Raw genomic sequence first — 57,671 nt, forward strand, 5'->3', positions numbered from 1 at the left:
GGGGCGCAGCAGCATCTCTTCGCGCTGCACCAGTTCGGCGCCGAGCGTGGCCTGGTCTTTCTCGAACAGCGAGAAGAAGTCGGCGCCTTCGAAGGGCCCCGGCGTCTTGAGCGCATAGACACGCACCGTGAGCGGCGAGGCGCGGCCGCGTGCATCGGGGTTGGCATCGGCGGCGGCCGTGAGCGTGATCGACACCGGCGTGACCACCGGTTTGCTCGCGCACCCGGTCATCAAAAGACCCGCTGCAGCAAGGCCAAGGGCTGCGATTCTGCGCCGCGATGCAGCAGCAAGAAGGCCCTCATAGGACGAATGGTGTGTACCCAACGTGCGCATGCTATTCCCTTCGTTGCATTGACCGGTCCTGACGCATCTTTGATTATCACCAGCGAACTCGAACAGGCAACATGCTGACTCCACAACTCGTCGACGCACTGCTCACGCCCATCGGCGAGGCCTCGCCTTGCGGGGACGACCTGGAGTACGACGCGGACTTCATGGCCCTCACCGCTGCGGCGCAGGGCAAGGCCGAACAGCAGTTCGGCGACACCGTGATCCCCGCCGTCGAACCCGACTGGCGCGACGTGGCCGAGCGCGCCGACGCGCAGCTGCGCCGCAGCAAGGACGTGCGCGCCGCCGTGCTGCTGCTGCGCGGCGCCACGCGCCTGCAAGGCACGGTCGGCTTCGCCACCGGCCTGCAATTGCTCACCTCGCTGCTCGACACCTTCTGGGACGGCATACATCCAAAGCTGGATGCGGACGACGACAACGACCCCACCATGCGCCTGAATGCGCTCGCGCCGCTGGGCGACGAGAGCATGGTGCCGCGCGACCTGTACGACGCAGTCGTGGGCACCGCGCCCGGCGTGGGCCCGATCCGCGTGCGCGACATCGCCATCGCGCACGGCGTGCTCAACGCCGTCGGCGGCGAGGCGTCGTATTCGCCGGCGCAGGTGCATGGCGGGCTCGAGGCCCTGCACGCGGCGAACCCCGAGCAACTGCAGGCCGCCATCGGCCTTCCCGCGCTGCTGGACCGCCTGCAGAAGCTGCTGGGCGAGCGCACCGGCCGCACCGATGCAGTAGACCTCGGCACGCTGCGCACCGTGTCGCGCACGGTCGCCAAGGCCTGCACGGCGGCAGCCGGCGCACCGGAAGCCTCTGCCGATGAAGGCGCAACCGCAGACGGCGACGCACCCGCCGGCAACGCGGCCCGTCCGGCCGCAGCGCGCGGCGAGATCCAGAACCGCCAGGACGCGGTGCAGATGCTCGACCGCGTCATCCGCTACCTCGAACAGGCCGAGCCCGGCAACCCCGCGCCGCTGCTGATCGAACGCGCCAAGAAGCTCATCGGCGTGAGCTTCCTCGACATCATGGCCAACCTCGCGCCCAACGCGATGGACACCATCGAGACCGTGACGGGCAAACGCCAGTCCGAATGACCGACCCCGTTTCCACCCGTTCCCCTTCATTCCCGCAAGGAGCATCGCCATGGCCAAGAGCAGTCAGAAATTCATCGCACGCAACCGCGCGCCCCGGGTCCAGATCGAATACGACGTCGAGCTCTACGGCGCCGAGAAAAAGATCCAGCTGCCCTTCGTGATGGGCGTGCTGGCCGACCTGTCGGGCAAGCCCGCCGACCCGCTCGCGCCCGTGGTGGACCGCAAGTTCCTGGAGTTCGACGTCGACAACTTCGACGCCCGCATGAAGGCCATGAAGCCGCGCGCCGCCTTTGCGGTGGAGAACTCGCTCACCGGCGAGGGCGACCTCAAGGTCGAGCTCACCTTCGACAGCATGGACGACTTCTCGCCCGCCGCCGTGGCCCGCAAGGTGGGCGCGCTCAACAAGCTGCTCGAAGCGCGCACGCAGCTGTCGAACCTCGTGACCTACATGGACGGCAAGGGCGGCGCCGAAGACCTGCTGGCCAAGGTGCTCGAAGACCCGGCCCTGCTGCAGACGCTGGCCGCCAGCAAGAAGCCCGAAGACGGCACAGCCGCCGCCTGAGCCCGTTCAGATTCCCTGACAGACACACACCGGTACACGAGGAGAAACCATCATGGCCGACGCACTCGAGCAGAGCGCACTCAAAGACGTTGCGTATGCGGGAAGCGACTTTTCGTCGCTGCTGCAAAAAGAATTCAAGCCACGCAGCGACGAAGCCAAGAGCGCCGTCGAAGCGGCCGTGCTCACGCTCGCGCAGCAGGCGCTGAGCAACAGCACCGTCATCGGCAAGGACGTGACCAAGTCGATCCAGGCCATGATCGCCGCGATCGACGCCAAGCTCACCGACCAGGTGAACAAGATCATCCACCACCCCGACTACCAGAAGCTCGAGAGTGCGTGGCGCGGCCTGCACTACATGGTGAACAACACCGAGACCGACGAGAACCTGAAGATCCGGGTGATGGACATCTCCAAGCAGGAGCTGGCCAAGAACCTCAAGAAGTTCAAAGGCGCGGCCTGGGACCAGAGCCCGATGTTCAAGAAGATCTACGAGGAAGAGTACGGCCAGTTCGGCGGCGAGCCCTTCGGCGCGCTGGTGGGCGACTACCACTTCGACCAGAGCCCGCCCGACGTCGAGATGCTCGGCGAGATGGCCAAGATCGCCGCCTCGGCGCACGCGCCCTTCATCACCGGCGCCAGCCCCAACCTCATGCAGATGGAGTCGTGGCAGGAGCTGGCCAACCCGCGCGACCTGACCAAGATCTTCTCCACGCCCGAGTACGCCGGCTGGCGCAGCCTGCGCGAGTCGGACGACTCCAAGTACCTGGGCATGTGCATGCCGCGCTTTCTGGCGCGCACGCCCTACGGCGCCAACACCAACCCGGTGGAAGAGTTCGACTTCGAGGAAGACACCGCCGGCGCCGACCACAGCAAGTACGCCTGGGCCAATGCCGCCTATGCGATGGCGACCAACATCAACCGCTCGTACAAGCTGTACGGTTGGGGGTCGCGCATCCGCGGCATCGAGTCGGGCGGCGCAGTGGAAAACCTGCCGCTGCACACCTTCCCCAGCGACGACGGCGGCGTGGACCAGAAGTGCCCCACCGAGATCGCCATCAGCGACCGGCGCGAGGCCGAGCTGTCGAAGGCCGGCCTGCTGTCGATGATCCACCGCAAGAACTCCGACTTCGCCGCCTTCATCGGCGCCCAGTCGCTGAACAAGCCGGCCGAGTACGACGACCCCGACGCCACGGCCAACGCCAACCTGGCGGCGCGCCTGCCCTACCTCTTTGCCTGCAACCGCTTTGCGCACTACCTGAAGTGCATCGTGCGCGACAAGGTCGGCAGCTTCAAGGAGCGCGAGGACATGCAGCGCTGGCTCAACAAGTGGATCATGAATTACGTGGACGGCGACCCCGCCAACTCGTCGGAAACCACCAAGGCCCAGAAGCCGCTGGCCGCCGCCGAGGTGATCGTGGAAGAAGTCGAAGGCAATCCGGGCTACTACACGTCCAAGTTCTTCCTGCGCCCGCACTACCAGCTCGAAGGCCTCACGGTCTCGCTGCGGCTGGTGTCGAAGCTGCCGACGGCCAAGGGCGCCGGTTGAAAAAAATCTGCGGATTCTTCTTGAATTCCGGGTTCCGTTTCGTTCTATGAGTAGCTGCCGGGCATCGGAACTTTTCTCTCCCCGCCGGCAGCCATTTTTTTCGTTTCGATCATCAACCGCCCGAATGCAAATCGGGTTCCAAGGAGTAGGAACATGTCATCTGACTTTCACATCAAGCTCGACGGCGTCAAGGGCGAGTCTTCGCACAAGGACCACAAGGACGAGATCGAGATTTCGTCGTGGTCGTGGCACGTGAGCAATGCATCGGGCGCGGGTTCGGGCGGTGGTTCGGGCAAGGGCAAGGCCACGCCGGGTGAGTTCAACTTCGTGCACACCTACGACAAGGCCTCTCCGGTGCTCGCCAAGAACTGCGTCAGCGGCAAGCACTTCAAGGACCTGGTCATGACCTGCCGCAAGTCGGGCGAAGGCCAGCAGGAGTACCTGAAGGTCACGCTCAAGGAAGTCTTCATCTCCAACGTGGGCCCCGGCGGCGCACAAGGTGGTGATGTGCAGGAGCAGGTGTCGTGCAGCTTCAAGGACATCGAGTTCGCCTACAAGGGCCAGGACGACAAGGGCGCCGGCGGCGGCGAAGTGAAGTTCGGCTGGAACGTGGCCACCACCGAAACCCGCTGACGGGCGACGGACTCGTCAGCCCCGTGCGCTCCCGGCGCGACACCGTGCCGGGGCCGGTCCCTGCCCGTCCTCATACGCCCTCACCGGAGCAATGCCATGGCATTCAGTACCCCCTTCATCGGCAAGACCGGTAACTCGCTCATTGCCTACAACATCGATTGGTCTGTCGGCCAGATCGGCGCCAACACACGCGAAGACGTGATGCTGGTGCAAGCGCTGCTGAAGATCTTCTACTACGAGCTGCTGGGCTTCAACCACGACCACGATCCGCCCCCGGGCGAGACCGCCGTGATCGAGGTGGACGGCCTCAAGGGGCCGATCACGCAGCGGCACATCACGCACTTCCAGGAACAGCTGATTGCGCGTGGCAGCCACCTGGTGCCGGACGGCATCTTCGATCCGTTCCGCAAGCCCGGCGCCGTGACGACGCAGACCAAGTCGCGCTACGCGCTCGACCTGCTCAACAACGGATGCGCCAACGCCTGCGCCGAGCAGAACGTCGACTACTACACCAACCTGCCAAACCGGACCGACATGCCGCCGCTGCTGCGCAGCGCCCTGAAGCGCGTGAAGAAGTCGGCCAACAAGTACACCTACGTTGCCGTGACGGTACCGGCCACGGGCGGCGCCTGAAACGCCTGGCCCGCGTCGCACAGCCCGCCCCTCCCGATGCCCGTCCAGTGGACGGGCATTTTTCATGGGGGATCGCACTCGGGAGCCCGCAGGCTCAAGGGTCCGTCGACGCCACGCTCTCGGGCAGCAGCCGCGTCATGTCGTCGTCCGCGTCCTCGATCACCCACAGCGTGAGCGCCGTGTAGTTGTCGTGGCCCGGCTTGGCATTGGCCTTGATCTGCGCGTCGAGCAGCTCGGTCCACTGGCTGGGCGTGCGCGAGGCGTGCAGCGTGTCGACCAGGCACTCGTCGCCCAGCGGCTCCCACACGCCGTCGCTGCACAGCAGCAGCACGTCGCCGGGCACGAGGCGCATGCGGTCGGACACGGCGATGTCGGGCGCCTCCTCGATCGAGCCCAAGGCCGACAGCAGCATGTTGCGTTGCGGATGCAGGCGCGCGCCCTCTTCGTCGAGCATGCCGCCCGCGACCATCTGCTGCACCAGGCTGTGGTCGGTGGTGCGCGCCACGATGGCGCCGCCGCGGAACAGGTAGGCGCGGCTGTCGCCGCTGTGCACCCAGGCCAGCGCTTCGCGCTCCAGGTCGATCACCGCGAACACCACCGTGGAGCGCATGCCGGCGAGCTTGCCGCCTTCGGCCTGGCGCGCCACCACGTCGAGGTTGGCGCGCTCGACCAGCGCGCGCAGCGCGGCTTCGTCCAGCGAGGGCGCGGCGGAGAAACCGCCGAGCATGCTGGCGCGCACCGTGGCCGCCGCCACGTCGCCGCCGCCGTGGCCGCCCGCGCCGTCGGCCACCAGGCAGGCGACGTAGCGCTCGTCGTGCCAGTGGCCGTGCACGTCCTCGTTGTAGGTGCGGCCGCCCTGCCGGGAGAGCGTGACGATTTCGATTTCCAAGCGGGGTGCCTCGCGTGTGCTGGGGTTTCTGGGGGTCTTCAGGTGTCGGACTTGAGGCGCGCCATCTGCTCTTCGTAGGCCGCGAGGAAGGCCTTGCCGAAGAGGCTGTGGAAGTCGTCCTCGGCCTCGCTCGCGATGCCGCCGTACAGCGCCACGAACTGGTCCCAGAGCTTGGCCTTGCGGTTGGCGGCAAAGAGCGCGTCGAGCGCGGTCTTGGCGCTGATCTTCTTCTCGAGCTCGGCGGGCTCGAAGCGACCGATGACGTGGGCCAGCGCCGCGCGCATGCCCACCATCACGCCGAACTGGTGCGCACGCAGGTCGTCGAAGGCGTCGCGCATCGCGGCCTCGGGCGGCATGAAGCCGCGCACGCCGGGGCCCAGCAGGTGCGCCAGCGCGACCTCGACCGTGGGCGAGAACTTGAGCGGGTTGTTGGCTTGCGACGCGATCATCGTGACCTCGGCGCGCACCTCGCGCTTGAACTCCTGGCGCGTGAGCAGCAGCTGCAGCGTGCCTTCGGTGGACGTGCGCAACATCGCGCCGATGCGCTCCATGAGGCCCGGCGTGAGCATCTCGGGCGGCTGGTGCGTGCTGGCCAGGCCGCGCAGGAAGGCGGCGAGCAGTTCGTCGTCGGAGGCGGTGCGCGGGGACGGGGCGGCTGCGGGTGTTGCCGGCGGCGCGACGTACACGGGCGGTGGGGTGGCGGGGGCGGCGGCGGCTCGGCCACGCGGCCGGCGTTCTCGGGCCCGCTGATGCGGATCGGCTGCCCGGTCACGTCGTCGAACTTCGCGAGCGAGGCCACGGGCGCTGGCGCTGGCGCTGGCGCGGGCGCAGGGGGCGGCGGCGGCGTGATGGCCTTCGGCGGCTCGAAGCCGAACTGGTCGATCGGCAGGTGATCGGAGCGCGGCACCGGTGTGGCGGGCGCGGTGCGTTGGAACGCGGCCATCGGGTCGGCGTCCGACGCGGTGTTGGGCTGCAGCAGCGGATCGGCCAGCGGCGACAGCGCGAGCGGATCGCCGCCGATGCCGCCGGCGCCCGGCGCACCGCCGAAGAGGTCGTCGATGCTCGCGGCCTTGCCGTGCGCAGGCGGCGCGCCGAGGTCCGAGAAGTCGTCGAGCGCACCGAGCCCGGCAGAGGGTGCGGCCGACGGCGTGGGACCGAGCAGGTTTGCGAACGGGTCGGCAGCGTCGGCCTGCGCGTTGCGCGAGCCGCCGGCCATGGGGTCGGGGAAGAGCAGCGACTCGGCGGGTGCGGGGGCGGCACGTGCCGCAGCCGGCGCCGGAGCGGGCGCGGCCGGTGACCCCAGCCCCGCAAGCAGGTCGGCGAACGGATCGTCGCTGCTGCTGGCAGGCGCGGCGGCCGGTGCCGACATCACGGTGTTGGGAATGACCGGCGCGGGCGATGGCGCCGCAGCCGCCGTCACGCGCACCGAGAGCTCGAAGCTGCCGATGACGAGGCGTGCGCCGTCGGTCAGCGCCGCTTCCTTGCCCGCGCCCAGCGGCACGCCGTTGCATTGCATCGCGTTGCTGCCGCGGTCGATGACGAAGTACTTGCCCTCTCGGCACAGCACCTGCGCATGCACGCGCGAAACGGTGCGATCGGGGTCGTCGAGCACGAGCGCGTTGGTGTCGGCGCGGCCGATGGTGCCCCCGCCGGGCCCGAAGTCCGCGGCGATGGACGGTCCCGCCGGCATGCCTTGCCGGGTGATGACAGCGATATGAATCATGAATCGGCCCCCGATGGCGGCTGCGCCCGTGCAATCTCGCAAGGAGTATTCATTCCGTGGGGCCGGTTGGCAATCTCGCCTTAAGAGGTATGCCGCATGCGCGCCGTCGCGGCCTCACGGCGCCAGCAGCACCACGAGCGGCTGGCTCGGCACGGTGCGCACGCCGGGGCAGTTGGTGCTGTTCTGCAGCGAGGTGCTGGTGAGCCGCGTGGCCGGCATGCCCATCCACAGCACGGTGAAGGCGCCCGTGAGATGGCGGCTCGGCCCCATCACGGTGCCCGAGGCCACGCCCAGCAGCACGCCGGGGTTGTCGCCGTTGGTCATCGGGATGGTGGTGCCCAGGTTGTGCGCCGGCGCGCCCATCACGAGGATCGTCGGGCAGTTGGGAATGGCCATCGGCCCCATCGCGATGTTGGGGTACGGCACCGGAATCGGCGACGGCGCGGCGGGCGTGATGCAGACATCGGGAAAGCCCATGTCGGTGCCCATCAACTGGCAGTTGGCGAACATGACGGCGCCTTTCTTTTTTCTTCAACCGAAATGGATCTGCGCGCCGCGCGCCTTGATGAGCTCGCGGCCGTTCACGAGCGTGTGCTCTCCTTCGAGGCGCAGCAGCTGCCTGGCTTCGCACTCGAGGTGCGTGGCGGCCACCCGGTCGATGCCATCGGTGGTACGCAGGTAGTGCTTGCTGAAATGCTGCACGCGGTCCATCACCGAGGACAACACCGATCCCACCAGCTTGAAGCTGGTGGCCACCACGCTGAGCTGACGGCCGACGACGTCCGCGGTGTCGGTGGCCACGCGTGTCTTGTGCGTGGCAATGTCCAACTCGTCCGAGCGCAGGCCGACGCGCGCGGCCGCCAGTTCGAGCGCCCCGCCCTCCACGGCAATGCGCATCTGGCCCGGGCAGCTCACGATGTTGGGCGTGCCCTCCTCGCGCTGCAGCACCGCCATGACCCAGACTTCGTCGGGTGCGATGCGCAGGCACGCCACGCTGTCGCCGGCGGCCGGCTCGAGCAGGCAACTGGCGGCGCGCGTGGCACGAAGGCGCAGGTCGCCGCTGGTGACGACGAGCGCGCGCTTCGCGCCCGCACCGGCGCCACCCGCGCTACTGGCGCTACTGGCGCTACTGGCGCTGCCGACGATGCCTACGCACCATTCGCCGGGAATGGCCTTGGCCCTGGGCTTGACCGCGCGGTGCTTGCGGGCCGGCGCACCGGCGGGTTTCTTCAGCGTTGCGTTCATCGTGCATTCCCCTGTGCTCTGTTCATTCGTTCATTCATGCGGTGGGCTCAGGCAGCCAGCGGCTGCCAGCGTTCGGACGCCTGCAGGTCCGGATCGGATTCGATGGCGCGCGCGCGGTCGCTCATCTGCGCGTTCTCGGTGATCGCGCCGTGCAGCACGGTGCGCAGCATGGTGGCGCGGCGCAGGTCGGCCGCGGCCAGGTCCGCGTGCCGGAAGTCGGCATACGTGAGTTCCGCGCCGCTGAAGTTGGCGGCCTGCAGCTTTGCGCCCGCAAAGTGCGTCTGGTAGAGGTCGCAGCCTCCGAAGTTGGCCTGCGGCAACGCGGCGCCGGTGAACAGTGCCTGCCGAAGCCGCGCGCCCGAGAAATCGACGCCCTGGCCCGCAGCCTCGCAAAAGATCGCCAGCGGCGCAACCGCCTGCGCGAACCTTGCGCCGTCCAGCTTCGCACTCTGGAAGTTGCACTGCTGCAGCGCGATGCCGCTGAAGTCGGCGCCGCTCAGGTCGGCCGACGAGAACTGGCAGCCGTCCAGCGCCAGTCCCTCGAACGACATGCCCTTGAGCGAGGTCTTGAAGAACACGTTGCGCAGCATCCGCGCGCCGGCCCAGCTCAGGTGCGAGAGGTCGCATTCGTTGACCGTCGTGTACTGCCAGCTGGTGTCGTCGGCGCACACGTCCAGCAGCACCGACTGGGTGATGACGGCCGAGTCGAGCTTCACGCCGCGCAGCCCGGCATGGGCGAGCCGGCAGCGGGCCACCGTGGCCATCGTCAACGAGGCCTCGGCCAGCTGCGCATGCGACATCTCGCATTCGGTGAAGACCGCGCCGTGCAGGTCGCACTGGCGCAGGTCCGCATGGTCCAGGATGCAGCGGTTGAACACGGCCTTGCGCAGGTTCGCGCCCGAGGCGATGGCGCCGCGCAGGTCGCACTGGTCGAACACGGTCTCTCGCAGGTCGGCGCCGCGAAAGTCGGCCTCGGCGAAGTTGACGTTGGAGAACACGCCGCCGCCCAGCGCCAGCCCCGCGTAGGCGCCCTTGCGCAGGTCGAGGCCTTGCAGCGTCTCGCCGACGCCCACGGCAATGGCCAGCAGGTTCGGCGTCATGCCGCCACCTGCTCTTCGGGCGTCAGCCGCGGCCAGGTGCGCGCGCGCTTGAGCAGCGCACCGTCGAAGCTGGTCGAGCCGTCCAGGCGCACGCGGCTCAGGTCGGCGCCAAAGAGGTTGCTGCGGCGCAGATCGGCGCCGCGCAGGTTGGCCGACTGGAGCACGGCACCGCTGAAGTCCACGCCCGACAGCAGCGCGTTGGCGCAGCCGGCCTTGCGCAGCAGCGCGCCCTTGGCGCTGGCCAGCCGCAGGTCCGCGCCTTCCATCTGCGCCTCGCACAGGTTGGCGCCATCGAGCACCGCACGCACGAGCTTCGCGCCGCGCAGGTCGCAGGCGCCGAAGTTGAAGTTGCGCAGGTTGGCCTGGCCCAGGTCCGCACCGGCCAGGCTGGTGCCCTTCACGGTCACGGCGCCCACGCACTGCGCGCCCATGAGCCTGGCGCCATCGAGCCTGCAGGTCACGAAGGTGGCCGCGGCCAGGTTTGCGCCGTGCATGTCGACGCCCGAAAGGTTCGACTCGAGGAAATTGCAGACCGACAGGTCCGCCTCGGGCCAGCGCATGCCGCGCAGATCGAGCTTGTGAAACAGCTGGCCGGACAGCAGCGCACCGGTCCAGTCCGCATCGCCCCAGGTCGTCTCCAGCAGGTTGGCCCGGGCGAAGTTCGCGCGCCGCATCTGCGTGCCGGCGAAGTCGCAATGCATGAGCGTTGCCTCGGAGAAGTCCGCATCGTCGAAGACGCCTTGCGCGAGCAGGGCCCGGCCCAGGTTGGCCTTGCCGAACGTCGCGCCGATGGCGATCACGCCTTCCAGGTTCGCATGCGCGAGCACCGCGCCCGCGAGGTTGGCGCCCGAGAGGTTGCTGTTCGCGAAGTTCACGCTCTCCAGCCACGCGCCTTCGAAGTTCATCTCCCGCAGGTCCAGGCCCGACAGGTCCGCGCCGGTGAAGTCGATGCCCGCGAAGAACCTGACGCCCGCCGCACTCGCGCGCGCGACTTCGCTGCGCAGCCTGGCGGCCTCGTCGGCCGGCATCGCGAAGGCCGGCGGCTGCATGTGGGCGGACTGGAGATAGCCCGCGCGTTCGGCATCCTCGATGCGGCACAGCTGGGGGTACATCGGCTGGAGGTCCAGCGCCTGGGTGGTGCCGGCCACCATCGCCTGCATCCGGGCCAGGTGCTGGTCGGGATCGTAGGTGGGCGGGCCGCGGTGCTGCAGCGCGGCGATATCGACCTTCTTCTCCTCGGCGAACGCGAGCGCTTTCTCGATGGCGGTCACCGCGTCTTCTATCGATGCCCACTTCTGCGCCTCGGCCTCCTTCATCTGCGCAAGGAGGTACGCGGGCAGTTCGTCGCCGGTGGGCACCTTCTCGCGCGGCGGCATGCGGATGCCCAGCGCGTCCGGGTCCTGGCCCATGGCAATGGCCTTCTCGCGCGCGATCTCCACGTCCGCCTCCGCGCGGCGACGCTGGGCCTCGCCTTGCAGGCCTTCGCTCGCGAAGGGGGCCTTCGCGGCCTCGACGTCAGGATCGGCGGTGCTCACGCCTTCGGGCAGCAGGTCGCTGTCGACGATGGCGTAGACCGGTCCCATCACCGGATCGGCCCGCTTCGCCGCGGCGTCCAGGTAGTGGGCATCGGCCTTGGGCTCGCCCACGCGCTCGACGGCACCCATGAGGCTGACCACGTCGGAGCCGTCGTCGGTGCCGACCTCGGCCAGGCCCTGGAAGATGGCGATGCAGCGCTCGGCGTGCGGAAAGAACCACACGGTCGTCAGGCGCAGTGGCACTTCGCGGACCTTGGGCTCCGCGTTGTCCATGCGATAGCCGACGAAGACGCGCGCGCGCATCCCGGGCAGCCGGCCTTCGACCAGCGGCTTGTGCGGATGCATGTTCTCGAACGAGAAGGGCTCGTCGCCCACGAGCGCCGCATCCATCCACTGGTCGGCCGGCGCGAGGTTGAAGTAGCGCCAGTCGGTGTCGGGTGCGAAGCCCGGCGCGTGCTGCTTCAGGTAGCCGGCGTCGTAGGTGCCGCGGTACTGCACGCGCTGCGGATGCATCACGTCGAGTGCGCCGAAGCCGGCCGGGGCAATGACCTGGTCGGGGCGCAGCAGGCGGTCGTGCGGCAACTCGGTGTTGGGCAGCCAGGCCGTGCCGTCGGTCTTCTGGCGGCCGCGCCCTGCGGTGTTGAGTGCGAAGTCCGGGCCGCCGTAGGCCTTCGACCAGTCCAGGGGCATCTGCGCGAAGGGCACCGGCGCGGTGGCGCGCGCGCCGTCCCAGTGCCGCTCGCCGAACACCAGCAGGGTTTTCTCGCGCGTGCCGAAGCGGGCCCGCACGGCGCAGGCGTTGGGCCGGTCGTCCGGCGCGAAGGCCCTGCCGTGCACCAGGAACTCCGGCGTGAGCTTGGCCACGCCCTCGTCGATCAAGGGCGTTGCCATCTCCTTCGCAAGGAAGGACCACATCGACTGCTCGGCCCACAGCGAGCCGCGCTCGCCCTGTGCAAAGGGCAGGTGCAGGCAGGCGCTGACGCTCAGGCCGAAGCGCTTGCGGAACTCGATGGGGCGTGTCGACAGGCCGAGCGCCTGGGGTTTGATGACTTGCATGGTCGCGTCTGGCGTTCTCTCTCTATGGCACTCCGCCGTCCATCGGATCGGATGGCGGCGGCGGCGGCGGCGGCGGCGGTGGCGGCGGCGGTGGCGGCGGTGGCGGCGGTGGCGGCGGCGGCGGTGGCGGCGGCGGCGGTGGCGGTGGCGGTGGCGGCGGCGGTGGCGGCGGTGGCGGCGGCGGCGGTGGCGGTGGCGGCGGCGGCGGTGGCGGCGGCGGCGGCGGCGGTGGCGGCGGCGGCGGCGGTGGCGGTGGCGGCGGTGGCGTGGGTGACCACTCCTGCGCCGGTTCCGGCGTGGCGGCTTCGCCTTCCGGCGGCGGTGGCGGTGGCGGCGGCGCGGGCGTGTTGTTGGCCAGCGTGGACGTATCCTCCGCGCGCCGTTCGGCGCCGGTCTTGATCTCGGCCACGGTCATGATGCCCTCGGCCAGGATGACGGGGACGGTTCCGACCACCGGGATCATGGCAATGATGCCTTCGATGCGCCGCCGTTCGGTGATGCGCGACAGCGCCCTCAGCCGGTCCCCAAGGCCCGTGAGCCCCACGAGGTCGGCCTCGGCGGCGGCATCCCTGAGCTGCTGGGCCGCATCCTCGTACTGCTTGAGCGTTGCGGCGATGTCCTTCTTGGCGCTCGCCAGGCCCGCGACAAAACCCAAGGCGCCGGCGACCGCGGCACCGCCCGCACCGCCCGCACCGGCACCGGGCGTGAACGTGTGCATGGTCGCCTGCTTCACCTCGATGGGATAGGCGTGGATCTCCGGCGCGACGCCCGACGACAACTTCACGCCCAGCGCGGTCTCGATCGCCACGCCCACGAAATTGTTGACGGCGAGCGCCAGCGCGTTGTCGATGCTCATGCCCATGAAGGTCGAGCGCGCCATGCCCAGGTTGGCCTCGCTGTTGCTGCCGATGTAGCCGCTCGTGTTGGGCCCCAGGATCGTCGTGTTGGAGCCGCACGAGGTCGCATCGATGTTGCCCACCGCCATCATCTCGATGCCGGTGTTGCTCAGGAGCTTGATCTTGTTGGCCATCAGGTGCAGCGGCCCGGTGGGCACCGTGATGTATTTGGAACTCGCGCCGGTCACCAGCCAGTCGATGTGGCCGGCCTCGAAGCTCATCTTGGCGGCCTTGTAGGTCAGGTTGCCGCTGACGGTGACGGTCTGGTCGCCGGTCACGCTGCGGGTTTCCCCCGCACGCGAGATGTCGCTGCGCGCGCCGATCACCTCATGGGTGCCGGTGCCCGTCACCTTCAGCATGTCGTTGCTGTCGACGAAGGTGTCGCGGTTGCCCACCACCTGGTTGTTCTGCTTGCCCTTGACTGTGTTCTTCTGGTCCACCACCACCATGTTGGTGTCGTTGCGCGTCACGGTGCTCTTGCGGTCGCGGTCCACCAGGCTGGTCTGGTCGCGCTTGACGGTGATGGTCTGGTCGCGGTCCACCGTGGTGGAGTCATCCAGCTCCACGCTGCGGCTCATGTTCTTCTCGGCGTGGATGTTGATGTTCTCCTCGCCCTTCTTGTCCTCGAACATGATCTCGTTGTAGTTCGCAGGACCGCCGCCGGGCGTGGAGCGGGTCTTGAAGCCGCTCTGCGTGGGCGACTTGTACGGAATGGGCTGGTCGTCGTTGTAGACGCGGCCCACGATCACCGGGCGGTCGGGGTCGCCGTTGAGAAAGTCGACGATCACCTCCTGGCCGATGCGCGGCGCGAAGTAGCCGCCCCAGCCCTTGCCGCCCCAGGGTTGCGACACGCGCACCCAGCACGTCGACTTCTCGTTGCTCTCGTCGTAGCGGTCCCAGTGAAAGTGCACCTTCACGCGGCCGTGGTCGTCCACGTGCAGCTCGTCTCCCTTGGGGCCGACCACGATGGCCGTCTGCGGACCGGGCATGGTCACGCGCGGCGTGAGGCGCGGCGCACGGAACGGGCGGTCGACTGGCATAACCGTGAGCAGGAACAGGCTGCTGCCGGTCTGCGCGGCCGCCAGCGCGGGCGTGGCGGCGATCAGCTCTTCCAGCACCGGCAGGGTGTCGGCGTTCACGGCGTCGTCGCGCAGCACCTCGGCCAGCGCGCGCTGCACGGGCTGCGCCGCCGCGCTGGCGCTCACGCCCTCGTAGCCGCGGTGGCTGGCGATGAAGGTGCAGGCGGCGATCACGTAGTCGCCATTGCGCGTGCCGTCGGGGTCGTCCTCGAACTTGAAGCTGCGCCCGGCCGCGACGTCAGGCCACGGCGTGAGCGCCCAGTGGCGGTCGCGGCGCGCGTTGAGCTCGTCGCCGCGCAGCTTGGCGCGCGTCTCGGCGTCGTCGCCGGTGAAGTAGCCGCCGGGAAACTCGAACATCTCGAACTCCGCGAGTTCGTGCGCGTCGGAACTGTCGATGTCGGCGCCCAGCTTCTTCTTGATGGCCTTGAAGTCGCTGTCGCGCGACGCATGCTTGCCGGTGTCGAACTGCCGCGCGCTGACCCAGCGCGAGATCTCGTTGAAGCGCGGCTCGGCCGCATTGACCGCCATGTGGCGCAGCGTGTCGGTGGCGGGCAGCTTGTCGTGCGCCATGTCGCTGGCGTCCGACAGGTGCATGGTGCCGGGCGCGTCGTGCGCGTCGAACCAGTAGTAGATGCCCTCGTCTTCCAGCAGGCGCGACAAAAACTGGTAGTCGCTCTCCTGGTGCTGCACGCAGTAGCGGCGCGGGTTGTGCGTGCCGATGACGTTGGTGGCCTTGGTCTTCTTGAAGCGCTTGATCGGGCTGTCCTCGAACACCGCGTCGAGCACTTCGAGCACCTTCTTTTCCTGGTGGATGCGCGAGTTGGCGCGCTTGGTCAGCAGCCAGAACCACGAGCGCAGCGTGATGCGGTACTCGTAGTGCCGCCCCATGTGGCCCGCGCGCACGAAGCGCACGGCATGGCCTTGGCAATGCCGCTCGTGCGCGCTGCCGTCGGCGTCCTGGAACGCGATGACGACGTCGAAGGCGTGGCCCAGGATGTCCTTGGCGGCGAGGTCCTTGTTCTTCGACAGCACGGTGAGCTCGTAGGCGGCGGGGCGCGCCAGCGCCTCGTGCCCGACGATGCGCCAGAACATCAGGTCGTCCTTGGCGGGCGAATCGCTCTCGATGCGGAACTCGTGGTCGGCCATCTTGGGTCTCTCGGAAGTGGGGCGTCTCGCTGCGCGGGGGTCAGTCGAACGCGTAGGTGAAGTCGGCGTCCTTCACGTCGAGCGCGACGCGGCGGATCTCGCCGCCGGAGGCCAGGCGTTGCAGGTACTCGACCGAAATGGTGGGCAGCACGGTGTTGGTGAGGATCGCGTCGATCACGCGCCCGCCCGACTCCGGGTCCTGGCAGCGCGCCACCACCTGCTCGATCACCGCCTCGGTGTATTCGAAGGGCACGCCGTGGTTGGTTTCCACGCGCTTCTTGATGCGACCCAGCTGCAGCCGCACGATCTTCTTCATCATGTCGGGCGACAGCGGGTAATAAGGAATGGTGACGATGCGGCCCAGCAGCGCGGGCGGGAACACCTTCATGAGCGGCGCCTTGAGCGCATCGGCCAGCGCGTTCGAATCGGGCAGCAGCTCGGGGTCGCGGCACATGCTCATCACGAGCTCGCTGCCGGCGTTGGTCGTGAGCAGGATGATCGTGTTCTTGAAATCGATCATGCGGCCCTCGCCGTCTTCCATCCAGCCCTTGTCGAAGACCTGGAAGAAGATCTCGTGCACGTCGGGGTGGGCCTTCTCGACCTCGTCGAGCAGCACCACGCTGTACGGCCGGCGGCGCACGGCCTCGGTCAGGATGCCGCCCTCGCCATAACCGACGTAGCCGGGCGGCGCGCCCTTGAGCGTGGAGACCGTGTGCGCCTCCTGGAACTCGCTCATGTTGATGGTGATGATGTTCTGCTCGCCGCCGTACAGCGCCTCGGCCAGCGCCAGTGCGGTCTCGGTCTTGCCGACGCCCGAGGTGCCGCAGAGCATGAAGACGCCGATGGGTTTCTGCGGGTTGTCCAGCCGCGCACGCGAGGTCTGTATGCGGCGCGCGATCATCTCCAGGCCGTGCTTCTGGCCGATGACGCGCTGGTTCAGCGTGTCGGCGAGCTTGAGCACTGCTTCGACTTCGTTCTTGACCATGCGGCCGACGGGAATGCCGGTCCAGTCGGCGACGACGGAGGCGACGGCCTGTTCATCGACCGACGGAAGGATCAGCGGGGACTCGCCCTGCACCGCATGGATCTTGGCCTGCAGCGCATGCAGTTCTTCGAGCAGCGCCGCGCGGTCTTCGCTCGCTGGCGCCGGGGACACGACGGCGTTCGCATCGCCATCGGCCGGTGCCGCATCCACCGGCTTGTTCCCCGCCCGCAGCTTGGCGCGCAGTTCGAGCAGCCGATCGACCAGCCCTTTCTCTTCCTGCCAGCGCGCATTCAGCCCTTCGAGCTGCAGCTTCGATTCGACGAGCAAGGCTTCGACCTGCGCCGAGCGCTTGGTCACGTCGATGCCGATGGTGGCCTCGCGGCCGATGATCTCCTGCTCGACCGTGAGCCCTTCGATGCGGCGCATGCAGTCTTCGACTTCGGGCGGCGTCGCGTGCTGCGACACGGCCACGCGCGCGCAGGCGGTGTCGAGCAGGCTCACGGCCTTGTCGGGCAGCTGGCGCGCGGGGATGTAGCGGTGCGACAGCTTCACGGCCGCCTCGATGGCCTCGTCGAGCAGCTGCACGCGGTGGTGCTTCTCGAGCACGCTGGCCACGCCGCGCAACATCAGGATCGCCTTGACTTCGTCGGGCTCGGGCACCTGCACGACCTGGAAGCGCCGCGTGAGTGCCGGGTCTTTCTCGATGTACTTCTTGTACTCGGCCCAGGTGGTCGCGCCGATGGTGCGCAGGTTGCCGCGCGCCAGGGCGGGCTTGAGCAGGTTGGCCGCATCGCCGGTGCCGGCCGCGCCGCCCGCACCCACGAGCGTGTGGATCTCGTCGATGAACAGGATGATCGGCGTCGGCGAACTCTGCACTTCGTCGATCACCTGGCGCAGGCGCTGTTCGAACTCGCCCTTCATGCTCGCGCCCGCTTGCAAGAGGCCGATGTCGAGCGTGAGCAGCTTCACGTCTTTCAGTTGCGGCGGCACGTCGCCGCGCGCGAGGCGCTGCGCAAAGCCTTCCACCACCGCCGTCTTGCCGACGCCGGCCTCGCCGGTCAGGAGCGGGTTGTTCTGGCGGCGGCGCATGAGGATGTCGACGATCTGGCGGATTTCCTCGTCCCGCCCGGTCACCGGGTCCATCTCTCCCTTCTTGGCTTTCTCCGTGAGGTCGACAGCAAATTTCTTGAGGGCGTCGCCCTTGCCCATGGCGGCCGGCGCCATGGCGCCCGAGTCTTCGCCGGGTGTGCCGCTGCCCATGCCGGTGCCGTCCTGGGCGCGCATCTGCGCTTCGGGCGAGGCGTCGCAAATCTTCGGGAAGTTGTCGGCCAGGTCTTCGACCTTGATCTTCTCGAACTGCTTCGACAAGCCGAACAGCGGGTTGCGCAGGCTCTGCGTTTTCAGCATGGCAACCACGATGTAGCCGGTGCGCACCTGCGCTTCACCGAACTGCAGCGTCGCGTAGGTCCACGCGCGCTCGATGGCGTTCTCGATGTGCGGCGAAAAATCGCTGATGGCGGTGGCGCCGCGCGGCAGGCGGTCGAGCGCGGTGGTCATGTCTTTCGCGATCACCGACACGTCGAGCCCGTAGTGCTGGATCACGCGGTGCAGGTCGGAGTCTTGTGCCTGCAGCAGCTGGGCGAACCAGTGCTCCAGCTCCACGTACGGATTGCCCCGCATCTTGCAAAAGACGGTGGCACCCTCGATGGCCTTGTAGGCCAGCGAGTTGAGTTTGCCGAAGAGGGCGGTGCGGCTGATTTCACTCATGGAGGACTCCGTATCTCTTCTGAACGAATGAAGAGGGGTTTATTGAAAGGAGGCGGGCTGCGGCAGGCGCGCCCTCGACGGCTGACTGGCAATGCGCACGTCCGCCGCATCGCGCGTGCGCGGGCGTTCGCCGAGCCACGAGACCCAGCCCAGGCGCGGCGCGTTGCCCCGGGCCTGGCCCAGGCGCGTGGACGGCACCTGTGCTTTCTCGAGCACCAGCTCGGCGTCCCATTCGAGGGTGTCGCCGAGCAGCTGCTGCATCCAGCGCTGCAGCACGGGCTGCGCGTCGCCGATGGGAAGGAACATGCGGTACTGCGCGACCGTGAGCGGCCCCAGGTGCAGGCGCACGCGGTGCTGGCGGTCCCACGCGCGCGTGCCGAGCATCGCGCCCATGCCCATCGAGCGCGAGCTCTCGCCCTGCCCCAGCCGCGTGAGGTCGTCCGTCGGCAGGCGCATCCAGTGGCCGACCCAGCGCTCCAGCTTCACCGGCACGCCGAAATAACTGCACAGCACCGACTCCACGCTTTCCGCGTTGTGCACGCGGCGCGCGAGCCAGCCCGAAAAGTGCAGGCGCGCGTCGTCATGGATCTCGTCGCGGTCGATGCGCCCCGGCGTGCCGATGCCGATCAGCGCGCCGACCTGCAGGCGAAAGCGGTCTTCGCCCGGCCGGTCGAGTGCCACGGCCGGTCGCGACTGCGCCCACGCGCGGTAGAAATGCAGCGAGAAGCGGTGCGAGAAGGTGTCGAGAAAAGCCAGCCAGGTCGGATCGCCGTGGTTCAGGCTGCGCTCGCGGATGAAGTCGCTCAGGTGCACCGGCAGCGGGCCATTGGGGCCGATGTAGCCGAAGAAGTGCTGGCGCAGGCGCGGCGGCGAATAGGCGGTGGCCGGCTCGAAGCGGCTGAAGCTGGCGGGCGCGAACGAGAGCGACGGTTCCTGCCCCACGCGCACCGGCTCGGCGCTGGGCAGCAAGGCGCGGCCCCAACGCGGCGTGGTCTTGGCAACCGATTCGAGGCGCCGCATCACCGCGAAGTAATCGAAGTCCCACGGCTGCGCCGACCACCCGCGCAGCGCGTTGTCCACCCGCGTGCTCACAGAATCTGTCGTGTCCCGCACAGCGGCCTCCAGCGCATGGCTTCGCCCTTGCCCGCGACGCGCAGCACGGTCTCGACGAAGTGGTTCACCTCGACATGGCGCGCCAGAAACTGCGCGAGCACGGCGCCGAACAGGAAGGCGCTGTGGCCGTGGAAGGCGTCCTTGTCGACCTCGAGCGTCACTTCGAGCCCACGCCCGAAAGCGATCGGACCCGCGAGCGGCAGGCGCCGCGCGACGGACTTGCTCTTCACCGACAGCAGCCCGCGCACCTGGCCCTGGCGCATCTCGTCGGCATGCACGGCGTAGAGCATGAGCGTCTCGCGCAACGCGGCGGCGCCCTGCTCCGGCGTGCTGTCGGACAGCGACAGGTAGTTGAGCGCCAGGTGATCAACCACGCGCCAGCCCAGCCCCTGGCTCACCACCGGCGACACCGGCCGCGACGGCCCGCGCACCATGCGCACGCGCTGCACGGGAAAGGAATCGACGCAGTCGAAGTCGTTCTCGCGGCCCAGCGGCATCAACAGCGGCAGGTCGCGGTTGGTGCACAGCGCGGTCACGGCGAGCTGACGCAACGTGGCGGCATACGGCGCCTGCTGCGGGTCGACGATCTGCATGTAGACCTCGGAGCCGATGTGGCTGCTGCGGTGGCCTTCGGTGCGCTGGCGCACCGAGAGCATGCGCGGCTCGCGCGTGGTCGTGAAGTAGGCCGGGTGGCTGTTGCGGCTGCCGTGGAAGGCCGAGTAGAACGGCCGGAACGGCTGCTCGGCCACCGCGGCGTCGGCACCGGGCGCGCCATGGCCGATGACTTCGGTGACGGTGTGCACCTCGAAGTCCTGCGGCCGCGTGCGGTCGGGCACGAGGTGGAACTGGCTCACGCCTTCGGTCACGGGCACGCGGTCGAGCCGCTTGGTGAAGAGGTTGACGGCGGGCACGCAGTGCAGCTGCACGTTGTCGGCGCTCACCAGCTTCTCGAGCGCCGCATCGCCGCGCGAGAACAGCAGCACGATCTCGATGTCGGTCACCGGCATCGTCGCGAGCAGCGCCTGCAGCCCGCCGATGCGCACGAACTGGAAGCGCTGCGGAAACGCGAAGTACTCCTGCAGCAGCCGGAAGCCCGAGAAGCCCGTGGCCGTGACCGGCAGCAGGGCTTCGTCGTCCTCGAAGCCGACCGCGCCAATGGCACTGCCCGGCAGGCTGCGCGCGGTGCCCTGCAAGGCACCACTGGCCGTGAGCGGTCGCACCCACACGCCGATGGGCTGGCCCAGCGCGCATTCGTGCAGCTGCCAGGCCACGTCTTCCGCGCCGCCGAAGTGCAGCACCAGGTCGTCGAGCGCGATCTGGCTGAAGTCCAGACCCGCCGTGGCGCGCAACGCGATGCGCAGGCCGCCGCGGATGGCGCGCGATTGCGGGTGCGTGTTCAGCGGCAGGTCGGGCGCATAGGTGAAGTACTGGGCGCGCTGCACCTCGATCGGCCAGATGCGCAACGCGGCGGCGGTGCGGAACTCGCAGTGCGTGTTCTGCCCCACGGCCTGGCGCGCGCGCAGGCCGGCACCGCGCGGCAGCGTGGGGCCGGCCGCGAGGTTGGCGTCTTCCGGGTCGGGCACGAACGACACCACCGTCATGGCCGGCGTGGGCGCCAGGAAGTGCGGGTAGACGATATCGAGCAGATGGCCCGTGAAGCGCGGGTATTCGGCGTCGAGCTTCAGGCCCACGCGCGCCGAGAGAAAGGCCGTGGCCTCGATCAGCCGCTCCACATACGGGTCGGCGACTTCCTGGCCTTCGATGCCCAGGCGGTGCGCGATCTTCGGAAAAGCGCGCGCGAACTCGGCGGCGCTTTCGCGGAAGTAGCGCAGTTCCTGCTCGTACAGGCTCAGCAGCCGAGGGTCCATGTGGACTTACCTTGGGTTTTGCGCCATGTCCACGATCTCTATGCGGCCCTCTTCCAGATCGACGCGGCTTCGCATGAGGAACTCGAGCGGCACGGGCTGCGCCCACAGCATGCCGCGGATCTGCAGGCCGATGCTGTTGTGGGACTCCAGGGCCGGGCCTTCCATGACGAGTTCGACTTCGAGTGTGCGGGACAAAATGCGCGGCTCGAACTGCAGGATTGCGTTCTTCAAAGCCTGTTCCATGCTGACACGCTGCACCGACGAGGTGAACTGGCCAGACAGCATAGGCAATCCGTAGTTGATGACGGAGCGCGCGGCATTCGGGTGCTGCTTGTCGTCCATCGAAAGGCCGTGCCCCGTGGCATTGAAGAGCCAGCCGAGGTCGCGCAGCACGGCCTGGCGCAGCGCCTGCTTGGTGAGCGTGCGCTTGTCGTCGCCCTCACGCTTTTCGTCGGGCGCGTGGTCGACGAGGCGGTCGAGCAGCGAAGGCTGCAGCCGCTCCTGCGCGGTGAGCTCAGGCACTGCCGCTGCTTTCTTCGCCGCCCTCGGCCGTGTCGGCGGCGGCGGGCGTGAAGAGGATTTCGCGCACGTCCATCAGCGCGTACTCGCCGGCATCGCTGCCGAGCACACGCTGGCCGTAGCCGGCCCAGACCTCGGGGCGCAGCTCGCGCCACTCGGTCTTGCGCGCCAGCCGCAGCTCGCCGTCTTCCTGCGCCTCGGTGCCTTCGTAGCGCGTGGGAATGAGCGCCAGCGTTTCGCCGCCGTTCTCGAACTGCAGGTGCGCGGGCATCCAGACGCAGTCGCGCAGGTCTTCGGGCGGCTCGATCTTGATGTGCGCAAGCCGCGCGTAGGGAATCCAGTAGTACTTGCCGTTGACGAAGGCCTCGAGCACCGGGCCCAGGCGCATGTCGGCGTCGGCCAGCCATTCGAAGGGCACGCCGTCGATGGTGCCGGCGATGGCGGGGGCGCCGTCGAAGGCACGCTGGCGCAGGTCTTCGGCCAGCCCGCTCTCGCCGCGGCCTTGCCGCAGCAGCGATTCGATGAGCAGTGCCAGCCATTCATCGGGCTGGCCGAAGATCATCGGCGTGCGCGTGCCGGCGAACACATCGGCGCGCAGGCCTTCGCAGCGCACGGCCTCGCCGTAGACCTGCTTCATGGGAACGGCAAGCGCGTCGAGCTCGGCCGCGACGGTGAGCTGGTTGAGCGCGCGCTCCCACTGCCCGAGCACGCACAGCAACTGCGCCATGAAGACGCGGTGCTTGGCGTCGGAGGGCTTGGCGCGCACGTCGTCGCTCAGGGCCTTGAGGGCGGCGGCCGGGTCGGCGGCCTTGAGGAAGTCTGCGGCGGTCGTCGTCATGGCGTAGTGCTCCTGGAGGCGTTCAGATTCATGTACGGGTGAACTGGCATTCGCGCACCGCGCCGCGCACACCGCTGGTCTTCTGTGGGGCCGACTTGATCTTCACCGTGCGATAGCTGATGGAGACCAGCTCCGAGGGCACGCCCCAGTGGCCGCCGGAGTTGAGCACCAGCCGGCAGATGCGCGCGTTTTCCAGCGACATCTCGAAGGTCGCCTGCGCCTCGGGCGATTGCGGGTCGCCGCCGGCCTTGTAGGCGCTGATGACGACCTTCAGGTCTTTTTCCTGCGCGCGCAGCAGGCTGGCGAGCGTGGCCGTGGCCGCGTCGCTGCGGCGCGCGACGACCAGGTTGTTGGGCACGACCTGGTTCTGCGCGGACGACTCGGGCACCTGCACCGACCAGTAGTAGCCGCCGATGTTCAGGCGCGCCTTGCCGTCGTCGAAGACGCGTTCGAGTTCGCCCTCGACGGGCGAGCCCTTGCTCTCGATCATCATGACCAGGTCGGTCTCGGCCGAGCCGGTGCCGATCAGTTCGTAGAACTGCCGTGCGTCTTCGGGGCTCCAGGAGCCGTCTTCGAGAAATGCCATATCAACCTCCGGATTCGGACAAAGAAAACAACTGAACCGGCACCGCGCGCGCCCGCCTCATGGCCGCGCCCCACCGTCTGCCGTGCCGACGCTGCTGCTGCCGCTCCTGCGCAGCAAGGCCGCGAACACCTGGCGCTCGCCGCTGGCGGCCGGTGGCTGGCCGCCGCGCACGCGCACTTCCGACACATCGGCCTGCGCCGCGGTGGCCACGCCGAACAGGCGCGGCGCGCTGTGGGGCGCGGCCGGCACGGCCATGACGAGCAGGCGCGCCTCGCCGGCCGTGTCGAGCCAGGGCAGATCGAAACGCTTGACCGCCGGCTGCTCGGGCGTGCCGCGCTTGAAGCGGTTGGTTTCGCCGGCCCCGTCGGGGTACACCGCCTGCAGCGCGCCGCGCGCGTCGATGCCGGTGATGACGAGGTCGAGCGAACGGCCGCTGGTGTTGCGCACGTTCAGGCGCACACGCTCGCCCGTACGCAGTTCAGGCAATGCAGGCAGCACGCTCGCGGCCTCGGCGACCGGCACGCTGCGCAGCTGCCGGTCGGCGCTCCAGACTTCGAGCGCCGCATCGAAACCGTCGAGCTGGCCGCCCTTCGCATGGGCCTGCAACTGGGCCAGCCACTTGAGCTGCGCCAGGGCCTGGAGGCGGCGGCGCAGCGCGGCCACGTCGGGCACCACGACAGCCGAAGCGGCAGTGCCGAACACGGGCGCGAGCGCTTCGAGGCGATGGCCCGCGGGGCCGAGGTCGGTCCAGCGCACGTCGGCGCTCGCGGGGTCGTCGGCCATGCGGATCGCGGCCGGGTAGTCGAGGCTCAGGCCGGCGGGCAACGGCTTGTCGGCGCGCACGCGCAGTGCCGTCGCAGCCGGTTCGGTGACCGGCGTGACGCTCCAGAACGCGCTGCCCGGCAGGTCTTTCAACGCCGCGGGCACGGCGAGCCACGCGCCGCCGAGCTTGATCTGCGCGATGGCGGCCGGTGCGCGGCGCACGGTGCCGTCGTCGAGCGTCGCGAGCACGCGCACCTCCTGTTGCGCTGTCAGGCCGTCGAGCAGGCCGGCCTTGACGGCCAGGCTGTCGCCGCTGCGCTGCGCGCTCCACACAGGCCGCGTGGACGCGGGCGCGCCGCTGTTGGCAAACAGCGGCGCATCGAGGTTGCCCTCGGCCACGGGCGACGGCAGCTCGCGCGTGGGAAAGCGCTGCGCGAGCTCGTCGATGACCGGCGGGTACAGCGCGAGCACGCCGTCGAACAGGTCGCGCCAGGTGGCGGGCTTGCGCGCCAGCGACTCGACCAAGGCCCAGGTCAAGAGGCCCTGCGGCCGGGCGCTGCGCGCCTTGCGCGGCAGGCGCAGCTCGGGCGTGATCTGGTGGCTTTCGGATGCGAACAGCGCCACGTAGCGGGCGCGCGGTACGGCATCGTTCACTACCGGCGGAGACAGGGACCGTGCGGTCGATGCACCACTCGTGAGCTGCGTCGTGCGCAGGCCGCGCCATCGCACCTCGTCATCGGCCGGGCCTTCGGCGGTCGCGGGCGCATCGCCGGTGCCGCGTGTCATGGAGTTGGCGGAGCAGGTGTCGAACACCGAGGCGACAAACACGTTCTTCGCGAGGAAGGCCTGGATCCAGGCGTCGAAGTCGACATCGCGCAGGTCGCCGCTGAGTGCGGCATCGGTGCCGAGCGTGCCGCGCACGTCGCGCGCGAGGAAGTTCTCGGACAGGCCGTCGGGCTCCTGGTAGCGCTTGGCCACGTCGCGCAGGCGCGTGCCGTGGCCGGAGAAATACAGCAGCACGAAATCGCCGCTGGCCGACCGGGCGAGCAGCCGCGCCAGCGCCTCGTGGATGGCCTGTGATTCGGGCAGCGCGGCGCCGGGCACGCCGTCGGCGAGCACGGCGATGTCGGGCGCGGTGAAGCCCTGCTTCAGCAGGGCATCGCGCATGAGCATCACGTCGTTGCGCGGTGCCTGCAGCCACAGGGTTTGCGGCTGGTTGACGAGTTCGGAGACGCCGACGAGCAGGGCGCGCTGTGCGGCGAAGGCGGTGCTGGTGCAGACGAGCAGCGCCAGCATCCACAGCACCTGCAAACCGAGCACCCGCATCGCTCCTTCCCCCGCTGGGGGAAGGCTGGGATGGGGGCAGGCAGAGCGCCCGACGGATGCGCCGCTTGCCCCACCCTGCCCTCCCCAGAGGGAGGGATGCACCCGCATCGCCCCTTCCCCGCTGGGGAAGGCTGGGATGGGGGCAGGCAGAGCGCCCGACGGATGCGCCGCTTGCCCCCACCCCTGCCCTCCCCGGAAGGGGAGGGAGAAAGGCAGCGGATGCACCCGCATCGCTCCTTCCCCGTTGGGGAAGGCTGGGATGGGGCGGGCAGAGCGCGCGATGGATGCGCCGCTTGCCCCACCCTGCCCTCCCCAGCGGGGAGGGAGAAAGACGGGGGGCGCGCGGCGCGTGTCATCGCTGCTCCGAAGCCGGCCCAGCCGATGCGACCAAGGGCGACGACGCGAGCACCGACAGCCCACCCACCGGATCGGCCACGCGCAGCCGCCAGACACCGTTCGCATCCGGCCCGCCGACCACCTCGGCCGACATCGTGCGCAACAAGCGGTCGGCTTCATCGATCCGCACGCCGTCTTTCCAGCGCACGACCAGATTCGCCTGCGCCGCAACCGGCGCCACAGGCACCGAGCGAAAACGCACCTCGTCGTCTTCCGCCGTACCGCGCCCGCTGATGAGCCCCACGTTCTGGATCACCGCGAACAGCGCCACCGCCGCAAACGCCGGACGCGCCCAGCCTTCGGCGCCGAACCAACGTCGGATGCTTCCCCACCAGCCGTCTTCGGGCCGCGGCAACGGCCGGGCGGGCGATGGCGACGGTGCGGCGGGCGTTTCTTCCTGCGGTTGCGCCGGCGCACGACCGAGTTGCAAACCCGCATCGCGGTACAGCGCCTGGTAATCGACACGCGGGTCTTGCGGCCCGAGCGGCGTGCCCGACAGCACCGAGAACGCACCGCCCACGGCACGCAACGCAATGCGCCCAGGCTCCGGTGCAATGGCCGACGCCGCGTGCGCGGCCCATTCATCATGCACCGCGCGGATCGCGGCGAGCCGCGTGGCCGACACCTCGCCGAGCACGCGCGCGGCCAGATGCGGGCTGGGTTCGAGCGTGAGCACGTTCCACGCCTGGACCACGCCGAACATCGGCTCGAAGGGCTCGTCGTCGGGCTCCAGCAACACGTCGAAGTCCGAAGCCCAGTCGGGCTCGCCGGCGGCCATCCAGCCCTGCCAGAGGTCGCCATGGATGCAGCGGTCGAGCAGCACGCCGAGCAGGCGCCCGTCGTGCACCACGCTCACAAGGCGGCCCGGCGCCCAGCGCGCAGTGAAGGCGCGCCGGGCGACAGCCTCGCGGCGCCGGGCCAATTCGGTCAAGGGGAGCAGCAGATCCGACACGACGGGCGTGCCCGCGCCTGCGCTGCTGCTGCTGTGCGGCATCGCGACGGTGGCAACGCCGGGTGGCGCGTCTCCCGGCGGTGCGCCGGTTTCGAACGCATGGCGGATCACGCTGAGCGGGGGCCAGAGGTCGGTGGTCATGGCGTCTGTTCCTGAATGGCTATGTCTTCAGACATAAGACGCTTCAGCCCCGAGGATTTTGAAAACCTGCAGGATCGCCGCCATGTTGTCCGCCTCGATGGCGATGCCCAGGGTCTGGCCGATCCAGCTGCCGATGCGGGTCTGCGCATAGCCGGCGCCCAGCCCTTCACGCTTGTGCACGAGGCCCAGCCGCCCGGCGCGGTAGTGGTACGAGGCAATGGCGTGGCGCGAGGCGATGCCCGACAGCCCGCCCTCGGCCTCCTGCCCGAAGCCCTCGCACAGCAGGATGCGCTCGGGCTCGGGCAGCCCGGCAATGAAGGCGCGCGCCGCCAGCTGCACGGCCTGTGCGCTGAGGCCGTGCTCGGCCAGGCAACCGTCGAGGTCTTCGCCCGGGCCGAGTTCGTCTTCGAGCTGGGCCTCGGTGATCTGGTCGCCGATGGAGACCTTGCGGCGGAACGCGCTGGCGCGCGTGCAGTCGATGAGGTAGCGGCGAAAGTACGCGCACAGCGCGAAGGCGGTCGACGGTGCGCTGTGGCCGGCGCGCTCTTCCGATTCATCAGGGTCGGCATCGAGCCGCAGCACCTTCACGTAGATGAACTGCGCCACCAGCTCCTGCCGCCCCTCGCCCAGCACCTGCAGCTCGGGCGGGTTGCAGGCCACGAGCGCATCGCCCACGATGCGGTACATGGTGCCCATGTCGTTCGAGGACAGCGTCTGCCGGCGCCGCCAGAGGCGGACGAGTTCAGAGCTCTCTGCGGACGAAAGGGTTTCCTGCATGAAGGGCCAAGGGGTTCGAAAAAAGTGAGGTCAGTCGTCGACGCAGACGCCCTCGGTCGGCACCAGGCACTGCGGCAGGTTGGCGCCGACCGGGCCGCCGCGCGTGCGGATCGCACCCGACACCGCCGCCTGCGCCACGGCAAGGCCACGCGGCAGAAGAATCCACAGCTGCCCGCGCTCCTTCATGCGGCGCGCGTTGGTCGCAGCCTGCTGGCCGTTGCCGAAGAAGTAGTCGGCCCGCACCGCGCCGCGGATCGCGCCGCCGGTGTCCTGCGCGATGGTCAGGCGCTGCATGGGCGCGCCGCTGCCAGGCGTGCGTGTCGACACGAACACCGGGTAGCCCAGCGGCGTGCTGCGCGGATCGACCGCGATCGAGCGACCGGCCGACAGCGGCACGCCGAAGGCGCCCACCGGACCGCCCGCGGGCGAGGTCGATTCCTTGAAGAACACGTAGCTCGGGTCCTTGATGCCGGAGCCGGCCACCGCGCCCGCCGTGCGACGGCCCGGCACCACCACCGCGCCGCTGGCCGTGGGCCGTGCCAGCGTGAAGCCGCGCGTGCGGATCACGCTGCTGTCGACGGCGCCCGTGTCTTCGTCGTCGCCGTCGTCCAGCGTCAGCTCGAGCGAATCGCCGCGCACCTTCACGGCGCTGCGCGGCTTGCCATTGGCGGCCTGCGCGATGGTCGGGCGGAAGGGCTGGCCGTTCTGCTCGGCGTACGCCACGCGCACGACTTCGCCGCTGGGCAGCTTGATGCGGCCCGAGCCCTGGATCTGCATCTCGTACAGCGCCGTGGCGCTGCTCACGAAGGCCAGCACCTTGGCGTTGGGCGCGCCCTTGGTCTCGATCTCTTCGCGCGTGTAGTACGGCAGCAGGCGCTTGCCGTCGATGCGCAGGCGCACCTTGCGGTCGAGCGTGTCGCGGGTGATGGCCGAGAGGTCGAGCGCATAGAGGCCGGGCGCGCCCATGTCGCGCGTGCTGAGGCCGCTTTGCACGATCACGTTGCGGCCCTCGACCTTGGCGGCCACCGTGCCGCTGCCGGCCGGGAGCTTGCGTGCATCGACGAACAGCATGTCCTCGGGCTGGCCGTACACCGGGTAGATGAACGGCGCAACGTAGGTGCGGCTGCCCGCGATCTCGGGCTCGAAATAACCGGTGACCACGCCGTCGGGCTTGCGGTCGTCGTCGCGGATCTGGTAGGCCGAGAACTCGCGCTCGAAGAAGCCGCGGATCGCCTGCGTGCTCTTGCCGTCGACCTTCAGCGCGCGGTCGCACACGTCCTTCCACTCGGCGCCGCGGCCGTTGAGCACCCTGCAGCTGCCCAGAAACGCCGGCCAGCTTTCCGAGAAGTCGTCGCGCGCCCAGCCCGGCACGGCGTCGAAGCCGACCGAGGTGTAGGTGGCGAGCTGGGTCGAGAAGGTCCGCGCCTGCCCGGCCACGCTGCCGCCCGTGGGACGGGGTGCGGCAGGTGCCGTGTCGGTCGCGGTGGTCGTGGGAGCGGCGCTGCTCGCGGCGGGCGGCGGCGTGTTGGCGCAAGCGGCCAGCAGCGCCAGCGCGACCACGGCGGCCGTGCGGCAGAGGGGGAGCGCAAAGTGCGGCGACGGTGACGTGTGCATGAGAGTCTCCTGGTCGTGTCGTGGAATGGGGCCGAAAGCGGCCGACGCTCTACAGACGATTACTTCTCGACGATTTTGAAATTCGCGACGCCATAGACGTCGTTGCACGGCGTGGCGCCCGGCGCGCAGACCGGCTTGCCCAGCAACGGCGACGGCCCGGTGCCGCGTGTGGCCTCGAGTGCCGAGAGCACCGGCAGCGGGAACTGCGGGAACACGCCTTCGTTCTGCACGCCCGAGGCGCCGAAGTCGCGCTCGTGCTCGCTCACGAGCACCGCGAACTGGTTGGTGCCGGCCGGCCCGCCGGCGTCCATCGGCCAGGAGGCGCGCGGCAGCGCGAGCGCGGCGTTGGCGGTGATCTTGTTGTACTTGTCGAGCAGGTTCGGGAACAGCAGGAACATCTCGCCGCCGCTGGACAGCAGGAACACGTAGACGAAACCGTCGCGCTTGCTGCGCACCTCGAAGGCCAGCTTGTCCTTGCCGATGGCGACCTCGGCCTTCTTCGGCGTGGCCGTGACTTCGAAGCCCGGGGCGGCGCCGGTCGCCAGGGATTGCAGCGATTCAACGGGGTGCGTGGCTTCGGGGCGGTGGAGGTGGAGGCGGTGGTGGGGCCTCGGCGACCTGGGTGGAGGTGTCGGGCGGTGGTGCGGGTGTGGCGGTTTGCGCCGTCTTGCCCGCATCGCCTTCGCCGCCCGAGCGGCCGAGGAACCACCAACCGCCGCCCGCTGCAACGACCAGCACGGCGGCGGCGACTGCGCCGAGGACGGCTTTGTTGCTGCCGCCGCTCTTGCTCGTAGAGACAGATGCCTTCGCGGCGATGGGCTTCGGCATGTGGGCCGTGCCGATCACGGTGGGTGCATCGGCACCCGACTGACTGCTTCGTGCACCCGACGGTGGCAAGGTGCGCGGCGTGGGCGCGATGCTGTGACCGACCTCGAGGCCCAATGCCGCGCGCAACTCGGCCATCGACTGGGGTCGCGCTTCGGGCCGCACGCCCAGGCCCGCATCGATGGCTGCGAGCAGCCGGTCGCTGTAGCGCTGGCGCAGGATGTCGTTGCCCGCGAGCGGCACGTAGCTGTCGGACAGCAGCCGCGCCACCGACGGCGGCGGCGCACGGCCGCACACGGCCACGTGCATCACGGCGGCGAGTGCGTAGACGTCGGTCCACGCACCTTGCGACATGTCGGGCATCTCGGCGTACTGCTCGATGGGGGCGTAGCCGGGCTTGAGGATGACGGTGATCGCCTGCGTCTTGTCGGTGATCACGCGGCGCGCGGCGCCGAAATCGAGCACCACGGGGCGGCCGGAGCCTTCGAGCAGGATGATGTTGTCGGGGGCGATGTCGCGGTGGTAGCAGTTGGCGCTGTGCATCACGGCGAGGGCCTGCGTGACGCCGTCCATGATGCGGGTGAGCCAGGCTTCGTCGACGCCTGCCGGGATCGCTACGAGTGCCTCTCGCAAGGTGTCGCCCTTGTAGAAGGGCATGACCATGTAGGTGGTGCCCTTTTCTTGCCAGAAGCGGTAGACCTTGAGGAGGGACGGGTGGTCGAACTGGGCGAGGAGGCGGGCTTCGTTGATGAAGCTGCGCATGCCCAGGTCGAAGGTTTCTCTGTGTCTTTCTGAGAGGGGGACTACGGTGCCGTCTTGCTGTCTTGTGGATAGCGAGGTTGGGAGGTATTCCTTGATGGCTACTACGCGCTCTAGCGTGTGGTCCCAGGCTTCGTAGACGACGCCGAAGCCGCCTTGGCCGACTACTCGGGTGACTTCGAATTCGGCGAGGCGGCTGCCTACGGGGAGGAGGCCTGCGTCGTGGGTTGCGGTTGCTGGGCTGGTGACTGGGGTGCCTGAGGCTGTGGTGAAGCCGCCGGCAGTGATGACTGTGGCGCCTGTGTCGGTGCTTGCGTTGTCACTGTTGCCCGTGAGGGGCACGGGGCGGGAGACGACTCGGGTGCGGTCGTCTTCCGGGGGAAGGGCGTTGTCGGTCATTGACCTGCTCCTGCTAGGTGAACGCCGTTTTGGGTTTGCTTTCCGAGGCCGGGTCTCGCCCCGGCGGGCGACCTACTTTTCTTTGCTTCGCCAAAGAAACGTAGGCAAAAGAAAGGCGACCCTGCTGTCTGCGTCCCTGCGCTTCGCTGCGGGCAACCTGCGGTGCTCACGTTTCGCGGGGTCTCGCCCAAACTCGCTTCGCTCAAACAAGGGCGAGCCCTGATCCGCGAAACGCTGCGCTCCTCGGCGCATACAGAAGGGCTTTGGGGTCCAGCAGGCCTTCGCTTCGCTCGGCCAGCCCACGGGCCTTCGCTTCGCTCGGCGGGGATGGGCGCCTCTGGGCTTGAAGACACGCCGGGCTTCGCTTCGCCGTTTGACTGGCACCCTCTCCCTCTGGGAGAGGGTTGGGGTGAGGGCCGACGGCACGGAAACATCGCCTGGCCCGCACAAAGGCCGATGCCCTCACCCCCGCCCTCTCCCCAAGGAGAGAGGGAGCAAGTCCCGCCGAGCGCAGCGAAGGCCCGATCCCAAGCCGAGCGAAGCGACGGCCCGTCCGGTGTCCAAACCCCTCTGGCTGCGCCGAGGAGCGCAGCGTTTCGCGGATCAGGGCTCGCAGCTGTTTGAGCGAAGCGAGTTCTGCGAGACCCCGCGAAACGCGAGCACCGCAGGTTGCCCGCAGCGAAGCGAAGGGTCGCAGACAGTGGGGTCGCCTTTTCTTTGCTTACTTTCTTTTGGCGAAGCAAAAGAAAGTAAGTCGCCCGCCGGGGCGAGACCCGGCCTCGGAAAGCAAAAGAAAGCACCGCCCTCATTCCCCAGAAACAGCGCATCGAACTGCACATCCCGAGGCAACCCCGTAGCCAACATCCGAACCCCACCCTCCAAGCCTGGCGTCTCCATCCAAAGCGAGGCCCCCGCCAGTGGCAACTCCAGCGACCGGTCATCAGCGGAAGGCTCATCAGCAGCACCAACAAACAGCCGCCCCAGCGCCGCATCAAACCGCAACGCATCCAGATCACTCTCAAGCCCTTCAAGCACAGCCAGCGTCCCCAACGCCCACCACCGCAACGCAGCAGCAAGCGCCTCCCCACTCAAAACACCAGAAGCAACGCCCTCATCCAACTCAACCGCAAGAGTGAACGGAAAGTACCGCCCCACCCCATCCACCGAAGGCATCAACACCCCATCCACGCCCGTTCCCCACCACCTGCGCCCCAGCGCAAAGCACCACACCGGCGCTTCCAGGTAGTGAGCAGTCCAATCCGCATGCCGATCCTTCAGGCGAGCCAACCCGCGCTGCAACCACGGGTCCCACACCGAGCGAAACGCCTCCGGCAACCGCCGATGCGCAAAGTCCCCCATCCCCGGCAACTTCCCGAACCAGCCAGGAAGTTCGTCAGAAACGAAGAGAGAAGAGGAAGAAGAGGCCAAGCTCACAACCCCTCCGGACAAGAAAACTCCCGCAACTCCTTCAACCGAATCGGATGCTGCACGCTGTTCGTCGTCACCTCGAACCGCGTCTTCCGCGCCCCCACCTGGAAGGTGATGAAGAACTTCTCCGGCGCGTCACCCGCTTCAAGTTGCCCATCGTCCAGCGTGCGAAACAAAGCCCAAGGCCCATCCATCGCCGACCCCGAACTCCCGGTGGTCGACGGCGGACTCACCTGAACGCGCACCTGGTTGCTCCCCTTCGGCCCCGGCCACTGCACCGCCATCGGCACCACCGGCCCGTGCGCGTACTTCACGAGCTGCCCGTCCACGTCGAGGATGAACTGCGTGATGCCCGCGTCCATCTCCACCGGCTTGAAGTCCAGCCGCATCGACGGCCCGCGCCCACCGCCGCGGAAGAAGATGTCCTTGATGCGCGCCGCGCGCTCGAACTGCGCCAGCGCCTGCGTGGTGATGGCGCCGCGCTCGGCCACGGGCTTGTAGCGCCACGGCCGGGTGCTGGTGTCGACCAGCGCGGCCAGGCGCTTCTGGAAGAAGTCGTCCATCAGGCCGCCGGCGCCGAACATCTGGCCGAAGTCTTCGGGCAGCACGTCGCGCTTGCTGCTTTGCACGAACGGGTAGCGGCCCGCGATGGCGCGGCTGCAGAACTCGGTCACGGGGCGCAGGTCCTGGCTCAGGTTGCCGCGCTCGGCCACCTGCGCCTGCGCGGCGCCGGTCTGGCTCAGGTTCTCGATCATGCTGCGCACCGGCTCGGGCAGACGGCCCGCGTCCGACTTGAGCTTGCCGGCCACGTCGCCGGGCGGCGGTGAGGTGCGGCCCTTCACGGCCGTGTCGACGGCGTTGAGGTACACGTAGACCTCGTTGAAGAGCTTGAGCGCATCGTCGATCGGCGCGGGCTGGTTCGGGCCGCCCGCGGTGACGAGGCGGCGCAGCGATTCGAAGCGATCGTCCACGATGCTCTCGATGCGCTTGCCCGGCGCCACCTGCTTGCCGGGGTCGCTGCCGAACAGATCTTCCAGACCCTTGCGCGTGTTGCGCACGGTCTCGGAGGCCTTGCTGACCACGTCCTTGTTGGCATCGGCCGCGGGGATCAGCGTGGTCTGCTTGACCACCGCACGCAAGAAGTTCGCGAGCGGTGAATCGACACCGGACAGGATGCGGGCGGTCTCGATGTTCTTCTCCAGGCCGCTGACGCGGATCAACCGCACATCGGCCAAGAGTGCTTCCCACTGCTTGACGTACTCCTCGAGGTAGAGACGCCGCACGCGGTCGGTGAGCGCGCCGAGCGCTGCGGCATCGCGCAAACGCTCGCTGGCGTTGCGGTCCTGCCCGAGCACCCACGGGTCCTCGGCGGCCAGCAGGCCGGTGAGCACCACGACCTCGTTCTGGAAGCGCTTGTGGTACCCGTCGTAGGTGAACATGCCCGGCACGCCTTCGCTCAGCGGCTTGCCGCTGATGCGCTCGAACACCAGCGGGCCCGACGGACCGGTGGCCTGCGCCACGCTGAAGCCCGGGATGTCCTTGGTGGCGCGCTGGCGCTTCAAGCGGCTGAACACGCGCTGCTCCAGCGGGTAGCTCGCGAGCACAGCGCGCACGCTGCGCACCAGGTTCTCGTCCATCTTCAGCGGCGAGCGCGGTGGGCCTTGGGCGATGAGCACGTCGAGCTGGTCTTCGAGTGCCTTGCGCTGGTCTTCGGGAATGCCGCGGTCGAGGTTGCGCGCCCAGTCGAGCGTGATCCAGGCCTTCAGCGCCTCGGGGTCGAATCGCTCGGGCTGGTAGAGCATCAGATAGCTCTTGAGCGCCTCGTAGGTGAACTCGAGGTTGTCCTTCTGCGCGGTGCGCAGCTGGTCTTCGATGCGCTTGGCGATCTGCGGCAGGAAGGCGTCGTTGAGCGCGCGCTGGTGCGTGAGCATGGCGGCGGCGTCGAGCTTGTCGCCCTGGTACAGGCCCAGCGTCATCGACAGCGGCTCGTCGCCCAGGCGGTTGTCGGGCGTCTTCCAGATGTCGCGCAGGCCCTGCAGCACGGGCGCGACCTCGACCAGGTTCTGCACGCGCGTCGGCAGCGCCGCCAGCGTCTTCTGCGCGGGCTCGACGCGCGCCTCGACCGACTTCAGGTAGTTGTGGTTCTGCCAGGTGCTGTAGCCCCAGGCCGCGAGCAGACCGACCGTGACCAGCGTCATCGCGGCCACGCCCGCCAGGCGCAGGGTGTTGCGGCGGCGCTCCAGCTTCACGTCGGCGCCCGCGAGACGCTGCTCGGGGAACACCACCTCGCGCAGCAGCGCGGTGAGGAAGTAGCTGCGCCCGCTCGACTTCTGCGGCGCGAGCATGGCGCGCTCGATGCCGAAGCTGCGCGCCAGGCTGCCCATCACGCGGTCGATCGGGCTGCCCTCTTGCGTGCCGCTGGTGAAGTACACGCCGCGCACCCATGGCGGTTGCGCAAAGCGCGAGCCGGTGAACACCTGTTCGAGCAAGTCGGACAGCAGCGGGCCGACCGACCCGAACTGCGCCGGAAAGCCGAAGATCGCCGCACGGCGCGTGCCGTCGGTCTCACGCTGCATGCGCGCGATGAGGCCGTCGTTGATGCGGTTGTGCAGCAGTCCGAACTCGCGGTGGAACGCGGCCGACAGACCCTTCTCTTCAAGCTGCACGTTCTCGTCCGCCGGCAGCGTGAAGCCGAAGACCTGCGCGCGTTGCTCCTTGCCGAGGTCGTCGAAGTAATCGGTGAAGCCGTAGAGCAGGTCGCTCTTGGTGACGAGCACGTACACCGGCAGTCGCGTGGTGAGCTTGCCGTCGAGCTCGAGCAGCCGCGCGCGGATCGACGCCGCGAGCTGCGTGCGCGCCTCGGGGCCCTGGCTCAGCAGATCGCCCACGCTCACGGTGAGGAACACGCCGTTCAACGGCCGACGCGGACGCGCCTTCTTCAGCAGGCCCAGGAAGCCTTCCCATGCACTCTTGTCTTCCGACTGGTGGCTGTCCTGCGTGGTGTAGCGCCCGGCCGTGTCGATGAGCACGGCCTCGTCGGTGAACCACCAGTCGCAGTTGCGCGTGCCGCCCACGCCGCGGATGGCGCCGGGGCCGAACTTCTCGGCCAGTGGAAAGCTCAGGCCCGAGTTGACGAGCGCCGTGGTCTTGCCCGCGCCCGGTGCGCCGATGAAGACGTACCACGGCAGGTCGTACAGATAACTGCCGCCCGAGATCGACAGCCAGTCGCGCCAGCCCGGCTTCTTGCCGGCGGCGTGCAGGCGCATCTGCTTGAGCGTGGCGACGGCTTCGCTGAAGCGCGTGTCGAGGATCTTCTGTTCGCCGTCGACCGGTGCACCGGTCTTGGCGGCGGCCGGCGCCTTCATGAGGCCGTCGGTCAGGTGCTGGCTGGCACGGCGTGCGCGCCAGCGACGGTACAGCGCGCGCAGCACCACGATGAGCACGATGACGCCGATGACGATGGCGCGCGTCATCTCGCCTTCGAGCGGCGCGAGCGAGCCGATCTTCACCAGCGGGCCGATCCACCAGATCAGCAGCGCGACGACGATGAGCGCGAGCAGCGTCAGCAGCAGCGGGCTGAACAGGAAGCCGAAGATTTTCTTGATCATTTCGTTGCTCCTGGAACGGGAGCAGCAGCGGCCACGCGCTCGGGTTCGGTCAGCAGCACGATGTCGACGCGGCGGTTGCGCGCGCGGTTGGCCGGCGTGTCGTTGGCCACCACGGGCTCGGCGTCGGCCTTGCCGTCGGAGCGCATGCGCGCGGGCTCGACCAGCGTCGTGAGCGCACCTTTCACTGCATCGGCGCGCGCGGCCGAGAGGTGCCAGTTCGACGGATAGCGCAGCGAGCGGATCGGCTGGTTGTCGGAGTGGCCGGTGATGAGCACCTCGCCCTTCACCTCGGCCAGCGCCTGGCCGATGCGGCGCAGCACCGGCAGCGACGCGGCCATCGGCTCGGCGCTGCCCGAACCGAAGAACGAGTCGCCGCGCAGGCGCACCACGCTGCGGTCGGCTTCGTCGGTCACCGTCACCAGACCCTGTTTGATCTCGGGCTCGAGAAAGCGCGCGAGCCGCGGCGACTTGGCCGGTGCGGCGGGCGGTGCGATCTGGATGTTGGGCACGCGCAGGCTCGACACCGCCGCGTAGGTGGTGTCGGAGCGGTGGTTGAGCGTGAGCCGCAGGCCGAACCACGCGAGCGCCAGCAGCAGCGCAAAGCCGGCCGCGAACACCCACAGCGGCAGCGACTCGCGCAGCCGCACCGTGCCCGCGCCCTGCCCACGCCAGTGCGGCGACAGCTCGGGCTCGACAGCCGGACGGTCCTTGGCGATCAGGTCGGCCAGGCGCTGGCGCACCGAGTCGAGCTGCGCGCGACCGTTGTCGACCACGCGGTAGCGGCCCTCGAAGCCGAGCGCGAGCACGCTGTAGATCAGCTCGAGCAGCTGGCGGTGCGTGGGCACATCTTGTGCGAGCTTGGCGAGCAGCTGGAACACCTTTTCGCCGCCCCAGGTCTCGTTGTGGAACTGCACCAGCAAGCTCTGCTTGTTCCATCCGGCCTGCACGCCCCAGGGCGTGTTGGCGACGGCCTCGTCGAGCGCCGTGCACAGCACGTAGCGTGCGGCCAGCACCGACTCGTTGCCCACGCCCGCACGGCGCGCCGCGGCATCGAACTGGTTCACCGCATCGGCGGTGGACGCGCGCAGCGCCGGCACGTTGGGCGGCTGCGCGAGGTTGCGCAGCTTGCCGATCAGCACCAGCAGCTTGCCCGCGGCCGAGACCAGCGGATTGAGCAGGCCGATCTCGCCCACTTCGGCCACGGGCGTCGGATCGGCACCGCCGAAGAACGGCGCGGGAGCCGCAGCAGCCGGCGGTGCGCCGCCCGGCGTGCGCGGCTTGGGCTTGATGACCGTGCGCTCGGACTCGAAGGCGGCAAAGGGGTCGGGAGGGGTGCTCATGGTGATGTTCCGTTTCCGTCAGCCACAGGCGGCTAGGAACGAATGGCCCAGAACGCGAGGTCGAGGCCGGGGAAATCGCCAGCGATGTGCATCGCGATGCCGCCCGATTGCTCGAGCTGGCGCCACAGGTCGCTGTTGCGCGTTTCGAGTTCGAAGTAGTTGGCGCCCGTGTGGAAGGGAATCTGCCGCGGCGCCACCGGCATCGGCGTCAGCGTGACGCCCGGCAGCGCGAGGTTCACGAGGTCGCGGATGCGCTCGACCGGCCCGATCTTCACCTGCGTGGGGAAGCGCGCACGCAACGCCTCGCTCGGCATGTTCGCGTTCACCGCGAGCACGAAGGTCGCCTTGCGCTGCAGCTCCACATCGGTCACCACCGCCACGCGCACGCCGTGCTTGCGGTCGTGCAGGTCGATGCGGATGGCCGACTGCTCGAACACCATCGACAGGCTGCGGCGCAGGTCGTCCATCACCGGGCGGAAGCTCAGCGCGAGGTCGTCGTGGATGTAGGGCCCGAAGCGCGCCACGCGGCGCGTGTCGCGAAAACTCGCGAGGTCACCGGCCAGCCCGAGCGCGTGCTCGAAGAAATGCTGCGGGTGCAGCATCGCGCTCTTGGCCAGGTGCGCAAAGATGGCCTCGTTGCGGTTCACCGCTTGCAGCAGCATGAAGTCGGCAATCTCGGCCACGCCGCCCGTGCCCCCTTGGGTCATGCGCCCGGCCAGCGCCTCGCCGCGCTGGCGCAGCAGGCCCAGCAGCTCGTCGAGCCAGGCGCGGATCACCGCATGGCCGGCCACGTCGAGCAGCGGCGGCAGCATCGTACGATCGAGCTGCACCTGGTTGTCGACCCGGCGCTCGACCACGCGGGCCACGCCCAAGGTCGCCCAGGCGTCGGTCGCTTCGCTGGCGCGCATCAGGCGCGTGTGGAGCTGGCCGAGTTGCAGCATCGCGGTGCGCTCGCCGGCCGTGTTGGAGTCGGGCACGTCCGACTCCAGCACGCGGTGGCGCACCAGCTCTTCGTATTCTTCAGCGTCGGCCTCGCGCGCCCCGGCGCGGCGCAGCGGCAGTGCAAGCACCACGGCTTCGTCGCGCATGGACGCGGGAATGTCGATGGGCTCGGGCAACGGATCGACCGCCGGCATGTCGAACACCGTGCCGTCGCCGAAGATGCCCACCGCCCGCACCAGCGCCAGCTTGCCCAGCGTGAGCGCCGCCGCGTCGATTTCGACCTCGGCGAATCCCCAGGCGTAAGGCGTGGTGGTGCGCAACAGCACATGCCGCGCATGATCGGCATGACGCTCGCTTTGCTGCAGGTGCTGAGGCTGCAACAGCATCCCCTCGCTCCAGACCACTTTGGTTCGCCAACTCATCCGCACTCCGTCTACGGCAAGGGTGCCGGGAAGTAAGAAGAAACACGAAGTTTCCGGCGCGGGGGGCAGGAGGCAAATCCGCCTTAAGGCCTAGCTAATGGCCTAGGTGGGGCGGGAGGGTACGGCGAAGGGAGTAGATGCGGGGCCGGTCGTGGACTTGACGCTCTGGCAGGATGCGGCCGGAAAGTGCCACCGGCGCCCAAGATCGATCAGAACTGGGGCGGTGGACCCGGTCACAAGTTACGGCAGGTATTGGTGCGCAGGTCGAGTTCGTTGATCAGCCGCCCGATGGCGCCCCTCGATCTCTTCCGGCCGCTCGGCTTTCTGCGCTGTCCACACCGCCAGGCAGTTGAAGAGCAGCCACACCAGATGCATCAAACCTCCGGTGGCGGGCCGGGGCGCAGGCTGCGGTAGGTGTCGGCGCGAAGGTCCAGCTCGTTGATCAATCGACCAATGGCTTGCTTGATCTCTTCGGGCCACTCGACCTTCTGTGCGGTCCAGACGGTCAGGCGGTTGAAGAACAACCACAGCATGTACAGCGGCACTGTGACAGGCATGCTGATGTACTTGAGCATGGTCTTCCACGGTTGTTCTTTCCAGCGCCGCCCCGGTTGGTCAAGAAAGGGGACGACCGCACCGAAGTCACTCCAGGGCACATACGCGCCGGTGTTTGACACCGGAGGGAACTCACCCTTCACCAGCGGCGCAGCGCCTTGCTCCATGTAGCGGCGGATGTACTCCCACAGGGCTGGCACGAAGTCGACGCTGGCGAAGGTGAAGCTGTCGATGATGGTTGGGTCGTCCTTGCTCTTGCGCACCAGGAAGACAAGGTGATGCACGCGGCTGGCCGTGGCCGTACTGGCTTGCAGCGTGGTGTGATGTTCAGCGTCGATCAGGTCCCAGTCGTAAGCAACAAGGCTGGAGTTGCGAGGACCGAAGAATCGCCAACGGCGAGCACCGGACTGCGTGACTTTGTAGACCTTGCGATGCTTGCGGTCGAAGTAGAGGGGGCTGTCGGCGGGGGCGAAGAGTTCGAGGTAGGCGAAGAATGCAAAGAAGGACCAGGAGCCAATGTAGGCGAAGGCGATAACTCCGTAGCCTTCGTACTTAATCATTCCCTCCAACATGAACGTTGCGAACAAGTACGTGCCAAGCACCCCAGACACGAAGCCATACGTCGTATAAACCCCCCCTCCGCCCGTCAGGTAGACCCTCTGAAACTCGATGGCATCTGGGTAGACGCCTGTGAGCTTTCCCCCGTGTCCGGCTACTCCGGCAGCACTTTGTCTTTTGTTGGCATAGCGCTCCACAAGCCCGATGACCTTGCCATCGGCGCGATCCTCATCGGTGCTGCGCCCGCTGGTGTTGATGCCGCCAATCATCGAAAGCCGCCCACGCCATCGCCTCCGAACGGCGGTAGTCGAGGTGCTGGCGCAGCAGGTGGCCCCGGATACTTCTTGAGAGGGCGTTGGTTCTCCTCATCGGCCATGGGCTTGTCGACCATCTCCGCCGTGATCATGTGGTACTCCAGAAGCTCCCTGCCCTTGTCCTCGTAGCGCCCCTCAGTGTCACGGCCGAAGTAGCCCCGCGCGATCCAGCGTTGCTGGTCGGAGCGTTCGGACAAGACTGCCCACATGGTGGAAGCCACACCGGCGATCAACAGCACCCAGCCCGCACCGGAGACCAGCGTCGAAGTCGAGTCCCGTTGAAGACGGCTCACGTTGTTCTGTCCTGCCCGCATCAAACCTCCGGTGGTGGGCCCGGGCGCAGCCTGCGGTAAGGGTCGGCGCGAAGGTCAAGTTCGTTGATCAATCGACCGATGGCTTGCTTGATCTCTTCCGGCCACTCGACCTTCTGTGCGGTCCAGACAGTCAGGCGGTTGAAGAACAACCACAGCACATACAGCGGCACCGTGACAGGCATGCTGATGTACTTGAGCAAAGTCTTCCAGGACTGCTCTTTCCAACGGCGCCCCGGTTGGTCAAGAAAGGGGACGACCGCACCGAAGTCACTCCAGGGCACATACGCGCCAGTGTTCGACACCGGAGGGAACTCACCCTGCACGAGCGGCGCAGCACCTTGCTCCATGTAGCGACGGATGTACTCCCACAGGGATGGCACGAAGTCGACGCTGGCGAAGGTGAAGCTGTCGACGATGGTTGGGTCGTCCTTGCTCTTTCGCACCAGGAAGACAAGGTGGTGCACGCGGCTGGCCGTGGCTGTACTGGCTTGCAGCGTGGCGTGGTGCTCGGCGTCGACCAGGTCCCAGTCGTAAGCAACAAGGCTGGAGTTGCGATGACCGAAGAAGCGCCAGCGACGGACACCGGACTGGGTGACCTTGTAGACCTTGCGATGCTTGCGGTCGAAGTAGAGAGGACTGTCGGCGGGGGCGAAGAGTTCGAGGTAGGCGAAGAATGCAAAGAAGGACCAGGAGCCGATGTAGGCGAAGGCCATACCTCCGTACGCTTCGTTTCTTATCGCGCTCTCTAGCACAAACGCAGTGAATAAGTACGTGCCAAGCACACCTGTTAAGAAGCAATGCGTCAGGTAGTACCCCCCTCCCCCCGTCAGGTAGACCCTCTGAAACTCGATGGCATCTGGGTAGACGCCTGTGAGCTTTCCCCCGTGTCCGGCTGCTCCGGTGGCACTTTTTCTTTTGTTGGCATAGCGCTCCACAAGCCCGATGACCTTGCCATCGGTGCGGTCCTCGTCGGTGCTGCTCCCGCTGGTGTTGATGCCGCCAATCATCGAAAGCCGCCCACGCCATCGCCTCCGAACGGTGGTAGTCGAGGTGCTGGCGCAGCAGGTGGCCCCGGATACTTCTTGAAAAGGCGTTGGTTCTCCTCATCGGCCATGGGCTTGTAGACCATCTCCGCCGTGATCATGTGGTACTCCAGAAGCTCCCTGCCCTTGTCCTCGTAGCGCCCCTCAGTGTCACGACCGAAGTAGCCCCGCGCGATCCAGCGTTGCAGCTCGGAGCGTTCGGACAAGACCGCCCACATGGTGGAGGCCACACCGGCGATCAACAGCACCCAGCCCGCACCGCTGATGAAGACCCCCACTCCTGCCACCAGTGCTTCCGCACTTGCGCTGGCGATGACGGTCAGTACGACGCGTTGCAGCCCTCTTTTGATCAGCGTCTGCGCTACTTTTTGCGAGGCCGCGCCGATGGCGCGGTTGGTTGCGCCGCGAGTCAGGAAGTCTGCTGCGATCAATGACATTGCGACGCTGTTCAACCCAAACGCAACTCCTGCGTATAAGTGTCCGCGGTATGACGCCTCGTCCCCCTTCTGATCCGCCTCTTGCATCTTGCGAAACGACATCACCATATTCAGCACACCACCCGCCACACCCGTCATCGCCGCCCCTGCCTTCAAGTTGCTCAGCGAACGGCTGACCTGGCTCATCGCAGTACCCCGCGCCGCCCCTTGCGCCTCCACCATCTGAATCTGAAGGCTCGCAGCCCTGAGGTCCAACGCCCCGCCCACAAAACCCGCCACACCATCCGCCACGCCGAGCAGTTTGTCGAACAGCTTGCTGTTGTCTCCCTTGCCCAGCTCTTGGAAAAAATCGCGCACCGACCAGATCAGGCCCAACCCTTGCACGACCATCACGGCGCCACCGAAAAATTGATCGGTCCTGAGAGATTTCACATTTGCGTCGACGGCCTCTTGCGCGACGTGCGCCTTGACGTTCTTGACCGTTGCGCTGTCGAAGGACTGCAAGTCGGCAGCCTTCACGTGCTCAGTGAACTGCGCCATCGACAGCCCGCGCCGGCTGCGCGGCGATGCCCCTGGCAGTTGTGCCGTTTCGTTCGGAATCAAGCCGATATTGGCGGACCCGGCGTCCAACATGACAACCCGTTGGACGACGATCCTGCTGCCTGCGGGCTTGTTGCGTATGGCTCGGCGGTCGGCTTCGGAATAGTCGAACGGGTTCCTCTCCATGGTCGCCAGGACTGTTTCCTTTCGCCAGTTGGAGCGCATGACCACATGAAGGCTGGACGCGCCACCTTCAGCGGCAGCGCGCATGGCGTCCAGCAATGCCAGCTCGGCCGCAGCCAACGCAGGCAGCCGTTGCAAGTACTTCTGCGCCTTCTGCGGAATCGTCAAACCGTCCGACCATTTGAGGCTCAGTCCGAACTGCAAGGCGCCTGCGGCAATGGCGGCCAGGTGCCCGCCGCTCACGCCCATGACAGCAGCCTTCATCCAGCTGTACTTCGGGCCCCATTCGGCGGTAACCAGCCCCTTGAAGATGTCCAGCGTCTTATCGCGCATGTTGTCTTCGTTGTCGCGGTCGGCGTCACCGATCAGCATGGCGTGCACCCTGGAGATCACGTCCTTCTGGTTTCCGAACATCGCGCGCAAGGGCACCGCGTGCGGGTCGGTGATCGGCGGTTCCAACATCCGCTCGAGATACTGCGCATAGCATTCGGCCGTGCTCAAGGGCTGCGGGTAGTGAATCAGGTGGCTTTCACCCGCATAGATCGCGCCGGGGCTGGTGGGCGCGGTGTGTTTGTTCGGGTCGCCCTCGTCGAAATGCGTCGCGAAGTACCCGAGCGTTGCGGAACTGCTTGCCGCGGCAAGCCAGTTTTTTTCATGCAGGGCCAGGCGATCCGCTTCGGTACCGCGCCGGGTTTTGAAGTCCTGCATCCATCTCTCGTGTTTGCCCGCATCGATCTGGCTGGCGAAAGGCTTCCATTGCGCTGACCCGTAGGCATTCCCCCGTTCGTCGATACGCCGCTCGTGCACGGAGGTGCGGGGCTTGATCGCCTTGCCGTTGGGACTGCCGTCCGCGGCTGTACCTTGGGTGGGAAACCATTCATAGCCACCCTCACGGTAAAACGGGGTGCCCTTCAGTTCGTTCCAGCGTTTCTGCGATACGTGGCCGTCCGGCGTGGCGCGCGCCTCGTCCATCGCCGCGCTCTCAATGGACGCCTTGAGGCCGGAGAGCAACTGGTTGGTCATCAGCGGCCAAGCGACCTCGGGCAGCAGAAGCGCCTCCTTGTCTCGCCTGTCGCGCGCCATGCGAATGCCGTTGAGGTCCGCCGCCAACCCGACCGGGTCAGGAACGGCAACCACCATCGGCTTGCCTGCGTGACCTGCGTTCTGCCGTTGCATGACAGCCACCAGGGCGCGGGCAGCTTGTGCCGCGGCAATGTCGCCGGGTGGGTAGAAGGGCGTGGCGTCTTCTTCCAGGCCACCGTGTTTCAGGCTCTGCACCGCGTAGTCGGCCACGTGTCGTTTGAGAAATGCGGCATCGGCGGCGAAGCCGTGTGTCGGCGGATCGCCCGCGAGGTTCACTTCGACCATCCCGGCGGCTTTGGGGTTTTTCGCTGCGTTGCTTTTGACCGTGTCACTCCACCAGTTCATGCTGAAGCCGATCCATACCTTGGCGATGCGCTTGGGTTCAGCAATGCAGAGGGTGCGCACGTCGTGTGGATGGGTGCCCTTCGTGCTGCAGGCGAATTCACTGCGATCAAAGACGAACGAGCCCTCCGGTATCAGGGCGCCCTGGTTATACACACGGTACGCCAGCCATGGCTTGATCTGGCCCAGTGGTTTCTCGCCAGGGAAGAATACATAGACGTACCCCTCGCGGCGCAGCAGGCGCAGGGCATATTTCGATTCCGCCTTCAGAGGCGGTAGGCCGAACGCCTTGACGGTGCCCGCATGCGCGTCGAGTGCGGCAATGCCCTGGGGTGCGATTGCCGGGTCCGTGGCCACAGCGGTAGGCCGCACCAACAGGATCGACTGGCCGCTCTTGTTGTCACATATCTTGCAGGTCATGGGGTTCGGCGAGTGTTCGGAAAGGGTGGAGCAGTGGATGCGGCGCGATCAGGGTTGGCGACCCGGCCGCGGCGATGCGGTGTCGCTGTCGGTCCAATGCCCACGCAGGGCTTGCAGCCTGTCGGCCAGAGGCTGCTGCGTTTGCAGGCAGCGCGCGATGCGACCCGGCAGATCGGGGTATTGCTCGAAGGCGGAAAACCGCAAGGCTTCAGCCGCATAGGCGGCCAGATCCCGGGGCTCGTGCAGGCCGTGCCGGCGTGCGCGAGCAAGCGGTGCCACCACTTGCGCCACGGCGTCGTCTGGCAGCGGGTGACGAAAGCCCTGCCATGCCATCAGGCTGCGGTTGATGGCTTCAGCCTCGATCACGCATTGCCAGTGTGCGGCGTTCAATTGCAGCAGTTGATTCACGGCCGGGCCGGACTGGCCGTGCAACATCTGGAGCGCGAAGTTCGCATCGAGATAGATCCAGTGCGCCACGCCTTTCAACTGCCGCGACCAATCGATTGCCGGCGATTCAAGACGGTGCAGCAGTGCCAGCACGCGGCGATCGGCCAGGCGCAGATAGTGACCGCCGCCGGGCGCGTTGCGCGCCTGAAGCAGCGCGCCGATCTGCCGAGCCAGCGTGGCACCGTCATTCGGCGCGTGTGGCTGCAGCCACCCGCCGATGCGGCAGGGGCCACATCCGTTCGCGCAGGCGCGCAAGTGCTCTTCGGCGGCCCAGGCGATGCTCTGCGCGAGCAAGGGGTCGTTCGCATCCTGGAGTTCGACCAGGTAAGGCAACTGCTCCGCAGGCGATTGCAAAGCGTCGCCGGTCACGGGATGGCGTGGATGGGTGTCGATTGGCGGCGAAACGTCGCTGGACATCGGATCGATCAGCAAGTACACGGGGCCAGCGGCCAACTGCCGCGCGAGCGACGACGTCAACGCATCGAGCAAATCGTCAGGCATGGCATCCCAGGGCCAATCTGCGGGAGTTTCAAGAGCGGGAGTGGTCATGCCCGTCATGTCAGATGACTCCAGCGCCCCCGTTTGCCGGACCGCCGTTCGCCGGGCCACAGCCCTTGAACGTTTGCGGACTCAGCGGCAACTTCGCCGGCCCCACCTTGACATGGCTCGCCGCATGCTCGATCCATCCACCCGGCGTTCCGTGCAAGATGCTTGTGCTGCTCCACTCGGTGAAACTTCCACCACCGTTGACCACCACTTTGATCGGTGCGGTGATGCGGATCTCGCTGGTGGTGCTTGTGATGCGGACGGCCTTCTTGGCGGTCAGATTCATCGCATCCTTGTGGGCTTCGATCTGGAACTTGCCGTTGCCGGCGATCCACTTCATGCCGCCTCGGAGTGCAAACAAGCGGATGCCGTTCTTGGCGCTGACGAGAAGCCGTTTCGCCGCACTGATGCTGGTATGGCCCTGGCTGCTGATCGCGATGTGTTCGCCGGCTTGCAGATGAAAGCTGCCGGGCGTGGTGGCAGCGAAGCCGGCGGCGCTGGCGAGTACCAACTGGGCTTCAGTGAGTTCGGGGAATCGGCCTTGGGCCTTGTCACCACCGCGGCCCTTGATAGCGTCGTTCTGCGCTTTGAGCGCCTGGACTACCAGAGCTTGGTCTTCGCCGCCGCTTTGAGCTTTGGCTGTCGCCGCAGCTTCCGCAAGACCTTCGTGCTGATCCTGAGCAGCCTTCAATCGCTGGGTAGTCTCCCCCATGTCTTTGGCATGGTTCGCCGCGTTGCCCCTTGCCTCGGTCGTGATGAGCATCCCGTCCTGCGCCCTGAGTACCCCATGGGCGTCCGTGCGTAGCTCGAACCCCTCGCCCCTGGGGTCTTTTCTGCCCGCGTTGTCCTCGATGCGCGTGATGGCCCCCAAGCTCAGGCTTGAGCTCTGGTGATCACTCTTGAGCTGCACCTGGATTTTGTCGGCCGTGTCATCCAGGATCAGGTGATTCGATCGGCCCGCTGCACTGTTGCCCCCACCCTCGGTCAGCTCCCTGCTCCTGAACCCGCTGAGTGCACTCTGGCCGGGGAGTTGCCACGGCGGCAGGTTCACCTGGTTGTGCACTCTTCCCATGCAGATCGGCAGGTCTGCGTCTCCCGCAATGAAGCTGACGATGACCTCCTGACCAATGCGCGGAATCTGGATGCCCCCGAGCTGGTTGCCTGCCCAAGGTGAACTCACCCGCACCCAGCAGCTGCTGTGCTGGTTCTTCTCTCCCAGCCGGTCCCAGGGGAACTGCACCTTGATGCGCCCCAGCTCGTCGGTCCACAGGTTCTGCCCCTCGGGGCCCACCACCAGCGCGACCTGGGGGCCCACCATGGCGGGCTTGGGTTGTGTCGGCTCGGGACGCAAGGGTTCTGTGACGGGGTGGGCCGTGAAGTCGACCTGCACGCGCCACTGCTGCTTGCGGTCAGGAATGGCCTCGCGATTCTGGCTGTCTTCGGCCACATCCTCGATGAGGAAGCGGGTGTCCAGGATCAGGTACTCGGCGTTGGCCGATTCCCTCGGGTGCTTCTTCAATTGGAAGGTGCACCCGGGCACCATGCCGCGAAGGTTGCCGCTGCCCTGGGCCCGGGCGCCGTGGGTGCGCAAGGCCTGCATGCGCAGCAGGGACAGAAGGCGGCCCTCGTCTTGAGGGCTGTTGCTGCCCGCTCCTGCGTTTGGCTGGGCGTAGTGGCTACTCCCCGCTGCGGATGCATGCCACTGGTAGACCTCCCCATCGGCCTGCCCGGTGGGCCGAGGATCAGCTCTCGATACACCCAGGTCAGCCCTGGGCCGGGTGTAGTCGTAGTCCCGGGTGGCGTACTTCCCACTGGTGAGTTGATGGGCAGGCACGAAGCTGTGGATGTACTCGGCATCGATCTTCCAGCCCGGGGCGTGGTACTCGACTTGTTCGTACAGCGCATCGCCAGCCGAATACGCACCCATGGCATCCGAGAGCACCAAGCGGTGCTTGCCGTCCGAATGCTCGAAGTGGTAGCTGATGCCCCATTCCTGGCACAGGCGGGCAAAGAAGGCGAAGTCGCTCTCGTTGAACTGGGTCTGGTAGTCGCGCGCCGGGTAGTGCTCGATCAGGCGCTTGTCCACGGGGAAGGCGTAGCTGGCGAGCAGTGCGTCCAGGATCTGAACGACGCTGAGGTTCTGGAAGATCCTGCAGTCGGTGCGCAGGGTGGCCAGGTGCAGCCAGGGGCGAAGGGTGAGCTTGTACTGGACGTGGCGGCCTTCTTCGCCCCAAAGGGCCGCGTCGGTGATCAGGGCGTTGAGCTGGCGAGGGACAGAACCATCGAGTTCGATCTCGCAGCTGATCTCGCGGCCGATGAACGCATCGAGATCAAAGTCGGCGCCAGAAGAGACGCCGGACAGAGCCAGCACATCCGGGGTCTTGAGAAAGAGCTCGTAGGCAAACAGGCCATTGAGCCCCTCATGCCCCGACAGCCGCACAGGCTCCAGCACGGGGCGACCAAGAACAACAGGAATCGCAGCAGAAGAAACAGACAGCGTGCGCGGCATCGACGACTTCCTTGGGAGGAAAACAGGTCGCGCAGTTTGCGAGCCGCATCGCGATCACACTGATAACAATGGTCAAACTCCACGCACCGCTCCTTCGATGCGTGGGATTTTTCATGCCGCACGACGCTTCTCAGCGCATCCCGGGTTTCGTTACAGCAGCCGCATGCCCCTGAATCAACGCCATCTCCACATTGGCGGCTTGCACCACCGCGATCTCCTCGTAGCCCCTGCGAATGTATTGCCCCACGCGCAAGGCGTTCCCGCCGATGCCGAACCCCACTGACACAACGACAGAGAGCACGTTGAGCAACCCATCCGCGACCCCCGTTCCGATGGTGTCTTCTCCAAGGATGATGAGCGTCGCCACGCCCATAAGGCCCAGCCCCACCCACCACATGCGATGGAAAAGGGCCCAGAACGCCCCGAAGAAAAAACCCGGCCAGCTCCATCCGTCCTTGATGGCCTGCACACTGCCGAGGGGGTCCTTGAATATCTTGTAGGTCTTCATTGCATAACTGCCTTCCCGATAGGGATCGTTGTTGTCGGATGTGGGCTCTCGCCCCGTCCTCTCTCCGGCGAGAAGCGAGCAACGCACAGAGCCGTTCGCAAGAACGCCTTCGACAGCAGCAGCCTTCACACGGAAAGAGGTCGCGCAGTGTGGAAGCCACCACGCGTTTGCATTGACAACAATGGTCGCCCGCCGCGACCTGTGTTCAGAAACCCGCGCGAAGCGAGCGATTTGTCATGAGCACGGCCTGCGCTGTGCGCTGGCCGCGCCTCAGCGGGATCCGCTCGACGCTTTCAGCGCCTCCACCTGCGCCGCATACGCCTTCTCGATGCGCTGCAACCGCTGCTCCCGCGCCGCATCGTTGACCCACGCGGCCGCCAGCGCGCGCTGGCGCCCCAGCTGGTACTCGAGCTTCGCTTCCGGCAACAGCGCACTGTCGTCCGCCGCGACATACCCATACGCCGCGCGCAGATCCTTCAACACTTCACGCTCGGCGTCCGCACGCATCCCTTTGCCTTTGCCATACCCGACCAGAAAGGCCTGCAGCTTGGCCTGAAACTCGGGCGGGTAGTCACGCCGCACCACCATCGGCGCGCCGGGCGGCGGCTCGGACTCCCAGATCACCTGCAGCCGCGCGGCCTCGACCGGGAACTGATCGCGAAAGCGTTCGAAGTCGGTGGTGTTGTTGGTGGCGACGTCGGCGTCGCCATTCGCCACGGCCAGTGCGGTGGCCTGGTGGGTGCCGACGAACTCGCTGCGAAAGCGGGTTTCCATCTCGATGTTCTTCGGCAGGAAGAGCTGGCTCTGCGGCACGATGAAGCCGGTGACCGAGCGGCTGTCGCCGCGCGCGAGCCGCCAGCGTTCGGGCTGGGCCAGCAGGCCTTCGAGCGTGTTGAGCGGCCCGACTTTGCGCGCGAGCAGCACGGCGCGGTGCTCGGGCATGCCGTCGCGCCGCGCGATCTGCGCGACGACCTTCATGCGCCGCTGCATCACCGCATCGAGCGCCATCTTGGCCGAGAGAAAAGCCATGTCGATCTCGTCGCGGCCGATGGCGCGGTCGAGCTCTTCGTACGATGGCACCGAGTACGCGCTGACAGGCAAGCCCAGCGCGCGGCTCATGTCGGCCATGAGCGGCGTCCACAAGGCGCGCGACTCGACGGTGCCGCCCAGCGGCAGCACGCCGAAGCGCACTTCCTTGATCGCCGATGTGCCCTTGGCGGCGGGCGCGGGCTGCGCACCTGCCCAGCAGGACGCCATCAGCGACGACGCGGCCAGCGCGAGCACCGTGCGACGGTTCAAGGGCTCACATCCTTCAGCACGGCGAGCTGCTCGGCGTAGCCGTTCTCCAGCCGCTGCAGCCGCGCCTGGCGCGCCGCGTCGTTGACCCACTGCGCGGTCTTCGCGTTCTGCATGGCAAGCTGATAGGCCAGCTTGGCGGCAGGCAGCAGCGAGGTGTTGTCGGCGGCGACGAAGCCCGCGAGGTCGTGCAGCGACTTGAGCACCCCGCGCTCGGCGTCACCGCGCGGACCCTTGCCGCGGCCGTAGGCGACCAGGAAGGCCTGCACGCGCTGGCGCAGCTCGGGTGGGTATTCGCGGCGTACGACGATCTGGGCGTGCGGGATCAGCTCCGACTCCCACAGCACCTGCAGCCGCTGCGCCTCGGCCGGAAAGCGGGCCTTGAAGCGCTCGAAGTCGGCGGAGTTGTTGGTGGCGACATCGGCCTCGTTGTTGGCCACGGCCAGCGCGTTGGCCTGGTGCGTGCCGACGACTTCGCTGAGGAAGCGCGTCTCCATGACGATGTGGTTCGGCAGGAAGAACTGCAGCTGCGGCACGATGAAGCCCGACACCGACTGCCGCTCGCCGCGCGCGATGCGCCAGCGTTCGGGCTGGTCGATCAATTCCTTCAAGGTGTTGAACGGCGGCGTCTTGCGCGCGAGCAGCAGGCCGCGGTAGCCGGGCAGGCCGTCGTGCCGCACGACCTGGGCCACGACCTTCATGCGCTTCTGGCTCACGGCATCGAGCGCCATCTTTCCCGACAGGAACGCCATGTCGACTTCGCCGCGCTGGATGGCGTGCTCCAGTGCTTCGTACGAATTGACCGAGAGCACGCTCACCGGCCGCTGGATGGCGCGGCTGAGTTCGGCCAGCAGCGGGTCCCAGTCGCTGCGCGACTCGAAGGCGCCGCCGAGCGGCAGGATGCCGAAACGCACCGGCGCGTCCGGTGCGGGGGGCGCCTGCGCCGCAGCCAGCAGCGGCAGCCCCACGGCCAGGGCCAGGGCCGCACGGCGGCCGGTGTCGAGGAAATTGCCGAAACGACGCAAGAAGGCGTGCATGGGAGGAGCGGATGACACGGGGCCCGCGGCGAGCCGGCGGGGTCTGACAGGGGCGACGCGGACGCCATTACATCCCAAATGCGAGTCTTTCCCGTGATGTTTTTCCGGTCTTCCCTGTTCGGGGCCGCGGCCCTAAGCTCGCCCCCCATGTGCTCAAGGCCTTCATGAACTGGAACTTCCGCCTCCTGCGCGGGCTGGCCCGCCTCACCTTCGCCCAGCAGCTGATCCTGCTGGCGCTGGTGCCGGCGACGGCGGCCACGCTGGTGGCCATCGCGGTGCTCACGCGCCAGCACCTGGGCAACCTCACCGAGCTGATGCGCGCCAACGCGCAGACGGTGGCGCTGCAGGTGGCCACGGTGGCGCAGGCCCCGCTGGCGCGCATGGACCGCCGCGCGCTGGCGCGCACCGCGCAGACGGGCACCTACCAGCCGCACGTGCAGCAGGTGCAGATCTGGACCGAGGACGGCGAGATCGTCGCCAACTCCGAAACCGTCGACCGCCGCCGCGGCGAGGGCCTGCAGGTGGTGGTGCCGATCGTCAGCGACGACGGCCGGCACAACGGCAAGGTGATGGTCGAGATCGGCCTGGACGCGGTGCAGAGCGCGCGGCGCTCGGTGTGGATCAACGTGGCGCTGGTGCTGGCCGTGAGCCTGCTGGGCGTGGGGCTGGCGGGCTGGTGGGCGGCGCGCCGCATCAGCGAGCCGATCCGTGCGCTCGGTGCGGCGGTCGACCGGCTCGGCGCGGGCGAAGACGCGAGCGTGGCCATCGAAGGCACCTCGGAGGTGCGCCACCTGCAGCATGGCTTCAACCAGGCGGCGCGCGCGCTCGCCGAAAGCCACCGGCTGCTGCAAAGCCGCATCAACGAAGCCACGGCCGAACTGGCGCGCAAGAACCAGCTGCTCGAAGTGGCCAGCCAGGCCAAGACGCGGCTGCTGGCCGCCGCCAGCCACGACCTGCGCCAGCCGCTGCATGCGCTCACGCTGTTCTCCGACGGGCTGGCCAACGGCGAGACCGACCCGGTGAAGCTGCAGCGCATCGGCCACATCCGCGAGTGCGTGGATTCGCTCGACCGGTTGTTCTCGGAACTGCTCAACCTGTCGCAGCTCGACGCCGGCGTGCTGCAGCCGCAGTGGGCCGACTTTCCGCTCGACAGCCTGTTCGACGAGATCAGCCGCAACTTCCGCCCCGTGGCCGAGCAGCAGGGCCTACGGCTGGTGGTGCGCAAGACCGAGCTGTGGGTGCGCTGCGACTACGTGATGCTGTCGCGCATCCTCAACAACCTGGTGTCGAACTCGCTGCGCCACACGGTCGAGGGCGGCGTGCTGATCGGCGCGCGCGCACGCGGCAAGGGCGTGCGCATCGACGTGGTCGACACCGGCGTGGGCATTGCCGCACAGCACCAGGCGCGGGTGTTCGAGGAGTTCTACCAGGTCGAGCCCGCCGGCCGCGGCAACGCGTCCGGCGGTCCGCGCGGCATGGGCCTGGGGCTGGCCACGGTGCAGCGGCTGGCCGAGCTGCTGAACACGCGCGTCGAACTCAGCTCGCGCCTGCACAAGGGCACCTGCGTGCGCGTGCAGGTGCGCGCCGCGCCCGCCGCGCTGCCGGCGCCGGTGGCACCGACGCCCACGCTCGCCACCACCGTCGACGACAACAGCGACAGCCTCGCGGACCTGCGCATCCTCGTGATCGACGACGAGCGCACGATCCTCGAAGGCCTGAGCGTGGTGCTGTCCAACTGGGGCGCCACGGTGCTGGCCGCGCAGACGCGCGCCGAGGCGCTGGCGCTGGCCGATGGCTGGGACACGCCGCCCGACGTGGTGGTGAGCGACCTGCTGCTGCAGGGCGGCGACAACGGCCTGGACGTGATCGCCGCGCTCGAGCGCCACCCCAACGGCATCGGCCCCGGCACCGCGCGCCTGCTGGTCACCGGTGAAACCAAGCCCGACCGCCTGCGCGAGGTGGCCGCTGCCGGCATCGCCGTGCTCTACAAGCCGGTGTCGCCGCGCGTGCTGCGCCAGGCGATCCAGGCGCAGCGCACGGCCGCGCTGTCGATGGCCGCGGGCCTCTGACAACGGTACCTTTCCTGTAGGCGCCGGGTAGTGCGTCGGACATAGGCCAAGCAGCCGCTGCGGTGTGATCTTCCTCACATGCGCAGGCCGTCGCGCACGCGGGCATAAGCCCTCCGCCTTATCGCGGGAAACAGGGCGCGTCCTTACATTGGACCATTGCCCCTCGCTGCACAAAGCAGTCCATGTCCGCCGCCGAGAACCTCCCCATTCCGCTTTTCTCCGGAAGAGTGCACTGCGCTGTCCACGCCCTGCTGGCCTGCGGCCTCGTGCTGTGCTTCGCCGCCGCCGCGCCACGCGTTGCAGCGGCGGCCACGCTGACGGTGCTCGTCGGCGACGACCAGGCCGCGTCAGCGGAGTTCGTGCAGCAGCTGCGCACCGACCAGTCGGCCGCCGGCAAGTTCGAACTCGTGCGCATCGGGCCCGGCGCCACGACCACTGAACCGGCCAGCGCCGACACCGAGCCTGCGGCCAACACCGGCGTGCGCACGCGCAGCCTGCGCACCGCCGGCGATGCGGGCCTCACCGTGGCGGTCGGCACTGCCGCCGCGCGCGCCGCCCTCGAGCGGCCCAGCACAGAGCCGCTGGTGCTCGCGATGCTGAGCCGGCTCGACTACGAGACCCTGAAGGCCGCCAGCCCCGCCGCCCTGCGGCGCGGCGACCGGCGCGTGGGTGTGCTGCTGCGCGACCCGGCCATGGCCGACCAGCTCGCGCTGGTGAACGCCGTGCTGCCGCAGAAGCGCCGCCTGGGCGTCATCGCCACGCCCGAATCCGAACCGCTGGTGCGCGAGCTGCAGCGCGCCGCGCAGAACGCCAACCCGCCCTGGGACCTGCAGGTCGAGATCGCGCCCGACGCCCGCTCGCTGGCCGCCGCGCTGCGCGCCCTCGTGCCGCGCAGCGACGCCCTCATGGTGCTGCCCGACCTGATCGGCGACAGCCAGGCTGCCACGCTCTCGGTGCTGCATGCGGGCGCCGGCGCGGGCCTGCCGGTGTTCGGCGCCAGCGAGGGGCTGGTGCGCTCGGGCGGCCTGGCGGCGGCGGTCTCCACGCCCGGCCAGCTGGCCCAGCAGGCGCGCCAGCTCGGGCAGAAGGTGGCCAGCGCAGGAAGTGCCGGCAACAGCAGCCCGCTGGTGGAGGCGGCCACGCCGGCCACCGTGCGGATCAACGCGACCGTGGCACGCGGGCTCGGCCTGCGTCCGCCGGAGGAACGGGAGCTCACCGAACGACTCGCCGCCCCGCGATGAGCACCACGCCGGTCCCCCCGAGCCCGCTGTCCCGTCCGACGGCGGAGGGAGCGGCCACGGCGACCGAACCGCCATCGCCTCCGCCGCCACCGCCACCGACCACCACGTCGCTCGTCGTGCGCGGCAACCTGCAGCGCGACCTGTTCCGCCTGGGCGTCGTGCCTTGCGCGGCGGTGGCGCTGGCGCTCACCGGCTGGTTCACGCACAACCGCCTGCAGACGCTCGAAGCCGCCTTCGACGCCGAAGGCCAGGCCGTCGCGAAGCAGGTGGCGGCGATGTCCGACCTGAGCCTCTACGCGGGCGACCTGCCGGCGCTTCAGAACGTGGCCTCGGCGGCGCTGCGCGGCGGGCAGGTGACGCGCGTGGAGATCAGCAACAGCGCGGGCGTGTACGTCACGGCCGGGCCGAAGAACGAGTCGCTCGCGCAGCTGCGCATGTTCAGCGCGCCGGTCACGCTGCGCGAAGCCTCGCGCGCCAGCGCCTTCGCGCCGGCCGGCTCCACCACGGCGGGCGACACGCCCATCGGGCTGGTGCAGACCTTCCGCGACACCACCGCCTACACGCACGAGCGCAGCCGCTCGCTCATGGCCGGCATCGGCATCGCGCTGGTCGCGCTGCTCGCGGCGTGGGCGTCGGTGCGCCACATGGCGCGCACGGTGGCACGGCCGCTGCGGCGCGTGTCGCGCACGGTGGCGGCGCTGGAGGCTGGCCACTTCGAGGTGCGCTGCGGCGTGGTCGAAGGCGGCACGCGCGGCACGCACGAGCTGGCCGTGCTCGCGCACGACATCGACCGCCTCGCCGAGCGCCTGCAATACAACCGCCAGGTCAGCGAAGAACGCGTGCGCGAAGCCACCGCCGTCGCGCTGCAGCGCATGGCCGAGGCCGAGCAAGCGGCGCTGTCGCGTGCACGCTTTCTGGCCGCCGCGAGCCACGACCTGCGCCAGCCGCTGCATGCCATGGGCCTGTTCATCGACGGCCTGCTGCCCAGCGCCACCGAGGCCCAGCGCCCGGCTGTGCTGCGGCTGCAGGAGAGCACCGGCTTCATGGGCGTGCTGCTCGACGACCTGCTCGAAATTTCGCGCCTCGACGCGCAGGTGCTCACGCCCGCCATCACGCGCGTCTCGCTGGCTGCGCTGTTCGACCAGCTCGACGCGCAGCACGCGCCCGCCGCCAGCGCCGCGCAGGTGCGGCTGCACTGGCGCGACCGCGGCCTGGCGGTGCGCAGCGACGCGGCGATGGTGCAGCGCATCGTCGGCAACCTCGTGGCCAACGCGCTGCGCCACGCGCCCGAAGGCGGCACCGTGCTCGTGGCCGCGCGGCGCAGCCGGGCCGGCGTGCGCATCGAGGTGCGCGACAACGGCGTGGGCATCGCGCCCATCCACCAGGGCCGCATCTTCGAAGAGTTCTACCAGGTGGCCAACACCGAGCGCGACCGCCGCCGCGGCTTCGGCCTGGGCCTGGCGATCTGCGCGCGCATCGCCTCCTTGCTCGGCACCCGCATCACCGTGCGCTCGGCGCTGCAGGCCGGCAGCACCTTCGCGTTCACGCTGCCCCCCGCGCGCAAGGCCGACCTCGCGCCGACCGAGCCCGCACTGGTCGCATCCGCGCCGCTGGCAGGCCTGCGCTGCCTCGTGGTGGACGACGACCCCGCCATCCTCGACGGCACGCACGCGCTGCTCACGCAATGGGGTTGCGAGGTCGAATGCGTCACCACCGGCGCCGAAGCGCTCGCGCGGCTGGGCACCGGCGACATCGTCTACGACGCCGTGCTGTGCGACCTGCAACTGGCCGGCGACGCCGACGGCGTGGAAGTGATCGACGCCGCCCGCCGCCTGCAGCCCGACGCGCTCGCCGTGCTGGTGTCGGGCGCCACCGGGCCCGAAGTGCTGCAGCGGCTGCGCCAGGGCGGCGTGACGCTGTTGACCAAACCGGTGGCGCCGGCCAAGCTGCGCGCACTGCTCACCACGCGGCGCCACGCGCCCGGCGCCTGAACCGTCATGACCCCTGCCGTCGACCTGAAAAACGTCCGCCCGTTCGTCGCCACGCCCTGCCACAGCGGCGCAGTCGGCACCGAGTGCGTGCGCAGCCTGCTCGGCCTGGTCAACCTCGCGTGGACCCACGGCTTTGCGATGCAGACGCGCTTTCTCGATGGCGACAGCCTCGTCACGCGCGCCCGCAACCGGCTGGCCGCCGAGTTCCTGGCCGACACGCGCTGGACGCACCTGTTCTGGATCGATGCCGACATCGGCTTCGAGCCCGAGGCTGCGCTGCGGCTGCTCACGGCGGGCCGCGACGTGGTGGCCGGCGTGTACCCGCACAAGAGCGACGGCTGGCCGGACGGCGGCCTGCGCGCGCCGCTGCCGGCCGGCGCCACGCGCGCGGACTTCGAGGCGCTGCATGCGGCGTTTCCGGTCAACCTGAACGATGCGCGCGACGCGGGCGCGCGCGTCGATGCCGATGGTTTTCTCGAAGTGCTCGATGCGCCCACCGGCTTCATGCTGATCGCACGCCGCGTGCTTGAGCAGATGGCGCAGGCGCTGCCCGAGCTGCGCTACATGCCCGACCGCATGGACGACCCGGTCGTTGCGGCGCGCCCGCACTACCGTTTCTTCGACGTGTTTGCCGAGCCGAACAACGGCCGCTACCTCAGCGAGGACTACGGCTTCTGCCGCCGCTGGCAGTCGATCGGCGGACGCGTGCATGTCGACACGCGCTCGCAGCTGTCGCACCAGGGCCTGCGCACCTATCGCGGCGACTTTGCGAGGACGCTGGGGTTGGGCGGCTGAGCCGCTTCCTGCAGGTCGGGCGGCAAGGTGCTGCGGTCGTAGTCGCGGTCTGGCGCGATGCGCATCAGCTGCCGGCCCGGCCCTTCTTCCGCGAGGTAGTCGTAGCCGATCGATTGGAACTGCCGCGCCGGATCGAGCCGCGTGTAGAGGTCGCGCCGCGCTATGCGGTCCGCGTGCCGGATGCTCTTCAGGTGGTAAAGCCGGTAACGGCTGTAGAACATCAGGCCGTGGCGCTGCGCGTCGTCGGGCAGCCATGTGCCGTGCAGCGCAGCGCTCTGGTCGAACGCGATCTGCTGCGGTAAGCGGAACAGCCGCGCGCGCGACTTGCGCCCCCACGGGCCGTCGATGCGCCAGGCGTCGGGCGAGTTCCAGAGCTCGCAGGACACGAGCGACAGGCTGGCGAGCTGGTGGTCAGGCAGCGAATCGACGGTGGCATGCAGGTGATGCAGAAACAGCTGTTCGTAGCGCTCGTCGGCATCGCACACCAGCACCCAGCCCGCGCCGTGGCGGCGTGCCGCTTCGAGCAGGCGGCGCTTGTTCCCGTTCTCGCGCCAGACGTGCGCGCCGTCGTCGCGCGGTGGGTTCGACAGCAGCTCC

Annotated in this window: 41 protein-coding genes and 2 pseudogenes (2 of these 43 running past the window's edge); 9 read left to right on the top strand and 34 right to left on the bottom strand. The window is 68.3% G+C overall.

The genetic code is table 11. The features are described 5' to 3' along the window. Nucleotides 1–231, bottom strand: the 5' portion of a protein-coding gene (gene tssJ, locus GFK26_RS04165; protein WP_416222540.1) for a type VI secretion system lipoprotein TssJ. It extends 183 nt beyond the left edge of the window; the window shows 231 of its 414 coding nt (coding positions 1–231); its start codon is at nucleotides 229–231; the stop codon falls past the left edge of the window. A 173-nt stretch (nucleotides 232–404) separates the two neighbouring features. Here tssJ and tssA point away from each other — a divergent pair, with 173 nt between their 5' ends. From tssA to GFK26_RS04190, 5 genes are all read left to right on the top strand, one after another. Continuing rightward, nucleotides 405–1,436 (top strand): type VI secretion system protein TssA, encoded by a 1,032-nt coding sequence (tssA, locus tag GFK26_RS04170; RefSeq protein ID WP_153280891.1) that lies wholly within the window; start codon nucleotides 405–407, stop codon nucleotides 1,434–1,436. A 49-nt stretch (nucleotides 1,437–1,485) separates the two neighbouring features. Next, the gene (tssB, locus tag GFK26_RS04175) at nucleotides 1,486–1,998 is read left to right on the top strand and encodes a type VI secretion system contractile sheath small subunit (RefSeq protein WP_153280892.1); all 513 of its coding nucleotides are present in this window, start codon (nucleotides 1,486–1,488) and stop codon (nucleotides 1,996–1,998) included. Between the two features lie 52 nt (nucleotides 1,999–2,050). Continuing rightward, nucleotides 2,051–3,544 (top strand): type VI secretion system contractile sheath large subunit, encoded by a 1,494-nt coding sequence (gene tssC, locus GFK26_RS04180; RefSeq protein WP_062482199.1) that lies wholly within the window; start codon nucleotides 2,051–2,053, stop codon nucleotides 3,542–3,544. Nucleotides 3,545–3,697: 153 nt separating this feature from the next. Then, the gene (locus GFK26_RS04185) at nucleotides 3,698–4,177 is read left to right on the top strand and encodes an Hcp family type VI secretion system effector (RefSeq protein ID WP_153280893.1); all 480 of its coding nucleotides are present in this window, start codon (nucleotides 3,698–3,700) and stop codon (nucleotides 4,175–4,177) included. Nucleotides 4,178–4,273: 96 nt separating this feature from the next. After that, on the top strand, nucleotides 4,274–4,810 hold the full coding sequence (locus tag GFK26_RS04190; protein WP_153280894.1) for a peptidoglycan-binding domain-containing protein: 537 nt from the start codon (nucleotides 4,274–4,276) through the stop codon (nucleotides 4,808–4,810). A 94-nt stretch (nucleotides 4,811–4,904) separates the two neighbouring features. Here the strand turns inward: GFK26_RS04190 and GFK26_RS04195 are convergent, their stop codons facing one another. The 32 genes and pseudogenes from GFK26_RS04195 to phnD (GFK26_RS04350) form a co-directional block, all read right to left on the bottom strand. Continuing rightward, on the bottom strand, nucleotides 4,905–5,699 hold the full coding sequence (locus GFK26_RS04195) for a PP2C family protein-serine/threonine phosphatase (RefSeq protein ID WP_153280895.1): 795 nt from the start codon (nucleotides 5,697–5,699) through the stop codon (nucleotides 4,905–4,907). 38 nt (nucleotides 5,700–5,737) lie between these two features. Continuing rightward, nucleotides 5,738–7,210, bottom strand: a complete 1,473-nt coding sequence (tagH, locus tag GFK26_RS04200; protein ID WP_228122050.1) for a type VI secretion system-associated FHA domain protein TagH — start codon at nucleotides 7,208–7,210, stop codon at nucleotides 5,738–5,740. Beyond that, nucleotides 7,201–7,422: pseudogene (locus GFK26_RS34125) on the bottom strand (FHA domain-containing protein); the annotation flags it as partial. The gene tagH and the pseudogene GFK26_RS34125, both read right to left, overlap by 10 nt. Before the next feature lie 114 nt (nucleotides 7,423–7,536). Beyond that, nucleotides 7,537–7,932 (bottom strand): DUF4150 domain-containing protein, encoded by a 396-nt coding sequence (locus GFK26_RS04205; RefSeq protein ID WP_153280896.1) that lies wholly within the window; start codon nucleotides 7,930–7,932, stop codon nucleotides 7,537–7,539. A gap of 21 nt (nucleotides 7,933–7,953) precedes the next feature. Further along, nucleotides 7,954–8,667 carry a DUF3540 domain-containing protein gene (locus tag GFK26_RS04210; RefSeq protein ID WP_153280897.1) on the bottom strand — a complete coding sequence of 238 codons (714 nt, stop codon included), beginning with the start codon at nucleotides 8,665–8,667 and terminating at the stop codon, nucleotides 7,954–7,956. Between the two features lie 47 nt (nucleotides 8,668–8,714). Continuing rightward, nucleotides 8,715–9,767 (bottom strand): pentapeptide repeat-containing protein, encoded by a 1,053-nt coding sequence (locus GFK26_RS04215; protein WP_153280898.1) that lies wholly within the window; start codon nucleotides 9,765–9,767, stop codon nucleotides 8,715–8,717. Beyond that, nucleotides 9,764–12,358: a DUF2169 family type VI secretion system accessory protein gene (locus tag GFK26_RS04220; RefSeq protein WP_153280899.1), complete on the bottom strand. Its 2,595-nt coding sequence runs from the start codon at nucleotides 12,356–12,358 to the stop codon at nucleotides 9,764–9,766. Before GFK26_RS04220 ends, GFK26_RS04215 begins: the two co-directional genes overlap by 4 nt. A 22-nt stretch (nucleotides 12,359–12,380) precedes the next feature. Next, nucleotides 12,381–15,479, bottom strand: a complete 3,099-nt coding sequence (locus GFK26_RS04230) for a type VI secretion system Vgr family protein (RefSeq protein ID WP_228121906.1) — start codon at nucleotides 15,477–15,479, stop codon at nucleotides 12,381–12,383. A 40-nt stretch (nucleotides 15,480–15,519) separates the two neighbouring features. After that, entirely contained in the window at nucleotides 15,520–18,231 is a 2,712-nt protein-coding gene (gene tssH / locus GFK26_RS04235) for a type VI secretion system ATPase TssH (RefSeq protein ID WP_153280900.1), read from the bottom strand. A 39-nt stretch (nucleotides 18,232–18,270) separates the two neighbouring features. Continuing rightward, the gene (gene tssG / locus GFK26_RS04240; protein ID WP_228121907.1) at nucleotides 18,271–19,323 is read right to left on the bottom strand and encodes a type VI secretion system baseplate subunit TssG; all 1,053 of its coding nucleotides are present in this window, start codon (nucleotides 19,321–19,323) and stop codon (nucleotides 18,271–18,273) included. Beyond that, nucleotides 19,320–21,212 carry a type VI secretion system baseplate subunit TssF gene (tssF, locus tag GFK26_RS04245; RefSeq protein ID WP_153280902.1) on the bottom strand — a complete coding sequence of 631 codons (1,893 nt, stop codon included), beginning with the start codon at nucleotides 21,210–21,212 and terminating at the stop codon, nucleotides 19,320–19,322. The genes tssG and tssF overlap by 4 nt, the downstream gene beginning before the upstream one ends. Before the next feature lie 6 nt (nucleotides 21,213–21,218). Continuing rightward, entirely contained in the window at nucleotides 21,219–21,734 is a 516-nt protein-coding gene (tssE, locus tag GFK26_RS04250) for a type VI secretion system baseplate subunit TssE (protein ID WP_153280903.1), read from the bottom strand. Continuing rightward, nucleotides 21,727–22,569, bottom strand: coding sequence for a type VI secretion system accessory protein TagJ (locus GFK26_RS04255; protein WP_153280904.1), 843 nt, complete (start codon nucleotides 22,567–22,569; stop codon nucleotides 21,727–21,729). Before GFK26_RS04255 ends, tssE begins: the two co-directional genes overlap by 8 nt. Before the next feature lie 28 nt (nucleotides 22,570–22,597). Beyond that, nucleotides 22,598–23,155: a type VI secretion system tube protein Hcp gene (locus GFK26_RS04260; RefSeq protein WP_153280905.1), complete on the bottom strand. Its 558-nt coding sequence runs from the start codon at nucleotides 23,153–23,155 to the stop codon at nucleotides 22,598–22,600. A 57-nt stretch (nucleotides 23,156–23,212) separates the two neighbouring features. Further along, the gene (locus GFK26_RS04265; RefSeq protein WP_153280906.1) at nucleotides 23,213–25,243 is read right to left on the bottom strand and encodes a caspase family protein; all 2,031 of its coding nucleotides are present in this window, start codon (nucleotides 25,241–25,243) and stop codon (nucleotides 23,213–23,215) included. A gap of 352 nt (nucleotides 25,244–25,595) precedes the next feature. After that, nucleotides 25,596–26,732 carry a hypothetical protein gene (locus GFK26_RS04270; RefSeq protein ID WP_153280907.1) on the bottom strand — a complete coding sequence of 379 codons (1,137 nt, stop codon included), beginning with the start codon at nucleotides 26,730–26,732 and terminating at the stop codon, nucleotides 25,596–25,598. A 27-nt stretch (nucleotides 26,733–26,759) separates the two neighbouring features. Beyond that, a complete protein-coding gene (locus GFK26_RS04275; protein ID WP_228121908.1) occupies nucleotides 26,760–27,428 on the bottom strand; it encodes a hypothetical protein in 669 nt (222 codons plus the stop codon). Nucleotides 27,429–27,539: 111 nt separating this feature from the next. Then, on the bottom strand, nucleotides 27,540–29,123 hold the full coding sequence (locus GFK26_RS04280; RefSeq protein ID WP_153280909.1) for a murein transglycosylase A: 1,584 nt from the start codon (nucleotides 29,121–29,123) through the stop codon (nucleotides 27,540–27,542). Nucleotides 29,124–29,182: 59 nt separating this feature from the next. Then, nucleotides 29,183–31,106, bottom strand: a pseudogene (locus GFK26_RS04285) (protein kinase domain-containing protein). Nucleotides 31,107–31,709: 603 nt separating this feature from the next. After that, nucleotides 31,710–32,534, bottom strand: coding sequence for a type VI secretion system-associated protein TagF (tagF, locus tag GFK26_RS04290; RefSeq protein WP_228121911.1), 825 nt, complete (start codon nucleotides 32,532–32,534; stop codon nucleotides 31,710–31,712). Nucleotides 32,535–32,536: 2 nt separating this feature from the next. Next, nucleotides 32,537–36,142: a type VI secretion system membrane subunit TssM gene (tssM, locus tag GFK26_RS04295; RefSeq protein ID WP_153280911.1), complete on the bottom strand. Its 3,606-nt coding sequence runs from the start codon at nucleotides 36,140–36,142 to the stop codon at nucleotides 32,537–32,539. After that, nucleotides 36,139–37,482, bottom strand: coding sequence for a DotU family type VI secretion system protein (locus GFK26_RS04300; RefSeq protein ID WP_153280912.1), 1,344 nt, complete (start codon nucleotides 37,480–37,482; stop codon nucleotides 36,139–36,141). Before GFK26_RS04300 ends, tssM begins: the two co-directional genes overlap by 4 nt. 32 nt (nucleotides 37,483–37,514) lie before the next feature. Beyond that, complete coding sequence (gene tssK, locus GFK26_RS04305; RefSeq protein WP_153280913.1) at nucleotides 37,515–38,846, bottom strand: type VI secretion system baseplate subunit TssK; 1,332 nt, start codon at nucleotides 38,844–38,846, stop codon at nucleotides 37,515–37,517. A gap of 374 nt (nucleotides 38,847–39,220) precedes the next feature. Then, nucleotides 39,221–40,228: a DUF6708 domain-containing protein gene (locus GFK26_RS04310; RefSeq protein WP_153280914.1), complete on the bottom strand. Its 1,008-nt coding sequence runs from the start codon at nucleotides 40,226–40,228 to the stop codon at nucleotides 39,221–39,223. Continuing rightward, nucleotides 40,225–40,566 carry a hypothetical protein gene (locus tag GFK26_RS04315; protein WP_153280915.1) on the bottom strand — a complete coding sequence of 114 codons (342 nt, stop codon included), beginning with the start codon at nucleotides 40,564–40,566 and terminating at the stop codon, nucleotides 40,225–40,227. The genes GFK26_RS04310 and GFK26_RS04315 overlap by 4 nt, the downstream gene beginning before the upstream one ends. 20 nt (nucleotides 40,567–40,586) lie before the next feature. Beyond that, nucleotides 40,587–41,594 carry a DUF6708 domain-containing protein gene (locus GFK26_RS04320; protein ID WP_153280916.1) on the bottom strand — a complete coding sequence of 336 codons (1,008 nt, stop codon included), beginning with the start codon at nucleotides 41,592–41,594 and terminating at the stop codon, nucleotides 40,587–40,589. Next, nucleotides 41,591–44,635, bottom strand: a complete 3,045-nt coding sequence (locus GFK26_RS04325; protein ID WP_153280917.1) for a T6SS effector BTH_I2691 family protein — start codon at nucleotides 44,633–44,635, stop codon at nucleotides 41,591–41,593. The genes GFK26_RS04320 and GFK26_RS04325 overlap by 4 nt, the downstream gene beginning before the upstream one ends. 48 nt (nucleotides 44,636–44,683) lie before the next feature. Continuing rightward, nucleotides 44,684–45,640 (bottom strand): DUF4123 domain-containing protein, encoded by a 957-nt coding sequence (locus tag GFK26_RS04330; RefSeq protein ID WP_153280918.1) that lies wholly within the window; start codon nucleotides 45,638–45,640, stop codon nucleotides 44,684–44,686. A gap of 1 nt (nucleotide 45,641) precedes the next feature. Then, nucleotides 45,642–48,137 carry a type VI secretion system Vgr family protein gene (locus GFK26_RS04335; RefSeq protein ID WP_153280919.1) on the bottom strand — a complete coding sequence of 832 codons (2,496 nt, stop codon included), beginning with the start codon at nucleotides 48,135–48,137 and terminating at the stop codon, nucleotides 45,642–45,644. 130 nt (nucleotides 48,138–48,267) lie between these two features. Continuing rightward, nucleotides 48,268–48,645, bottom strand: coding sequence for a DUF2628 domain-containing protein (locus tag GFK26_RS04340; protein ID WP_153280920.1), 378 nt, complete (start codon nucleotides 48,643–48,645; stop codon nucleotides 48,268–48,270). A 270-nt stretch (nucleotides 48,646–48,915) separates the two neighbouring features. Continuing rightward, nucleotides 48,916–49,902, bottom strand: coding sequence for a phosphate/phosphite/phosphonate ABC transporter substrate-binding protein (gene phnD, locus GFK26_RS04345; protein WP_153285853.1), 987 nt, complete (start codon nucleotides 49,900–49,902; stop codon nucleotides 48,916–48,918). A 38-nt stretch (nucleotides 49,903–49,940) separates the two neighbouring features. Next, on the bottom strand, nucleotides 49,941–50,978 hold the full coding sequence (phnD, locus tag GFK26_RS04350) for a phosphate/phosphite/phosphonate ABC transporter substrate-binding protein (protein WP_153280921.1): 1,038 nt from the start codon (nucleotides 50,976–50,978) through the stop codon (nucleotides 49,941–49,943). Between the two features lie 164 nt (nucleotides 50,979–51,142). On the opposite strand from phnD (GFK26_RS04350), the gene GFK26_RS04355 reads away from it, so the two are divergent. From GFK26_RS04355 to GFK26_RS04370, 4 genes are all read left to right on the top strand, one after another. Further along, nucleotides 51,143–53,047, top strand: a complete 1,905-nt coding sequence (locus tag GFK26_RS04355) for a hybrid sensor histidine kinase/response regulator (RefSeq protein WP_153280922.1) — start codon at nucleotides 51,143–51,145, stop codon at nucleotides 53,045–53,047. A 182-nt stretch (nucleotides 53,048–53,229) separates the two neighbouring features. Next, the gene (locus GFK26_RS04360; RefSeq protein WP_153280923.1) at nucleotides 53,230–54,288 is read left to right on the top strand and encodes an ABC transporter substrate binding protein; all 1,059 of its coding nucleotides are present in this window, start codon (nucleotides 53,230–53,232) and stop codon (nucleotides 54,286–54,288) included. Further along, nucleotides 54,285–56,279 carry a hybrid sensor histidine kinase/response regulator gene (locus GFK26_RS04365; RefSeq protein ID WP_153280924.1) on the top strand — a complete coding sequence of 665 codons (1,995 nt, stop codon included), beginning with the start codon at nucleotides 54,285–54,287 and terminating at the stop codon, nucleotides 56,277–56,279. Before GFK26_RS04360 ends, GFK26_RS04365 begins: the two co-directional genes overlap by 4 nt. 6 nt (nucleotides 56,280–56,285) lie before the next feature. Continuing rightward, the gene (locus GFK26_RS04370) at nucleotides 56,286–57,074 is read left to right on the top strand and encodes a hypothetical protein (RefSeq protein WP_153280925.1); all 789 of its coding nucleotides are present in this window, start codon (nucleotides 56,286–56,288) and stop codon (nucleotides 57,072–57,074) included. Here the strand turns inward: GFK26_RS04370 and GFK26_RS04375 are convergent. Further along, a protein-coding gene (locus GFK26_RS04375) for a glycosyltransferase family 2 protein (protein ID WP_228122051.1) crosses the window boundary here: on the bottom strand, nucleotides 57,032–57,671 show its end. Its footprint extends 1,106 nt past the window's final position; the window shows 640 of its 1,746 coding nt (coding positions 1,107–1,746); the start codon falls outside the window, past its right edge — the gene reads right to left on this strand; it ends in the stop codon at nucleotides 57,032–57,034. The two genes, GFK26_RS04370 and GFK26_RS04375, sit on opposite strands and share 43 nt — an antisense overlap.

The organism is Variovorax paradoxus (assembly GCF_009498455.1).
Taxonomy (GTDB): Bacteria; Pseudomonadota; Gammaproteobacteria; order Burkholderiales; family Burkholderiaceae_C; genus Variovorax; species Variovorax paradoxus_H.

Bases quoted from the DNA above. Each gene is read 5' to 3' on its own strand.
- GFK26_RS04265 (WP_153280906.1), bottom strand. From the start codon at position 25,243: ATGCGGGTGCTCGGTTTGCAGGTGCTGTGGATGCTGGCGCTGCTCGTC.
- GFK26_RS04300 (WP_153280912.1), bottom strand. From the start codon at position 37,482: ATGAGCACCCCTCCCGACCCCTTTGCCGCCTTCGAGTCCGAGCGCACG.
- GFK26_RS04260 (WP_153280905.1), bottom strand. From the start codon at position 23,155: ATGGCATTTCTCGAAGACGGCTCCTGGAGCCCCGAAGACGCACGGCAG.
- tagH (WP_228122050.1), bottom strand. From the start codon at position 7,210: ATGCAACGGCGTGCCGCTGGGCGCGGGCAAGGAAGCGGCGCTGACCGA.
- GFK26_RS04365 (WP_153280924.1), top strand. From the start codon at position 54,285: ATGAGCACCACGCCGGTCCCCCCGAGCCCGCTGTCCCGTCCGACGGCG.
- tssM (WP_153280911.1), bottom strand. From the start codon at position 36,142: ATGATCAAGAAAATCTTCGGCTTCCTGTTCAGCCCGCTGCTGCTGACG.
- tssH (WP_153280900.1), bottom strand. From the start codon at position 18,231: ATGAGTGAAATCAGCCGCACCGCCCTCTTCGGCAAACTCAACTCGCTG.
- GFK26_RS04270 (WP_153280907.1), bottom strand. From the start codon at position 26,732: ATGACCACCGACCTCTGGCCCCCGCTCAGCGTGATCCGCCATGCGTTC.
- GFK26_RS04185 (WP_153280893.1), top strand. From the start codon at position 3,698: ATGTCATCTGACTTTCACATCAAGCTCGACGGCGTCAAGGGCGAGTCT.
- GFK26_RS04340 (WP_153280920.1), bottom strand. From the start codon at position 48,645: ATGAAGACCTACAAGATATTCAAGGACCCCCTCGGCAGTGTGCAGGCC.
- GFK26_RS04330 (WP_153280918.1), bottom strand. From the start codon at position 45,640: ATGACGGGCATGACCACTCCCGCTCTTGAAACTCCCGCAGATTGGCCC.
- GFK26_RS04255 (WP_153280904.1), bottom strand. From the start codon at position 22,569: ATGACGACGACCGCCGCAGACTTCCTCAAGGCCGCCGACCCGGCCGCC.
- tssF (WP_153280902.1), bottom strand. From the start codon at position 21,212: ATGGACCCTCGGCTGCTGAGCCTGTACGAGCAGGAACTGCGCTACTTC.
- GFK26_RS04205 (WP_153280896.1), bottom strand. From the start codon at position 7,932: ATGTTCGCCAACTGCCAGTTGATGGGCACCGACATGGGCTTTCCCGAT.
- tssC (WP_062482199.1), top strand. From the start codon at position 2,051: ATGGCCGACGCACTCGAGCAGAGCGCACTCAAAGACGTTGCGTATGCG.
- GFK26_RS04335 (WP_153280919.1), bottom strand. From the start codon at position 48,137: ATGCCGCGCACGCTGTCTGTTTCTTCTGCTGCGATTCCTGTTGTTCTT.
- GFK26_RS04220 (WP_153280899.1), bottom strand. From the start codon at position 12,358: ATGCAAGTCATCAAACCCCAGGCGCTCGGCCTGTCGACACGCCCCATC.
- GFK26_RS04280 (WP_153280909.1), bottom strand. From the start codon at position 29,123: ATGCACACGTCACCGTCGCCGCACTTTGCGCTCCCCCTCTGCCGCACG.
- phnD (WP_153285853.1), bottom strand. From the start codon at position 49,902: ATGGCGTCCTGCTGGGCAGGTGCGCAGCCCGCGCCCGCCGCCAAGGGC.
- GFK26_RS04370 (WP_153280925.1), top strand. From the start codon at position 56,286: ATGACCCCTGCCGTCGACCTGAAAAACGTCCGCCCGTTCGTCGCCACG.
- GFK26_RS04355 (WP_153280922.1), top strand. From the start codon at position 51,143: ATGAACTGGAACTTCCGCCTCCTGCGCGGGCTGGCCCGCCTCACCTTC.
- GFK26_RS04210 (WP_153280897.1), bottom strand. From the start codon at position 8,667: ATGAACGCAACGCTGAAGAAACCCGCCGGTGCGCCGGCCCGCAAGCAC.
- GFK26_RS04230 (WP_228121906.1), bottom strand. From the start codon at position 15,479: ATGGCCGACCACGAGTTCCGCATCGAGAGCGATTCGCCCGCCAAGGAC.
- phnD (WP_153280921.1), bottom strand. From the start codon at position 50,978: ATGCACGCCTTCTTGCGTCGTTTCGGCAATTTCCTCGACACCGGCCGC.
- GFK26_RS04190 (WP_153280894.1), top strand. From the start codon at position 4,274: ATGGCATTCAGTACCCCCTTCATCGGCAAGACCGGTAACTCGCTCATT.
- GFK26_RS04360 (WP_153280923.1), top strand. From the start codon at position 53,230: ATGTCCGCCGCCGAGAACCTCCCCATTCCGCTTTTCTCCGGAAGAGTG.
- tssK (WP_153280913.1), bottom strand. From the start codon at position 38,846: ATGAGTTGGCGAACCAAAGTGGTCTGGAGCGAGGGGATGCTGTTGCAG.
- GFK26_RS04275 (WP_228121908.1), bottom strand. From the start codon at position 27,428: ATGGGCACCATGTACCGCATCGTGGGCGATGCGCTCGTGGCCTGCAAC.
- GFK26_RS04215 (WP_153280898.1), bottom strand. From the start codon at position 9,767: ATGACGCCGAACCTGCTGGCCATTGCCGTGGGCGTCGGCGAGACGCTG.
- GFK26_RS04320 (WP_153280916.1), bottom strand. From the start codon at position 41,594: ATGATTGGCGGCATCAACACCAGCGGGAGCAGCACCGACGAGGACCGC.
- tssB (WP_153280892.1), top strand. From the start codon at position 1,486: ATGGCCAAGAGCAGTCAGAAATTCATCGCACGCAACCGCGCGCCCCGG.
- GFK26_RS04325 (WP_153280917.1), bottom strand. From the start codon at position 44,635: ATGACCTGCAAGATATGTGACAACAAGAGCGGCCAGTCGATCCTGTTG.
- GFK26_RS04310 (WP_153280914.1), bottom strand. From the start codon at position 40,228: ATGATTGGCGGCATCAACACCAGCGGGCGCAGCACCGATGAGGATCGC.
- tssA (WP_153280891.1), top strand. From the start codon at position 405: ATGCTGACTCCACAACTCGTCGACGCACTGCTCACGCCCATCGGCGAG.